The 57,671-nt window shown below is 56.9% G+C and carries 51 protein-coding genes (2 of these 51 only partly in view); 23 read left to right on the top strand and 28 right to left on the bottom strand.

Features of this window, described 5'->3' with window-relative positions; all coding sequences use genetic code 11:
- The 4 genes from WG622_RS06135 to WG622_RS06120 form a co-directional block, all read right to left on the bottom strand.
- Positions 1 to 65, bottom strand: partial view of a Hint domain-containing protein gene (locus tag WG622_RS06135; RefSeq protein ID WP_339402790.1) — the start only. Its footprint begins 907 nt before the window's first position; 65 of the gene's 972 nt are visible here — the first part of the coding sequence; the start codon lies at positions 63 to 65; the stop codon falls past the left edge of the window.
- A gap of 108 nt (positions 66 to 173) precedes the next feature.
- Positions 174 to 560 carry a carboxymuconolactone decarboxylase family protein gene (locus tag WG622_RS06130; protein ID WP_339402789.1) on the bottom strand — a complete coding sequence of 129 codons (387 nt, stop codon included), beginning with the start codon at positions 558 to 560 and terminating at the stop codon, positions 174 to 176.
- A gap of 11 nt (positions 561 to 571) precedes the next feature.
- On the bottom strand, positions 572 to 1,660 hold the full coding sequence (locus WG622_RS06125; RefSeq protein WP_339402788.1) for an aromatic ring-hydroxylating oxygenase subunit alpha: 1,089 nt from the start codon (positions 1,658 to 1,660) through the stop codon (positions 572 to 574).
- A complete protein-coding gene (locus tag WG622_RS06120) occupies positions 1,657 to 2,544 on the bottom strand; it encodes a MurR/RpiR family transcriptional regulator (protein ID WP_209357932.1) in 888 nt (295 codons plus the stop codon). Before WG622_RS06120 ends, WG622_RS06125 begins: the two co-directional genes overlap by 4 nt.
- Positions 2,545 to 2,616: 72 nt before the next feature.
- On the opposite strand from WG622_RS06120, the gene WG622_RS06115 reads away from it, so the two are divergent.
- The 3 genes from WG622_RS06115 to WG622_RS06105 are packed head-to-tail and all read left to right on the top strand — an operon-like array spanning position 2,617 to position 7,481.
- Positions 2,617 to 5,079, top strand: coding sequence for an FAD-dependent oxidoreductase (locus WG622_RS06115; RefSeq protein ID WP_339402787.1), 2,463 nt, complete (start codon positions 2,617 to 2,619; stop codon positions 5,077 to 5,079).
- Entirely contained in the window at positions 5,076 to 6,194 is a 1,119-nt protein-coding gene (locus WG622_RS06110; protein WP_339402786.1) for a mandelate racemase/muconate lactonizing enzyme family protein, read from the top strand. The genes WG622_RS06115 and WG622_RS06110 overlap by 4 nt, the downstream gene beginning before the upstream one ends.
- A gap of 3 nt (positions 6,195 to 6,197) precedes the next feature.
- Positions 6,198 to 7,481 (top strand): aspartate aminotransferase family protein, encoded by a 1,284-nt coding sequence (locus WG622_RS06105; protein WP_339402785.1) that lies wholly within the window; start codon positions 6,198 to 6,200, stop codon positions 7,479 to 7,481.
- Here the strand turns inward: WG622_RS06105 and WG622_RS06100 are convergent.
- The 4 genes from WG622_RS06100 to WG622_RS06085 form a co-directional block, all read right to left on the bottom strand.
- Positions 7,478 to 8,194, bottom strand: coding sequence for an SDR family NAD(P)-dependent oxidoreductase (locus WG622_RS06100; RefSeq protein WP_339402784.1), 717 nt, complete (start codon positions 8,192 to 8,194; stop codon positions 7,478 to 7,480). The two genes, WG622_RS06105 and WG622_RS06100, sit on opposite strands and share 4 nt — an antisense overlap.
- The gene (locus WG622_RS06095; RefSeq protein WP_339403004.1) at positions 8,191 to 9,495 is read right to left on the bottom strand and encodes an MFS transporter; all 1,305 of its coding nucleotides are present in this window, start codon (positions 9,493 to 9,495) and stop codon (positions 8,191 to 8,193) included. Before WG622_RS06095 ends, WG622_RS06100 begins: the two co-directional genes overlap by 4 nt.
- Positions 9,393 to 9,866, bottom strand: coding sequence for a hypothetical protein (locus WG622_RS06090; protein ID WP_339402783.1), 474 nt, complete (start codon positions 9,864 to 9,866; stop codon positions 9,393 to 9,395). Before WG622_RS06090 ends, WG622_RS06095 begins: the two co-directional genes overlap by 103 nt.
- 145 nt (positions 9,867 to 10,011) lie before the next feature.
- A complete protein-coding gene (locus WG622_RS06085) occupies positions 10,012 to 10,710 on the bottom strand; it encodes a GntR family transcriptional regulator (protein WP_339402782.1) in 699 nt (232 codons plus the stop codon).
- Positions 10,711 to 10,838: 128 nt separating this feature from the next.
- On the opposite strand from WG622_RS06085, the gene pobA reads away from it, so the two are divergent.
- Entirely contained in the window at positions 10,839 to 12,008 is a 1,170-nt protein-coding gene (pobA, locus tag WG622_RS06080) for a 4-hydroxybenzoate 3-monooxygenase (protein WP_339402781.1), read from the top strand.
- Here pobA and WG622_RS06075 read toward each other — a convergent pair.
- The 5 genes from WG622_RS06075 to WG622_RS06055 all read right to left on the bottom strand — a co-directional run bounded on the left by WG622_RS06075 (position 12,002) and on the right by WG622_RS06055 (position 17,787).
- Positions 12,002 to 12,556 (bottom strand): sarcosine oxidase subunit gamma, encoded by a 555-nt coding sequence (locus WG622_RS06075; protein ID WP_339402780.1) that lies wholly within the window; start codon positions 12,554 to 12,556, stop codon positions 12,002 to 12,004. The two genes, pobA and WG622_RS06075, sit on opposite strands and share 7 nt — an antisense overlap.
- On the bottom strand, positions 12,549 to 15,497 hold the full coding sequence (locus WG622_RS06070; RefSeq protein ID WP_339402779.1) for a sarcosine oxidase subunit alpha family protein: 2,949 nt from the start codon (positions 15,495 to 15,497) through the stop codon (positions 12,549 to 12,551). Before WG622_RS06070 ends, WG622_RS06075 begins: the two co-directional genes overlap by 8 nt.
- On the bottom strand, positions 15,497 to 15,781 hold the full coding sequence (locus WG622_RS06065; RefSeq protein WP_339402778.1) for a sarcosine oxidase subunit delta: 285 nt from the start codon (positions 15,779 to 15,781) through the stop codon (positions 15,497 to 15,499). The genes WG622_RS06070 and WG622_RS06065 overlap by 1 nt, the downstream gene beginning before the upstream one ends.
- Before the next feature lie 11 nt (positions 15,782 to 15,792).
- Complete coding sequence (locus WG622_RS06060; RefSeq protein WP_339402777.1) at positions 15,793 to 17,043, bottom strand: sarcosine oxidase subunit beta family protein; 1,251 nt, start codon at positions 17,041 to 17,043, stop codon at positions 15,793 to 15,795.
- Positions 17,044 to 17,181: 138 nt separating this feature from the next.
- The gene (locus WG622_RS06055; protein ID WP_339402776.1) at positions 17,182 to 17,787 is read right to left on the bottom strand and encodes a TetR/AcrR family transcriptional regulator; all 606 of its coding nucleotides are present in this window, start codon (positions 17,785 to 17,787) and stop codon (positions 17,182 to 17,184) included.
- A gap of 235 nt (positions 17,788 to 18,022) precedes the next feature.
- On the opposite strand from WG622_RS06055, the gene WG622_RS06050 reads away from it, so the two are divergent.
- Complete coding sequence (locus WG622_RS06050; protein WP_339402775.1) at positions 18,023 to 18,835, top strand: dimethylarginine dimethylaminohydrolase family protein; 813 nt, start codon at positions 18,023 to 18,025, stop codon at positions 18,833 to 18,835.
- 83 nt (positions 18,836 to 18,918) lie between these two features.
- Positions 18,919 to 19,941: a glycosyltransferase gene (locus tag WG622_RS06045; protein WP_339402774.1), complete on the top strand. Its 1,023-nt coding sequence runs from the start codon at positions 18,919 to 18,921 to the stop codon at positions 19,939 to 19,941.
- Here the strand turns inward: WG622_RS06045 and WG622_RS06040 are convergent.
- Positions 19,827 to 20,606 carry an ABC transporter permease gene (locus tag WG622_RS06040; RefSeq protein WP_339402773.1) on the bottom strand — a complete coding sequence of 260 codons (780 nt, stop codon included), beginning with the start codon at positions 20,604 to 20,606 and terminating at the stop codon, positions 19,827 to 19,829. The genes WG622_RS06045 and WG622_RS06040 overlap by 115 nt on opposite strands.
- 83 nt (positions 20,607 to 20,689) lie before the next feature.
- On the opposite strand from WG622_RS06040, the gene WG622_RS06035 reads away from it, so the two are divergent.
- From WG622_RS06035 to WG622_RS06020, 4 genes are all read left to right on the top strand, one after another.
- Positions 20,690 to 21,982 (top strand): KpsE/RkpR family capsule polysaccharide export protein, encoded by a 1,293-nt coding sequence (locus tag WG622_RS06035; protein ID WP_339402772.1) that lies wholly within the window; start codon positions 20,690 to 20,692, stop codon positions 21,980 to 21,982.
- A 175-nt stretch (positions 21,983 to 22,157) separates the two neighbouring features.
- A complete protein-coding gene (locus WG622_RS06030; protein WP_339402771.1) occupies positions 22,158 to 23,834 on the top strand; it encodes a glycosyltransferase family 2 protein in 1,677 nt (558 codons plus the stop codon).
- Positions 23,831 to 25,015 (top strand): hypothetical protein, encoded by a 1,185-nt coding sequence (locus tag WG622_RS06025; protein WP_339402770.1) that lies wholly within the window; start codon positions 23,831 to 23,833, stop codon positions 25,013 to 25,015. The genes WG622_RS06030 and WG622_RS06025 overlap by 4 nt, the downstream gene beginning before the upstream one ends.
- Positions 25,016 to 25,018: 3 nt before the next feature.
- A complete protein-coding gene (locus tag WG622_RS06020; RefSeq protein WP_339402769.1) occupies positions 25,019 to 26,038 on the top strand; it encodes a hypothetical protein in 1,020 nt (339 codons plus the stop codon).
- On the opposite strand, the gene WG622_RS06015 is transcribed toward WG622_RS06020, so the two are convergent.
- Entirely contained in the window at positions 26,018 to 28,609 is a 2,592-nt protein-coding gene (locus WG622_RS06015; protein ID WP_339402768.1) for a non-ribosomal peptide synthetase, read from the bottom strand. The two genes, WG622_RS06020 and WG622_RS06015, sit on opposite strands and share 21 nt — an antisense overlap.
- An 88-nt stretch (positions 28,610 to 28,697) precedes the next feature.
- Here WG622_RS06015 and WG622_RS06010 point away from each other — a divergent pair, with 88 nt between their 5' ends.
- The 4 genes from WG622_RS06010 (at position 28,698) to WG622_RS05995 (ending at position 34,302) form a co-directional block, all read left to right on the top strand.
- The gene (locus WG622_RS06010; protein ID WP_339402767.1) at positions 28,698 to 29,522 is read left to right on the top strand and encodes a sulfotransferase; all 825 of its coding nucleotides are present in this window, start codon (positions 28,698 to 28,700) and stop codon (positions 29,520 to 29,522) included.
- Entirely contained in the window at positions 29,519 to 30,685 is a 1,167-nt protein-coding gene (gene glf / locus WG622_RS06005) for a UDP-galactopyranose mutase (protein ID WP_339402766.1), read from the top strand. The genes WG622_RS06010 and glf overlap by 4 nt, the downstream gene beginning before the upstream one ends.
- 98 nt (positions 30,686 to 30,783) lie before the next feature.
- Positions 30,784 to 33,192, top strand: a complete 2,409-nt coding sequence (locus WG622_RS06000) for a calcium-binding protein (protein ID WP_339402765.1) — start codon at positions 30,784 to 30,786, stop codon at positions 33,190 to 33,192.
- A gap of 90 nt (positions 33,193 to 33,282) precedes the next feature.
- Positions 33,283 to 34,302: a LacI family DNA-binding transcriptional regulator gene (locus WG622_RS05995; protein WP_339402764.1), complete on the top strand. Its 1,020-nt coding sequence runs from the start codon at positions 33,283 to 33,285 to the stop codon at positions 34,300 to 34,302.
- On the opposite strand, the gene WG622_RS05990 is transcribed toward WG622_RS05995, so the two are convergent.
- The 4 genes from WG622_RS05990 to WG622_RS05975 form a co-directional block, all read right to left on the bottom strand.
- A complete protein-coding gene (locus WG622_RS05990) occupies positions 34,299 to 35,936 on the bottom strand; it encodes an SAM-dependent methyltransferase (RefSeq protein WP_339402763.1) in 1,638 nt (545 codons plus the stop codon). The two genes, WG622_RS05995 and WG622_RS05990, sit on opposite strands and share 4 nt — an antisense overlap.
- Entirely contained in the window at positions 35,933 to 36,931 is a 999-nt protein-coding gene (locus WG622_RS05985) for a glycosyltransferase family 32 protein (protein ID WP_339402762.1), read from the bottom strand. Before WG622_RS05985 ends, WG622_RS05990 begins: the two co-directional genes overlap by 4 nt.
- Positions 36,932 to 36,994: 63 nt before the next feature.
- Complete coding sequence (locus tag WG622_RS05980) at positions 36,995 to 39,205, bottom strand: glycosyltransferase family 2 protein (protein ID WP_339402761.1); 2,211 nt, start codon at positions 39,203 to 39,205, stop codon at positions 36,995 to 36,997.
- A 3-nt stretch (positions 39,206 to 39,208) separates the two neighbouring features.
- Complete coding sequence (locus tag WG622_RS05975) at positions 39,209 to 40,276, bottom strand: glycosyltransferase family 2 protein (RefSeq protein ID WP_339402760.1); 1,068 nt, start codon at positions 40,274 to 40,276, stop codon at positions 39,209 to 39,211.
- Between the two features lie 694 nt (positions 40,277 to 40,970).
- On the opposite strand from WG622_RS05975, the gene WG622_RS05970 reads away from it, so the two are divergent.
- On the top strand, positions 40,971 to 42,632 hold the full coding sequence (locus WG622_RS05970) for an ABC transporter substrate-binding protein (RefSeq protein WP_339402759.1): 1,662 nt from the start codon (positions 40,971 to 40,973) through the stop codon (positions 42,630 to 42,632).
- A 96-nt stretch (positions 42,633 to 42,728) separates the two neighbouring features.
- Here the strand turns inward: WG622_RS05970 and WG622_RS05965 are convergent, their stop codons facing one another.
- Complete coding sequence (locus WG622_RS05965; RefSeq protein ID WP_339402758.1) at positions 42,729 to 43,850, bottom strand: zinc ABC transporter substrate-binding protein; 1,122 nt, start codon at positions 43,848 to 43,850, stop codon at positions 42,729 to 42,731.
- 87 nt (positions 43,851 to 43,937) lie between these two features.
- On the opposite strand from WG622_RS05965, the gene WG622_RS05960 reads away from it, so the two are divergent.
- The 3 genes from WG622_RS05960 to WG622_RS05950 are packed head-to-tail and all read left to right on the top strand — an operon-like array spanning position 43,938 to position 45,947.
- Positions 43,938 to 44,411, top strand: a complete 474-nt coding sequence (locus WG622_RS05960; protein WP_339402757.1) for a Fur family transcriptional regulator — start codon at positions 43,938 to 43,940, stop codon at positions 44,409 to 44,411.
- A complete protein-coding gene (locus tag WG622_RS05955; RefSeq protein ID WP_339402756.1) occupies positions 44,408 to 45,163 on the top strand; it encodes a metal ABC transporter ATP-binding protein in 756 nt (251 codons plus the stop codon). The genes WG622_RS05960 and WG622_RS05955 overlap by 4 nt, the downstream gene beginning before the upstream one ends.
- Complete coding sequence (locus WG622_RS05950) at positions 45,156 to 45,947, top strand: iron chelate uptake ABC transporter family permease subunit (RefSeq protein ID WP_339403003.1); 792 nt, start codon at positions 45,156 to 45,158, stop codon at positions 45,945 to 45,947. The genes WG622_RS05955 and WG622_RS05950 overlap by 8 nt, the downstream gene beginning before the upstream one ends.
- Here the strand turns inward: WG622_RS05950 and WG622_RS05945 are convergent.
- From WG622_RS05945 to serB, 5 genes are all read right to left on the bottom strand, one after another.
- On the bottom strand, positions 45,944 to 46,438 hold the full coding sequence (locus tag WG622_RS05945) for a DUF2478 domain-containing protein (RefSeq protein WP_339402755.1): 495 nt from the start codon (positions 46,436 to 46,438) through the stop codon (positions 45,944 to 45,946). The genes WG622_RS05950 and WG622_RS05945 overlap by 4 nt on opposite strands.
- 72 nt (positions 46,439 to 46,510) lie before the next feature.
- The gene (locus WG622_RS05940) at positions 46,511 to 47,278 is read right to left on the bottom strand and encodes an isocitrate lyase/PEP mutase family protein (RefSeq protein ID WP_339402754.1); all 768 of its coding nucleotides are present in this window, start codon (positions 47,276 to 47,278) and stop codon (positions 46,511 to 46,513) included.
- Complete coding sequence (locus WG622_RS05935; RefSeq protein WP_339402753.1) at positions 47,275 to 48,339, bottom strand: bifunctional transcriptional activator/DNA repair enzyme AdaA; 1,065 nt, start codon at positions 48,337 to 48,339, stop codon at positions 47,275 to 47,277. The genes WG622_RS05940 and WG622_RS05935 overlap by 4 nt, the downstream gene beginning before the upstream one ends.
- A gap of 90 nt (positions 48,340 to 48,429) precedes the next feature.
- Positions 48,430 to 49,188 carry a TSUP family transporter gene (locus WG622_RS05930; protein ID WP_339402752.1) on the bottom strand — a complete coding sequence of 253 codons (759 nt, stop codon included), beginning with the start codon at positions 49,186 to 49,188 and terminating at the stop codon, positions 48,430 to 48,432.
- Complete coding sequence (serB, locus tag WG622_RS05925) at positions 49,189 to 50,061, bottom strand: phosphoserine phosphatase SerB (RefSeq protein ID WP_339402751.1); 873 nt, start codon at positions 50,059 to 50,061, stop codon at positions 49,189 to 49,191.
- A 119-nt stretch (positions 50,062 to 50,180) separates the two neighbouring features.
- Here serB and WG622_RS05920 point away from each other — a divergent pair, with 119 nt between their 5' ends.
- From WG622_RS05920 to WG622_RS05900, 5 genes are all read left to right on the top strand, one after another.
- The gene (locus WG622_RS05920; RefSeq protein WP_339402750.1) at positions 50,181 to 50,696 is read left to right on the top strand and encodes a hypothetical protein; all 516 of its coding nucleotides are present in this window, start codon (positions 50,181 to 50,183) and stop codon (positions 50,694 to 50,696) included.
- A gap of 157 nt (positions 50,697 to 50,853) precedes the next feature.
- A complete protein-coding gene (locus WG622_RS05915) occupies positions 50,854 to 51,996 on the top strand; it encodes a phosphoserine transaminase (RefSeq protein WP_339402749.1) in 1,143 nt (380 codons plus the stop codon).
- 93 nt (positions 51,997 to 52,089) lie between these two features.
- Positions 52,090 to 53,685 (top strand): phosphoglycerate dehydrogenase, encoded by a 1,596-nt coding sequence (serA, locus tag WG622_RS05910; protein WP_339402748.1) that lies wholly within the window; start codon positions 52,090 to 52,092, stop codon positions 53,683 to 53,685.
- A gap of 69 nt (positions 53,686 to 53,754) precedes the next feature.
- Positions 53,755 to 54,495: a metallophosphoesterase family protein gene (locus tag WG622_RS05905; protein WP_339402747.1), complete on the top strand. Its 741-nt coding sequence runs from the start codon at positions 53,755 to 53,757 to the stop codon at positions 54,493 to 54,495.
- Positions 54,496 to 54,597: 102 nt separating this feature from the next.
- On the top strand, positions 54,598 to 54,744 hold the full coding sequence (locus WG622_RS05900) for a hypothetical protein (RefSeq protein WP_209357967.1): 147 nt from the start codon (positions 54,598 to 54,600) through the stop codon (positions 54,742 to 54,744).
- 53 nt (positions 54,745 to 54,797) lie between these two features.
- On the opposite strand, the gene tdh is transcribed toward WG622_RS05900, so the two are convergent.
- The 3 genes from tdh to WG622_RS05885 form a co-directional block, all read right to left on the bottom strand.
- On the bottom strand, positions 54,798 to 55,826 hold the full coding sequence (tdh, locus tag WG622_RS05895; RefSeq protein WP_339403002.1) for an L-threonine 3-dehydrogenase: 1,029 nt from the start codon (positions 55,824 to 55,826) through the stop codon (positions 54,798 to 54,800).
- 14 nt (positions 55,827 to 55,840) lie between these two features.
- Entirely contained in the window at positions 55,841 to 57,028 is a 1,188-nt protein-coding gene (locus tag WG622_RS05890; protein ID WP_339402746.1) for a glycine C-acetyltransferase, read from the bottom strand.
- A gap of 201 nt (positions 57,029 to 57,229) precedes the next feature.
- On the bottom strand, positions 57,230 to 57,671 hold the 3' portion of the coding sequence (locus WG622_RS05885) for a helix-turn-helix domain-containing protein (protein WP_339402745.1). Its footprint extends 119 nt past the window's final position; only the last 442 of its 561 coding nucleotides appear in the window; its start codon lies beyond the right edge, outside the window; it ends in the stop codon at positions 57,230 to 57,232.

Raw genomic sequence — 57,671 nt, 5'->3', positions numbered from 1 at the left:
GTGTTGTACTGAGAGTTGTAATACGTCCCGGTCCAACGGAACGCTTCCACTGTATATGTCGGCATTGCACACTACTGCCCGTACTCGAACGCATCATTTTGAGATGCTTGAACTTGGTGGGGATTATCCACAACCAAAGTTTATCACGAGTTTATGGGTTTCGTGTAGAAAAATTAATCTTTTGCTTGGTCCAGAACGTTCCGCGCGGCACGGAAGCACTCCAAAGCCTGAGGGACGCCGCAATAGATCGCGATCACATGGATGATGGCACGGATCTCTTCGGGCGTGACGCCATTGTTGATCGCGCCGCGGCAATGCAACTCCCATTCGTGCATCTTGCCTAGGGCGCCGATCATCGAGAGATTCATCATGGATCGGGTTTTGGCGTCGATCACATCGTCTCCCCAGCCAAATCCCCAACACCACGCCGTCATGGCTTCTTGAAAGGGGCGGGTAAGGTCGTCGGCTGCGTCGAGGCTTTTCTGAACATACTCGGCACCCAACGTGGCTTTGCGTTGTTCCAGGCCTTTAAGAAAGAGATCTTCGTCAAATACGCTCATTGGTCAGTCCTTTATTGTGTCGGCCCATCGACCGCTTCGCGCATCCAGCGCTGAAGATGCATGATGGAATGTTCAGAGTTCACGCCGCAGGTCGGATCCACCACCAAGGGCCCTGGCACATAACCGCGAGATTTCAGGCCGCGATGCACGGATTCCACGAGGTGAATGTCCTCCTCAACGGTGGTCTCCCTATCCTGTTTGGCGAGGTCGTGAATGATCTGAGGATCAAACCCTTCGGCGGCATACCACCCGCGCCAGACCACTACGTGATCCGCGTCAATCGCGCGCCAATGGTAAGTGTTGAGCACATTGCCCGGATAGACCTGAAAGCTGAACATCGGCCAGAGGAACCAGCTTGAGTATTCTTCGGCATGCTTGCGGCTGCGGTCGATGGGATAAGTCATCTGATCCAGCGCCTGACATTCCGTCGTGTGGCGCAGGCAATAGCCTTGAGGCTGGATGTCATAGGTTTCGGGCTTCACAACGCCGGTTGCAAAGGTCGGATGGTTCAGCGAGCAGTGATAGCACTCGGAATAATTCTCAACCGAGACCTTCCAGTTGCAGTTTTCCGGTATCTCGACCCATTCCACGGGCTTGAGGTCCGCAAAATGCGGCACCCAGCTTTCAAGTTCTGCGCGGGCATTCGGGAACCAATCTTCCATCGGTTTGGCGTCTGGGTCGAGGTTCACAAAAATGAACCCCAGAAACAGCTCGGTGCGCACCTCGGTGAGGCAGATCTTGGATTTATCAAAGCCTTCGACCGAGTTGATATTCGGCCCCGCGCGCAGGCCTCCGGTCAGTTCATAGGTCCAGGCATGATAGGGGCAGACCACCACCCGCGTCGTGCCTGTGCCGCTGACCAACTGATGCGCGCGGTGTTGGCAGACGTTGTAAAACGTGCGGATCACATCATCGCGACCCTTGATGCAAAACAGGCTCTCGCCCGCCATTTCAAAGGCAAAATAATCGCCTGCCTTCTCAAGCTGACTCGCATGGCCCGCGAATTGCCATGTGCGGGCAAAGAGCCCGTCCATCTCCATCTCATAGACCTTAGGGTCCGTGTAATACCGCGCCTCCAGCGATTTTAAGGGTTCACTCACGTTGGCTCCTCCACATAAAGCCCCAACGCATGGCGGCGGGCGTGAAAGCGGTCGACCCTGTCGACGATTTCGTCAGAGGCGACCGAGATAACAAAGCTAAGCAGCGTCTCGAGAAAGGCTACAATGGCGACGGTCGAGGGAAAGAACTGCGGACTTTCCGCGCCGACGACGAAGCCGTGATCTGCGGCTCGGATGATTGGACTCGCTGGGCTGTCAGAGATTGCGACGATGGTCATACCTTGGGATTTTGCGATCTCGACGGCCTCAACCACTTCGCTGCGATAAGGGCGGCAGGTGATGGCGATCAGAACATCGGTGTCGCTCGCCCATGCCAAGTCATCAACGGCGGTCGAGCCGGGACGCGGGATCGCGTGGAAATCGCTCATGCCGGTCGAGGCCAGATAGGTGAAATTGCGCGCGATGGCGTTGTTGACGCCGACGCCCAGGGTGAAGACCTGCTTGCTGTTCCAGATCGCTTCGGCGGCGGTTTGAAGCTGTTCTGCCGAGATCGTCGCAAAGCTCTCTTCGATATTCCTGAGCGTGGCTTCCATCATGTCGGCGTAAAGCCCGCCAAGCCCGCCCGACTTGCGAATGTCCTGCAGCCAGCGTGCACGGTCGGGGAAACTCATCCCGCCACGTCTAATGGCATCACGAAACGGCGCGCGGAAATCCTCGTATCCGTCATAGCCCATCTGCCGCGCCATGCGCACGAATGTGTTGGGCTTCACCTGCGCCGCTTCAGCGATTTCGCGCACGGTGGACACGCCCACATCCTGTGGGTTCTCCAGCACATAGCGCGCTGCCTTTTGCGCCTCTGGCGTCAGCTCGTCCCAGTCATCAGAGAGACGGTCGAGAATAGATAAAGATACATTTGTGCCATTCATGATTGACGATGGTATAAATGTTTGCTTAGCCTGTCGAGAGAAAACACGACTCTCTACAGAGGAATCTTGCAAATGTCCGAGAGCGCAAAAGTACCCAGCCACGCGCGGGTGGTTATCGTCGGTGGGGGCGTCATGGGCGTGGGCCTTGCCTATCACTTGGCGCATGAAGGGTGGGGGGCAGACACCGTCCTGCTGGAAAAGGCAGAACTGACGTCTGGGTCGACCTGGCATGCGGCTGGGCAGATCACCCATTCGACCTCTAGTTTCTCGCTGGGCAAATGCGTGGACTACAATATCGGGCTCTATTCCGGTGGATTAGAGACTGAAACGGGCCAAGCGGTGACCTGGCATGGTTGTGGGTCTTTCCGTCTGGCCTATACCGAAGACGAGATGGATTGGCTGAAACACACGCTAGCTGTTGGCCGCTCTTTGGGCTTCAATATCGAGCTTGTCGGCACGGATCGGATTGCCGAGCTGCATCCTTTCTATAACCTCGACGGCGTACTCGGTGCGCTCCATACGCCGGACGATGGGCACGTTGATCCGACCAATGTCACCATGGCGATGGCGGCAGGCGCGCGGGCCAAAGGGGTCAAGATCATCCGTCGCTGTCAGGCGACCAACATCACCAAGCAGGGCCACGAATGGGTCGTCGAGACCAATCAAGGCACTATCCGTTGTGAGCATGTGGTGAACGCGGGCGGCACCTATGCGCGGCAGATGGGCGAGTGGTCGGGGCTGCAATTGCCGATGACTTCGATGACCCACCACTACTTTGTCACCGAAGAGGTGCCAGAGTTTCAGGATCTAGAAACCGAGCTGCCGGTCATTCGCGACGACCGCAAGGTCTCGGGCTATATTCGGATGGAGCAGAAGAAGGGCCTGATCGGGATTTACGAGAAGGAAAATCCGAACTCGGTTTGGCATGATCACTGCCCATGGGAGTACGAGAACTGGCTGTTTGACGCAGACTATGATCGCGTGATGCCATACCTCGAAGAGAGCCTCAATCGCATGCCGATCTTTGCCGAGCTTGGCATCAGCCGAGACGTTCATGGCGCGATTTCGCATCCTCCGGACGGCAACCCTCTGATCGGTCCAGCACCGGGTGTCGAGAACTACTGGTGCTGCTGTGGCACGCAAATCGGCATCGGCTGGGGTCCGGGTCTGACGCGCGAGCTGGCGCGCTGGATGGTGCATGGGGCGGCGGATATTTCCATGCGCGACTATGATCCGCGCCGCTTTGGCGAATACGCCACCAAGGAATGGCAGGTGATCAAAGCCAAAGAGGATTACTGCCTACGTCACGAAATCCCTTTCCCGCACTTCAATCGTCTCGCGGGGCGTCCGGTGAAACCGTCGCCGATGTATGATCGCCTCAAGGAAAAGGGTGCAGTTTTTGAGGAGGTCTTTGGCCACGAACGCCCCCGCTGGTTCGCGTCAGAGGGCACGCCAGCCGAGGATATCTATTCCTTCAAACGATCCCCTCTGCACGACATCATCGCCGATGAATGCATGGCCGTGCGTGAGGCGGTTGGGATCATGGATATCTCGGCCTTTACCAAGGTCGAGGTCGCAGGTCCCGGGGCAGAGGCTTTGCTTGACCGTTTGGTCGCCAACAAACTGCCGCAGAAACCGGGGAGCATTACACTCACCCATATGCTCAACAAACGCGGCCGGATCGAGCTTGAAACCACCGTTGTTAAGCTGGAAGAGGGTCGATTCTATCTCGTTTGTGCGGCCTTCTTCGAACAGCGTTTGATGGATCATCTGCGCACCCATCAAGACGGTGAGGATGCCCAGATCATCCTGAGGTCAAACGATTGGGCAGCGCTGACGTTGAACGGCCCCAAAGCGCGCGATGTGCTGGCGGCCTGCACTGATGCGGATCTGAGCAATGCCGGTTTCCCTTGGCTTAAGGCGCGTGAAATCACCGTGGCTGGCGTCACCCTCTGGGCCTTCCGCATGTCTTATGCAGGCGAACTTGGTTGGGAATTCCACATCCCCCGCGAGGGTGCGCTTCAGGTCTATGACGCGCTCTGGGCCGCTGGTGAGGCGCATGGCATCAAGGACTATGGCAGCTTTGCGATGAATGCCTTGCGGATGGAGAAAGGGTTCAAAGGCGCGGGTGAATTGACCAATGAAGTGACCCTGCCAGAAGCTGACGTTATGCGGTTTGCCAAGCTCGATAAGGACTATCTGGGGGTCGAGGCCACCCGCGTAAGCGCCGCACAGGCCGAGGCAGGCGACATGCCTTGGGTCTGCGCCTATCTCGCGATTGACGAAGACGGTGAAACCGATGGCCACGGCGGCGAAGCGGTGATGCTCGGGGACCGGGTCGTCGGGTCCACGGCCTCGGTGGTCTTTGGGCCAACCGTGGGCAAGATCCTGGCCTTTGCCTATATCAAACCCGAGGCCGCCACGCCTGGAACCGACCTGACCGTGATCATCCATGGCAGCCCGCGCGCGGCCAAAGTGCTGGGTGAACCGGCCTATGATCCCGCCAGCAAACTGCCAAGGACGGATGCGGCATGAGCGGCTCGGGACATAAAATCAGGCGGATTAGTCTCTGGCATGTGCCGCTGACCAGCCATGAGGCCTATTACATGGCTGAGGGCAAAACCTGCGACACGGTCGAGAGCGTCGTGCTTGCGGTTGAGACGGATACGGGGCTTGTGGGCTGGGGCGAAGTCTGCCCGATCCCGCATTACCTGCCTGCCTATGCGCGTGGCGTGGCGCCCGCACTCCAAGAGCTTGCGCCTGTGTTGATCGGCGCCGATCCCATCGGGCCTGAAGCGCTGATCGCCAAGGCCGATGCGTTTTTGCAGGACCACCGCTATGCGAAATCAGCGCTCGATATCGCGTTGTGGGATCTGACGGGGCAGGTCGCGGGCCTGCCGCTTTATGCGCTGATGGGCGGGCGACGGGCGGCGGACACGCCGCTGTATCATTCGATCACCTGTATCGCACCTGATGACATGGTGAAGATCGCGCTTGAGGCGCAGGCGACCGGCATCACCCAGTTTCAGGTCAAACTTGGCGCATCAGGGGATTGGACCACCGACGTTGAGCGCCTGACCAAAGTGCGCGAGGCCGTCGGGCCGGGGCCGCTGGTCTATGGCGATTGGAACTGCGGCGCGACGTCCTTGGACGCGACCCGGGTCGGCCGTGCTGTGGCGCATCTGGACATCATGCTCGAGCAACCCTGCGCCACGATTGCCGATTGCGCGCGGGTACGCGACGCTACGGGCCTGCCGATGAAACTGGACGAGAACGCGCATGACATCCCGTCGATGTTAGAGGCGCATGAGCGCGGCTGTATGGATGCGGTAGCGTTGAAACTGTCAAAATATGGCGGGCTTTCGGCGACACGGCGGGCGCGGGATATATGTCTCTATCTCGGCGCAAAGATGTGTGTCGAGGACACATGGGGCAGCGATATCACCACGGCGGCGCTCTTGCATTTGGCGGCGTCGACCGATCCGGCGCGGGTGCTGAATACCTGTGATCTGTCGTCCTATGTCTCGCCGCGTCTGGCCCCCACCGCGCCTGAACGCGCAAACGGCCGTATTGCCCCGCCCGAGGGTGCGGGCCTTGGTATCACTGTCGACGCCCAAGCCCTGGGCGCCGCGGATCTTACATTGGAGTAACCCATGCAGCGCATGACCACCCAAGCCGAATGGGCCGCCCGGGCCAAAGCCGTTTTGCCCGCTGGGGGCTTTGGCAATTTCGATCCCTCCATGTTCATCCGTGAAGGCCGAGGGTCCCGCGTTTGGGATGAGGATGGGAATGAATATGTCGACTATCTGATCGGCTCTGGTCCGATGCTCTTGGGCCACGGCCACCCGGAGGTGCTCGAAGCTGTATTAGAGCAGCTGCCCAAGGGTCAGACGTTTTTCGCCAACAATGCGCTGGGCGTGGAACTGGCTGAGGATATCGTAAACGCGATGCCCTGTGGCGAGCAGCTGCGCTATGTGTCCTCGGGCGGAGAGGCGGATATGTACGCTATGCGCCTCGCGCGGGCCTTCACCGGACGCGACAAGATCGTGAAATTCGAAGGCGGCTATCACGGGATGAGCGCCGAGGCGCAGATGAGCCTTGCCCCCGTGAAGCAGGTGAATTTCCCGCAAGCGATCCCTGACAGTGCGGGCATTCCCCAAAGCGTCGCAGATGAAATGCTGATCGCACCGTTTAATGATCCCGACTACATTCGCTCTCTTTTAGCGGAGTATGAGGGGCAGGTGGCCGGTATCATCGTTGAGCCTCTTCAAAGGATCATTCCGCCGGAACCGGGTTTCCTGCAGCTCTTGCGAGAGGAGGCCGACAAATACGGCATCGTCCTGATCTTTGACGAGGTGGTGACAGGTTTTCGTTTCGCCTATGGCGGCGCGCAGGAACTCTATGGCGTGACGCCGGATCTCTGCACCTTGGGCAAGGTGATCGGTGGGGGCTTTCCGCTGGCAGCCATTGTTGGGCGCGCGGACATCATGGCGCATTTTGATAAGGCGGTGGTCGGTGCAGATGGTTGGCTCATGCAGCTTGGCACGCTCTCAGGCAATCCGGTGGCGGCGATCGCGGGGATCAAGAGCCTCGAGATCCTGCGACGCGAGGGCCAGTACGAGAAGCTGCGCGGGTTTGGTCATCAGGTCCAGGATATGATCCGCAAAGCGCTGGATCCGGTGGGCATCGGATACCGTATCGTCGGCGATCCCACCTTGTTTGAGATCGTGTTTACAGACGCCAAGCCACGCACGTATCGAGATGTGCTTGCGGGCGATGCTGGGGCAGGAAAAGCATGGAATGATACATTGCGCGCGCATGGGATCTTTAAGTCTCCGGGCAAGACATATCCGTCCTTGGCGCTCACGGATGCGGACATGGAGATGACCTCACATGCGATTTCGCAGGCGGCAAACGCGGTGGCGCAATTGGGTTAAAAGAACCTTCTAACCCAGCTATCCGGAAATAGGCGTAGTAGGCGAAAGACGCCCGCGAAGGGATAAGGAAAGGCTGTGCGGAATTTGCGGCGTTTCATGTTGCGGATTACATTATCGGCGGCCACGTTGGGCGTCATTAGCTGCGTCATCTGAAAGCTGTTTTTCTGCGTGAGGCGGGTCTCGATAAAGCCCGGATTGGTGACTTGCACCCTCACATTCGTGGATTTCAGATCAAGGTAAAGGTTCTCGGCCAAATGCATCAGCGCGGCTTTGCTGGTGCTGTAGCCGACAGCTCCGGGTAGGCCGTGGTAGGCGGCAAGCGAGCCGATCAGGACGATGTGGCCTGCATCTTTGGTCACAAAGCGGGACACGATATCGGGTAACACACGCATTGCGCCAAGCACGTTTACATCCATCATAAAGAGACCCTTGTCGCGGTCCCAGTTTTGCGCCGTCATAGGATCATATGCTCCCGCGCAATAAATCACTCCGTCAATGTCCGGCAGCTTCGAAAGCGCTGCGTCGACCGAGGCTTGATCGGTGAGGTCCATCGGCAGGATCTGGGCATCCTCAACGTCGATATCCCGCAAGCGACTTTCCGAGCGCGCCGACAAAACCAATGCGCAGCCCTCAGCCGACAGCTTTTTCGCCAGACTGCGGCCCAACCCTTCTGAGGCACCGATAATCCAATAGGTTTTTGCAAGCTTGGTCATGATTGGAAGGTCTTTTTTGGCAGGGTGAGGGTGATCAAAATCGCAAGGATCTTTAACCCGCAGGGGATCAGAGCATAGAGCAGCGTGAGGCTGGCGAGCGCTTCGGCAGAGTTTTCGGTGGCGGATTGAAATCCTTGCCGATCCAGAATGGGCAGCACCACTCCTGCGGCCAGTGCCAGCGTTATTTTATTGGCAAAGGACCAGAACCCAAAGGCCTGCCCCGCCTGCAAATCGGCGCGCGCCAGGACTGATGAAAACAGGGCCGGCAATATCAACATATCCGCCCCTGCGGCAAAGCCTGACCCGATGCAGATGATGGCAAAGGCGGTGGCTTCTCCGCCCGTCAAAGTTGCCGCCCATCCGAAACTCGCGATGGCGAGGCTCATGGCGGCGACCAAGGTCAGGCGCGGGCCGATGCGGGCTGCGGCTTTGGTCCAGACCGGGATGGACAGGGCGGCTGCGAGGAAAAAGACGATCAGAAAGGGGCCTGCGGCGTCAGGCAGCATGAGGCGGTCTTCGACAAAGAAAACGAAGAGCGTCGAGGTGATCGCAACAGGCAAAGTATTGACGCAGGTCAACAGCAAGAGGTTGCCTCCGCCAGACGCAATCAGCGCTTTGAAGTTCAGCTTTTCCTCAACCTGAACAGAGGTCGTCCAAAGAGGTCTACTGAACAGTCCCGCGACAAAAATAAGACCCATGAGGGCGATGCCAAATCCCACATACCCGAGACAGATCGGCAAGGATGCGGCAAGGATGATGCCAAGCAGGCTCCCCCCTTCGCGCCATTTGGCGACAGAGATCATCGCCTGAGGTGCATCGCCGTCACTGAGCGCGCGGGTTTGGCCGTAAAACAGGATCGAAGCCAGGCTGAAGCTGGTGAAAACCAGAGCCAGCACCAGGATCAACCAAGGGATGGGCGCGATGGGTGGCGCGACAGAAAACAGGCACAGAAACCCGAGGGCGAGGCCGGTGACGGCCAGCGCGACAAAGCTGCGCTTTCGGTTTGGGTAGCGGTCTACCATCCATCCCAAAACCGGATCCTGCACAAAGTCCAAGATGCGGAGGCCCAGCAAGATGGCGCCGACGGTTGCAAGGCTCAGCCCAAGGTCGACTTCGGCATAGCGCGGCAGATGAATGTACAAAGGCAGGCCAGCCGCGGCCAGCCCCATCGCAAAGAGCCCAATCGCCGGAGCGCGCATCATAGGCCTCGCAGTCGGCGGGATACGGCGGGAAAACGGCTGTCCAGCGACAACCAGATATCCAGAAACCGTGCGCGAATATTTGGATGGGTCAGGCGGCAGGTCTGCCGGTTGTTTCGATAAAGCGCCACGCGGTCTCTTGCGGAACCAATCGCGAGGAATCTGTCTCCGGGGCCGACGTCGGCAAAGCAGGATTGCAGCTTACGCGCGATCTGAGGGTGATCCGTTTGCGTTCCCTCAAGGCGGTCAAATTCTTCCATCGTCGCGGTGGTCAGGCTCTTCTTGGAGAACCGGCGCGCGTATTTCAGCTCTATTGCGGCGGGTTCAGTCGGATCATAGCGCGCACCGTTTGGGGTAAAGACCGCGATGTCAAACACGCGAAAGCCCAGCCATGTCACCGTGTCCTGTGCCGAGATCTGGGCATCCTCAATCTGGGTCAGAGGCAGAGGCGCGATGTCATCCGCAACGCTCATGCCACCTGTCAGAAGACAAGCCGCTACAGAGGCTGCTTTAGGGGCACTCTGACTGAAAACCGAACCAAATCGCACCTGCGTCCCTCGCCGTGGTTTGGGACTGTTACGCGGGAAAGTCTTTGACGGATCACTCTAAGGGGCGGATTTAAACCAAAAGATCCGTGTAAATCGGGATCTGATTTGCATGCTCTCGCATCAGGCTTTCCGCCCGCATCGCATCGCGTCTGAGGATCGCGTCGAGGATCAAACGATGCTGCATATTGGCAAACTTGAGGCGCGTAATCTCTTCTTCGGCTTTGTTGGCATTGAAAACGACAGAGCCGAGGCTGACCAAAGGCAGATGCGCCAGCCGTTGATAGGCATGGCCAATAAAGCGGTTGTCGGCGGCCGCCATGATGGCCTGATGAAAGTCGCGGTTCAGCGATTGAAATCCGGTTACGCGCTGGGCGGGGTCCTGATCGCTCGCCAGCACGGTGTCGATGTCCTCAATGATCTGACGGAGGTCTGTTGCGAGGGCTTCATCAATGCCTTCACGGGCCAAAGTGCCCGCGGCCAGACCTTCGAGTACGCCACGCACCTCATAGGCCTGCGCCAACTCGTGTGAGTCAAAGGACAAGACCGTATAGCCACGCCCCTCACGCTTACGGATCAACCCTTCGGATTCCAAAGCCTGCAACGCCATGCGGGCAGGCGTGCGTGAGACGTCCAGCATTTCTGACACAAGCACTTCGCTGATTTTTGTATCCGCTTTCAGCGAACCATCCATGATCCGCTGCCGCAGGATCGTGACGACTTTCTGGTCGGATGTGGAGTTTTCATCAGCGGTCACAAGGGTTTGAGGCATTTGCAGGATTTCTCATAATGTATCCAATGAGCACGTAAATATCAGAATCGAGTCGAAAAAACTAGAAAAAATCCTAAGAATGGATACATAAATGGTGAACGAGGATTCGTTTCTGTGTGGAGGAGCCTATGAAAACCCAGGTCGCGATCATTGGCGGAGGTCCGTCTGGGCTGTTGCTGTCCCAGCTTCTGTATACGCAGGGCATCGACAGCATCGTGTTGGAGCGAAAGACCAAAAACTACGTCCTTGGCCGCATCCGCGCGGGGGTGCTGGAACAGGGTCTCGTGCAAATGATGGAAGAGGCCGGCTGCGCGGATCGCATGAAGGCCGAGGGATTTCCACATGATGGAACCGAGATCTCATATGGGGACGAGATTTTCCGCATCGATTTCGCTGACCTCACCGGCACGCCGGTCATGGTATATGGGCAAACCGAGGTCACCCGCGACCTCTATGAGGCGCGCGAGAAGGCAGGTGGGCAGATCGAATACAATGTCGAAGATGTTGTGATCCACGATGCGAAATCGGACACGCCCTTTGTGACCTTTACGCAGGATGGGCAAGAGCGCCGGATCGACTGCGACTATATCGCGGGCTGTGACGGGTTTCATGGGGTGTCGCGCAAAACCATCCCGGACACGGTACGCAAGGAGTATGAGAAGGTTTACCCTTTTGGCTGGCTCGGGGTGCTGTCGGAAACGCCTCCAGTGAACCATGAGTTGATCTATGCCAATTCGGACCGCGGTTTCGCGCTCTGTTCGATGCGGAACGAGAACCTAAGCCGGTACTACATCCAATGCCCGATCAGTGATGATCCAAATCATTGGAGCGATGACGCCTTCTGGGAGGAGTTGAAGCGCCGTATTCCGTCAGATGTGGCGACCAAACTTGTCACTGGCCCATCGATCGAAAAATCCATCGCGCCGCTGAGGTCCTTTGTCTGCGAACCGATGCAATACGGTCGGCTTTTCCTTTGCGGAGACGCCGCGCATATCGTGCCGCCCACCGGAGCCAAGGGGCTGAATACGGCGGCCTCAGACGTCTACTACCTGTATCACGCGCTGACTGACTTCTATAAATCCGGCACGTCAGATGGCATCGAAGGCTATTCCGCCAAAGCCCTCGCGCGCGTCTGGAAGGCTGAGCGGTTCAGCTGGTGGTTCTCGTCCCTGATGCATCAATATCCGGATCAGACGGCCTTTGATCACAAGATGCAGATCGCAGAACTGGAATTCCTGCGTAGCAATCGCTCTGCGCAGAAGGCCATGGCCGAAAACTACGTCGGGCTGCCTTATTGAAGCCCGACCGCGACTTCCAATAGCGCGTGGTGCAGGGATCCCGCTGAGGAATGCGCGCCGAGGACGGACCATCCCGCCTCAGAGCGAATGACAACGCAGCCCATGTGATGCAATTGCGTGCGCTGGGCGCTGCCCGGCTGCATGGTTTCGCTGTCCAATCCGCAGAGGCGTTGCAGTAGGTCGACGCAGCCATCGCCTGTCAGATCAAAGCGGCAGAAGCCCTCTGACTGATCGGTGACCGACGCCGTGTCGCCCATGGCGTCTTTGACTTTCGCCGCCCAAGTCCCGGATTGATCGAAAGCCGCATCGACCATGTATTGGTCAGGGCCCATCCACCAAGCGCGGGATCCGCTGGCCTCGGCCATGGTGCAAACCGCCGGCGCACCAGCAAAACCAAGCGCTTCAAACCCTTGGTTCGCGTCCATGCCCTTGCGCGTCGCGACAGAGGCCAGCGCGCGATCCGTGACCTCCGTGATTGTCACCGAGCCCAAAGTGTCAACGCGGGGCGAGGCCCCACCCAGCGGGGTAAGAGGAGTAAGATCAGTCACGCAGACGCCCTCCTTCTGGATCAAAGAAATGCGCCGAGACGATCTCGACAGGGGTTTCGTAATTCTTGATCGGGTTCACGGCACGGAGCTTCTCGCCCATGCGCTGATCCCCGCCATTCACATAGCCTAGGCCGATGTATTCCTTGAGCATCGGTGAATAGCACACAGAGGTCACGTGCCCCTGATCCACCCAGGCCGAGACCTCTCCGGTCGCGTTCATCAAATGCGAACCTGCATGGATGCCTTGGCCGTTGAGCGACCGCAGGCCGACAAGCCGTGGCCCGTTCGGATCCAGCTGCGCTTCGCGTTGGCTGTTGTGGAAGCCAATGCAGTCTTTCTTGCGCGAGACCATCCGGTCCAGCCCCATATTGAGCGCAGTCATACGGCCGTCGATCTCGGCCCCTGTGACGTGACCTTTTTCGATCCGCATGACGTTGAGCGCCTCAAGACCATAAGGCGTCACACCCAGATCCGCGCCAACCTCCATCATGCGGCGCACAAGCGCGTCGCCATAGCGGGTGGGGACTGCGATCTCATAGGCCAGCTCGCCCGAGAAAGAGATCCGGAAAAGACGTGCTTTGAGGCCACCACAGACGGTGATTTCGGCGCAGCCCATGAAGGGGAAAGCCTCGTTGCTGATGTCGTGATCTTTGTCGACGATGCGTGTGAGCAGCTCGCGCGATTTTGGTCCCGCGACCGCGAATTGCGCCCAGGCGTCGGTAGTCGAGATGATCTGAACGTCCATGTCGGGGAACAGACATTGGCGCGCGAAATCCATGTTGCGATAGACCAGAACCGCATTGGCGGTCGTGGTCGTCACGACGTAATGATCCTCGGCAAAGCGTGCTGCAGTGCCGTCGTCATAAAGCATCCCGTCTTCGCGCATCATGAGGCCGTAGCGCACTTTGCCAATCGGCAGTTTCGCGAAACCGTTCACATAGAGCTTGGACAGGAATTCGCCTGCGTCTTTGCCCTGCACGTCGATTTTGCCAAGCGTCGTCACGTCGCAGATGCCGACGTTGGTGCGGGTGGCGATGACTTCGCGGTCGACAGATTCACGCCACGAGGTTTCGCCCTTTTGAGGGAACCACATCGCCCGCATCCAAAGGCCGACTTCTTGGAACACCGCGCCCTGTTCTTCTGCCCATTTATGGCTGGGCGTGAGGCGTTTGGGGCGGAAGTTTTCCAAGGTCGAACGACCCGCAAGCGCGCCCATGGCAACGGGCACGTAAGGTGGGCGATAGATAGTGGTGCCGGTCTCGGGAATAGTCTTGCCGGTTTTCTCGGCCATCACCGCAAGGCCCAGAACATTGGCGGTTTTGCCTTGGTCCGTTGCCATACCCAAGGTGGTGTAGCGTTTGAGGTGCTCAACGCTAACATAGCCCTCTTGGTGGGCAAGTTTCACATCTTTGACGGTCACATCGTTCTGGAAGTCGACCCAAGCGCGTTTCTTACTGGGGACGTACCAATAGGCAGAGATGCCGGTCGCTTCGCCTTCGACTTCGGGCAGGGTCATGACCTTGGATGTGATGCCCAGATCATTCAGCGCCTGCTTTGCCTGAGACACCCCGTCGGCCATGACATTGCCCATGTCATAGACACCGCGCGCGGCTCCGGCGACGATTTGGCCGGGGGGCAGATCGCCCGCTGGGACAAAGGCTGCGATGTCTTCGCGCCACTCGGGGCGGCCGCGTTGGTGACAGGTCATGCCGAGGTTCGGGGAATAGCCGCCAGAGACTGCGATCGAGCCACACAGGATATTGGTTGTGTACCCCTTGGCGGTTTGAACGATGGCCTCTGTCACGCCGTGACGACCCTTGGTGTCGAGGATGACCGCGCCGCGATGGACCTCTGTGCATTCGATCTCTGGACCTTCGTCGCGGGTGTCGACCACCGCCGGTACGTTGACGCCCTTCGCCATAAGATCGCGCGCGGTTTTGTAGCCGTCGTCGTTGTTGGTGAAGACCAGAACAGATTTTGCGGTAGCGGTAGCCCAGCGGTTGGCGTAAGCGCGCACGGCGTTTGCCATCATAATGCCGGGGCGGTCGTTGTTGGCGAAACCGATGTGGCGCTCGATCGCACCTGCGGCCACAATCGCACGTTTGGAGTAGATGCGCCACATGGTCTGGCGCGGCTTGCCTGCGCCGGGGGTGATCAGGTGGTCTGCGTTGCGTTCTAGCGCGCCATATATGCCGTGATCATAAGCGCCAAACACCGTGGTGCGCGGCATGATCCGCACGTTTGGCAAAGACGCAAGTTCCGCCTGCGTGGCTGCGGCCCAGTCGCTGCCGGATTGATCGGCAATTGACATGGTTTCGGCCAAGAGGCGACCGCCGAGCATATTGTCTTCTTCGGCAAGGATCACGCGCGCGCCTGCGCGGCCAGCCGTCAGCGCCGCCATCAGTCCGGCTGGGCCTGAGCCAATCACCAAAACATCGCAATGCAGGAAGCCTTTGTCATAGGCGTCAGGGTCATTTTCCTGCGGAACGCTGCCCAGACCTGCGGCGCGGCGGATCGCCGGTTCGTAGAGCTTCTCCCAGAAGGCTTTCGGCCACATGAAGGTCTTGTAGTAAAACCCCGCGCTCAGGAAATCCGAGAAGAGATCGTTAATCGCCAGAAAGTCGCGCTTGAGGCTTGGGAAGCGGTTTTGAGAATTCGCGACGAGGCCATCGTAAAGCTCGATGGTGGTCGCGCGCGTGTTGGGTTCCTGTCGCGCGCCTTCGCGGAGTTCGACGAGGGCGTTGGGTTCCTCGGATCCAGAAGTTACCACGCCGCGTGGGCGGTGATATTTGAACGAGCGGCCCATGAGCTGGACGCCATTGGCGAGCAATGCTGAGGCCAGTGTGTCGCCCTGCAACCCGTTGTAGGATGTGCCGTCAAACTTGAACCCAAGGGCGGTGCCATGGTCCACCAGACCGCCGCTTAAACGATAGCCACTCATCACACGGTCCCCTTGTTCTTCGCCACGTCCTGCGCAAGTTCCGCACCAAGGATTTCGTGGGTTGAGACATTGCGGGTCACGACGATCCAGCTGCGGTCGCCATATTCGTGGTACCAGAGCTCGCGATGCACACCAGGCGGGTTTTCGCGGGTGTAGACATAGTCATAGAACTCTTGCGGCGCGGTTTCGGACTGCCAGTCGGGGCGGTCCAAGAGGGTGGCGTCGCCGAGGTAGGTGAACTCTCCGGCGTCGCGGGGGCCAAGAAGCGGGTGGGGGATCAACATCGCGTCGCCTCCTAGTGCAAGTTCGGCTGCGCACCGGCGCCGAGTTCGTCGATCATGTGACCGGTTTTATAGCGATCCAGCCGCAGAGCGGTCGCGACCTTATGCGGTGTGTCCGTCGCCATCAGATGGGCAAAGCAATAGCCTGAGGCCGGCGTCGCCTTGAAGCCGCCATAGCACCAGCCGCCGTTGAAATAGAGGCCTTTGATCGGGGTTTGGTCAATGAAGGGCGAGCCATCCATCGACATATCCATGATGCCGCCCCAAGACCTCAGAACCCGCGCGCGGGCGATATTGGGGAAGATCGAGATGCCCTCTTCCACGACCTCTTCGACGGTCGGAAGGTTCCCGCGCCAAGCGTAGGAATTATAGTAATCCAGGTTGCCGCCAAATACCAAACCGCCTTTGTCTGACTGGCTGATATAGAAGTGACCCGCGCCATAAGTGATAACGCCAGGCAGGATCGGTTTCAGGCCTTCGGTGACGAAAGCCTGCAAGACATGGCTTTCAATCGGCAGGCGCAGCCCTGCTTTCGCCATGACCTCACTAGAACGCCCCGCCACGGCAACGCCGATCTTGGGGGCCATGATGTCGCCGCGCGTGGTCTCGACGCCTTTGACCTCGCCGTTCTCGATCTTGAAGCCGGTCACTTCGCAGTTCTGGATGATGTCGACGCCGTGTTGATCGGCCCCACGCGCGTAACCCCAAGCCACAGCATCGTGCCGTGCCGTGCCCGCGCGGGGTTGCAGCAGGCCGCCCATGATCGGGAAACGCGCGCTTTCTGTGTTCAAGAAGGGATAAAGCTCTTTGACGCCCGCCTTATCCAAGATGACTGCGTCAGACCCGTGCAACAGGATCGAATTCCCCCGCCGGATCGCCGCATCGCGCTGGGCGTCGTTGTGAAACAGGTTGATGATCCCGCGCTGGGACATCATCGCGTTGAAGTTCAGATCCTGCTCAAGGTTTTCCCACAGCTTTAGGGAAAGCTCATAAAACGGCTGGTTTCCATGCATCATGTAGTTGGAGCGCACAATCGTCGTGTTCCGGCCCACATTGCCGCCGCCGATCCACTTGCGTTCCAGCAAGGCAATGCGGGATTTCTTGTAGACTTTGGCCAGATAATAGGCGGTCGCCAAACCATGCCCGCCGCCACCGACGACGATGAAATCATAGTTTTTCTGCGGCTCGGCATCGCGCCACGCGGGGGTCCACCCTTTGTGACCGGTCAGCGCCTCTTTAAAGATGCGCAGAGCATTATATCGCATGCGTCTCCCCACTGCGTTTTGCTGAGTGCTTCACGCGACAAGAATGACGGCCGGAAACCGGTATGCTTGCGCTTTTGCGACACTCTATGTCGAAAGTTGATCACGACTTTAGCAGAGGTATTGCCGAGCAATGAACCTTTATGTTTCCGCGCAGCCCTGTTTGGCGTCACGAAACCCCTTCAGATCAACATTGATCAACGCGCCAAAGCTCTCGAGACCAACGCGAAACAATTCGCCGGGGTGGAAGGTTTCGCCAATCGCGCCGCCTTCGATCCAAAGCCCGTCCAACAAAGCGCTTCCCGCAATACTAAGGCGGCGCAGTTCCGAATCTGATTTGGAGATGCCTTCCTCGGCATAGACATCGGCGATCAGTGTTTTGGTTTGCAAACGCAGCTCATGGTAGGATTTGGTGTGCTGCCGGATCATGTCGTCGTCATGTAGAAGGATCTGGAAAAACCCAGCCCATGTGCCGACTTTCTGCCTTGTTGTGACCGGAGCCTTCAGCGTCGCCTCAATATACCTGATCAACCGGCATTTTGCGGTTCCAGCACCCGTCATCGCGCTTCCGGCCGACGCGAGCATGTCGCTCATATGCGCCTCATATGCGGCTACAATCAGTTCGTCTTTCGATTGAAAGTAGTACCGAATAAGGCCCTGCGTGACATTCGCTTCGCGCGCGATCGTGCGCACCGTCGCAGCGGCCACCCCGTCGGTTGCGATGACTTTGAGGGTCGCATCGATCAAAGACTGACGACGCGCGTCACTCTTTCTTTTTTGAAAATTTTTTGAAACGGTATTCATGAGTACAGCAATATTAACTTAGCTTGCTGCCTTCGTGCGAATCCATTGGTTTCGCGCTAGTGCGGCTGGCGTCCATGCACTTAACTATATACAGAAGGCTATAAACGGCAACGCTCTTAAAAGTGTGCCGCATCATTTGCCCCATAGAAGCTCCCTGAAATCTGGAAACTAGGAAAAAATGAGCTCAAAATCCTACACATTCTCGCACGCGGTGTCTCGCAAGCCCGCTGCGTCAATTATCCGAGGTTTGCGGTTTGAAGACTCTGGCACGCCGGATCACCAAAAGTTTCTAGAGCATCATGCAGCCTATGTAGACGTGCTTCGCTCTACTGGGGCTGAGGTGACGGTGCTCGAGCCGCTCGAGGCCTATCCGGATTCTGTCTTTGTCGAGGACGCAGCACTTTGTTTGCAAGAGGGTGTGATCCAGATGCGCCCGGGTGCGCCATCCCGTTTGGGTGAGGCTGCGGAGATCGCGGGAACCCTAGCTGATATCTATGGCGACATTCATGAGCTGGAGCCGGGTGGCTTTATTGAAGGCGGCGATATTCTGGTGACGGAAAGCGAGATTCTCGTAGGGCTGTCCTCGCGGACGGACCACGCCGGCGTCGCTGCATTGGACAAAATCGTATCGCAGTGGGGATACAAGGTTCGTGAGTTGCAGACGCCCGAAAGTGTTCTGCACTTCAAAACCGATTGCTCGCTTTTGGACGAAGAGACCATTTTGTCGACCAAACGTCTGTCGGATTCTGGCTGTTTTGATGGATATCGGTTGTTGCATGTCGCCGACGGCGAAGAGGCTTGCGCCAATTCTATTCGGTTCAACGAAATCGTCGTTATGCCCGACGGGTTCCCAAAGACCACGGAGATGTTGACCAAGGAAGGCTATGACATTCGGCTGATCGGCAATACCGAGGCAGCTAAAGTGGATGGCGGTATGTCTTGCCTGTCTTTGCGGTTTTCTCCTTGCCGCCAGGCCGATCCTAAGTCTTGATTAACGGTTGAGCCGTAGCGTTTTTTGCGATGCAAAATACGGCTCGAATTAGCGTAGATGAGACGCCCTGTTCAGAAGGGCGCGTGGTTGCTGTTGTCGTGACCTTCAATCGCTGTGCACAGTTGCAGCATAGTGTTCGCTGCTTGCTTGCCGCGCCTGAACACCAACTTTCCGGGATCGTGGTTGTAGATAATGCCAGTTCCGATGGAACGGAGGCTTGGCTTTCGAGCCTTGAGGACAGCCGGCTATCTGTCCTGCGTCTCCCGCAGAATGTCGGCGGTGCTGGCGGGTTTGCTGAAGGCCTCTCAAAAGCCGTGGAGCGCTTTAATGCGGATTGGGTATTGCTGATGGATGACGACGCCTATCCGACCAAAAACGCCTTGCAGGCGTTTCATACTTCCGCGCGCCCCCGCAACCGCGCTTTTTGCGCGGCAGTTTATGATCCATCTGGCAGGGTGAGCGTGATCAACAGGCCGTTTTGGAACCCTTTTAGATCCCTTTGGCGTTTCGTCACGACCTTGCTGCGAGGCAAGTCCGCTTACTATGTTTCGGACCGCCAATTTGAAAGCTCAAACAGCCTTCCGGTGGATTTCGCAACTTTCGTTGGCTTTTTTGTGTCTGCCGAGGCGTTGCAGCGTGTCGCTCCCCCGGACAGGCGTTTCTTTATCTATTGTGATGATCTGGATTTTTGTGAGCGACTGACGCGTTCAAGTATCGAAATCCACTTTGATCCCTCGATCCGGTTTGACCATGAATGCAAGACCTTCAATGCAAGTCGACGCGTTTATGACCCGCTCTGGAAAAGCTACTATGCGCATCGAAATGGTCTTTATTTTGCGCGTTGTGTTGCAGGACGCTTAAAAACGCCCATAACGCTTGGCCTTGCTATGCTTTGGGCGCTGCGCAGTGTCTTCTATCGCAGGCCACATCGGTATTTGGAGCTATTGTGGTGGGCGCTTAAAGATGCGTGTGCAAATGATTTCTCCCGCTCTCACGCAGACATCCTTCGCCGCGCTGCGCGGGGCACAGGGTGGCAAAGTATTGTTAAAGCTAGGCCACTTGTTGAACAGACCAGACAACTGAGCGCCACGAAAAATGAGCTTTGATACAGAGGTGCATACCCATGGTACAGGCTCTCGCGCAGCAGGCTGAGGATATGGATCAAAGGGTTCCATTCCAATATCCACTGCACTGTGGATGGTAGGTCTCTCGGCAAGAAAAGCACGCCCGAGACCAAGAACAGCAATCTTGACGTCACCGCCCAAAGCGGCCGCCAGACTGGCAGGATCGCAAAGAGCGCGCAGTTCATGAACCCCAATGCAATTCCCGCGCCAAGCGCTAGCGCTAGGGCTTCGACGATCCCCCACAGATCTACAAGCCCCGGAACGCCCGTGTACCAAACAACCCCACCCCCAAGACTAAGAGCGACGCTCATGGCCAGAGTGGTGCCAATCGCTAAGCGCGCCAAGATCGCCTCGGGCCAATGACGTCGCCCCTTTCGTTTTAGATGCAGAAACGCGTTACCAAACGTCGCTGCGGTGGTTTGAAACAGAAGGAACACCCCATAGCCGCTCGCGAAAAACAGAGCGAAACTTTGCCCCAAAGGAGGGCTGCGCAGGATCAGCGCAAACCCGAAGCTTAGCAAAACCACCGTGAAAATCGGTTCAAGATAGGCCCAGAGAATGCCGCCTGGCACCCGCGCGTAGGTCGATCTGAGTTCGCGCATCATCAGCCGTTGGACGACGGTCAAAAAACCATTAGAGCGTTTCAAATTTTAACCTTCAGAGATTCTTAGGACGCCGCAAGCCTAATGGCTTTGAGTAAATTAAAGCCGAACGGGATCCAGTCGCCGCGATGCAGCCTCGAAAAGATCTTTCTACGCAGCTTTCCGAGAGTTCATTCGAACGGGATGAAGCCTTTCCACCCCTGCGCGAAGTCGGCAGAACCGATGTCTATGACGCGCCTCTTTCGGTGCAAGAAGAAGTGCTTTTGTTGCGCCGTCGGCTGGGCAAAATCACGCGGCGGGACAAAGGTCAACGCATGCAGGCTGGCCGCTCTCTTTGGATGCCTGCGCTCGCTGGGATTTTGACGCTGCTCATGCCGCTTGCGGTTTATACCTATCTAAGCGTTGCCGCCGTTCCGCAGTATTTCTCTTATGCGGGTTTCACCACCCGTGCTGCAGATGTTCCTAATGGCGCAGAACTTCTCACGGGCGGGTTCGGCTTTGGAATGGGAACGCAGGCGAGTGAGAATGACATCCTATTTTCCTATTTGCACAGCCAAGAATTGGTCGCGCATCTGGACAGGAAACTGAATCTTCGGTCGCACTTCAGCGCAGATTGGGCCTCAGATCCGGTACTACAATTACAGCTCGCTGCCTCATTGGAGCAAATGCATCGATTCTGGATGCGGGTGCTGGAGGTGGCCTATGATCGATCTACCGGTTTGATCGAAATGCGCTTGCGCGCGACAGATCCTGTTTGGGCGGCAGCGGTTCTTGATGAGGTGCTAAAAGCCTGCGGCGCCAAGGTGAACGACATCAATACAGCGGCCTTTGCGGATGCGGTTGGTTTCGCGCAAGAGGCTTTGGATAAGGCCAATCAGACTTGGCGTGCCGCAATAGATCAGGTGCAAATCTTTCGTGTGGCGAACGGGATCGTCGACCCTGCGATCGAGATCGAAAGTCGCATGGGCGTCCTGACGTCTTTGCAGCACCAGTTGGCTGGAGCTTTGATCGATTTGGACGAAATGGCTCAGACGACAGATGCGCAGGACCCGCGGTTCCGCAAGTTGCAGGATCGGGTAAACGTCATTCGCCAGCGTCTTGCCGCTGAACGGTTGAGTTTTTCAGGAGAAACGCCTGAGGATGGCAAAAGTTTTCCGGAACTTGTCAGCACCTACGAGGCCTTGTACACGGATCTGGAGTTTGCACAACTGCGGTACACCTCTGCACTTTCCGCGCTGTCTCAAGCTCAGGCTGATGCCGCGAAAAAATCCCGCTACCTCGCGATCTATCTAAAGCCAACTGTCGCCGAAACGTCAGAGTTTCCAAAGCCTGCAAGTACGGCGGCACTGGCGGCTATGATGGGTGGGCTGGCATTTGCAATTTTCTCTTTGATTCACCTTTCCGTAAGAGGTCGCCGTTAAATCAGACAAGGGTCTTGGAAAAACACGCCCGGTTTTGCCGGTGCTGACAGGAGTCTGTTTTCCTTTGCCCACGCCACGACACTCCAAAACTCAGCTGTTTCGCTTACAGGGATTGGCGCTACCAGAACCTGGGCTGGCGCCCTCAGAAGAAGTCTTCTTTCGAAGGTGCGGCGCTGTGGCTTTTTCTTTGTCGCAACAAGAGTTCTCTTTTCAACAGGGTGGAGAACTTAGATTTGAGACTTGGTTCAACCTATTCAACCTCGACCGGTGGAAAAAGAGTTTGATCGGCGAGGTTTTCCTGTGCCTGACTGGGCATGGTCGATTTGAAGTGACCATTCACAATAGTCAGCGCGGTCGATCAAAAGAGACGCTGTTTCAAGAAAGCCTCGATATCGAGCGGGTGGACACCTTGCCCCTGAGTGACTTGCTCAACTTGGGAAAGCTCAAAGGGGTGTTAACCGTCTCGATCAAATGCCTCAGTTGCGATGGCATATTGCGTGATTTGGAATGGAAAACCGATCAAGCGCCCCAGACTGAGGTGGACGCAATGATTGTCATTCCGACCTTTGAACGAGAGGATCAGATTGCAAGGTTGGTCGCGAAGCTGGTGGCGTGGCGTGCTCAATCTCCTCATGCTCTGCGTGTTGCGGTTGTCGACAACGGCGGCAGCGTGGCCGGTCTGAAGCAGGATGGCGTAACCGTGATCGCCAGCAAAAATTACGGTGGGTCTGGCGGTTTTGCCAAAGGTCTTATGGCCGCCCAAGAGGCGCGGGTAAGCCACTGTGTTTTTATGGATGATGACGCTGATCTGCATCGGGAAAGTCTGTTTCGCAGTCTCGCATATCTTGGGTACGCCGCGGCGCCCAATACAGCAATTTGCGGTGCCATGATTGCCTCGAAAAACCGAAGTGTGATCTGGGAAAATGGCGCGACGTTCTATCAATTCTGCCATCCCCATCACGGCGGAACGGACCTTACATCGCTTGATCAAGCGGTTGAGATGGAAGGAACGGTTTCTGGGCCTTTGGCATGCAACCTCTATGCCGGATGGTGGTTCTTTGCCTTTCCTACAGAGGCGGTGCGCCACTTGCCCTATCCTTTTTTCCTCAGGGGCGACGATGTGAGTTTTAGTCTGTCAAACCCTTTCAAAATTCATCGCCTCAATGGGGTTGCTGCCTATCAAGAGGGGTTTACCGCAAAGGAGAGCCCCCGATCTTGGTACTTCGACATTCGCAGTCATCTGGTTCACCATCTCAGTCACGCACATCTGCAGATCTCCGTTCTGTCTGTTCTTAAGATCGTGGTGTTTTTTCTGGGTCAGACAGTCTTGCGTATGCACTACGGTTCGGCGCGGGCGGTGTTGCTGGGGTTGAAGGACGTGATTAGGGGGCCGGAGTTCTTCGCGCGAAATGCCAACATGCAGGCGAGCTTGTCTCAGATAGATCAGATTGGGCACGCCGAGGCATGGCGTCCCTATGTGCCGTCACAGCCCACGCGCCGACACAGATCGCGGCTAGGGGCGTTTTGGGTTTTACTGGGGAATGGGCTTTGGATACCGGGATTTCGGCTCTTTGGTCGGCACGCTACGGTCAATGCGCGAGACCGCCGGAACCTCGATCTGACCTGGGGCGCAAGTACTGTGACGGTACTGCACGACACCCAACCACTGGCCTACCACCTGAAGCATAGTAAACTGCAGGCGGCCTCGATTGGCTTAGCTTTCATCGTTTTGGCGCTGCGGTTACTGATCAAATACCGTGGCCTCAGGCAGCGATATCAAAGCAGCTATTCTGACCTCACCTCATCAACATTTTGGAGGCGAACTTTCGCCGGAGAAGAGGTGCCCGCATGAGTTTTTTCTCTCGCCGCAAATCGCCGGAGACCCCGGTTTTTCAGTCCAACCGCCCGACCAAATCTCGGGCTCCAGAGGCACTTGAACATCTGATCATCTTTTTGGGTCATCACAAAGTTGGATCAACCAGCCTGCAGGACTATTTCGCGCGCAATATGTTGTCTTATGCGGAACAGGGGATCCTGTATCCCTACGTTGACTTCGAAGGAGCTGCGCATCTTGTGGCGCAAAACCTATGGGATGTTCCGCCGCCCCAATTGCCATTGAACGTGCGAGAGCCTCACAACGCTTTAGCTTTTGCAATGCTTGCAGAGGCAGGTGCCCGCAGGGTGCCAGAGTTTCACAGGAACCTGCCAGATCTTGCACAGATGCGGCATGCGGTTGGTCAACAAATGGCGAAGATCCGGCCTCATACTGTTGTTCTGGTTTCCGAGGTTTTTGCGAACTTTGGCGCAGAGGCTCCCGGTTTCGCCGCAGATCTTGCACATCTGTTTCCTGCTCGGAATGTGACGCTTTACGCAGCCTTTCGCCAAATTGACGACTACCTCGTCGCTTGGCATGGTCAGCGGCTTAAGTTTGGGCACAAACTGCAGTCTCTTCAGTCCGGTGGTGCTGTTGAGTATTTTGATACAATCCACTTCGACTACCGCAAAGTTTTGCATGGTTGGCAGGAAGCCTTCCCCGACGCGCAACTTGTTCTAAGGTCCTATGACGAAGTTTTAAGGTCCGGAGGCAGCACCCAAGACTTTCTGACACATTCTGGTCTGCCGTCCGGTGCGGCTGCGGGCACAGGGCGCATGAACGTGTCGTTGCACCCGGCGCTACACGAGATTCTAAGGCGTGGTGTTGTTGCGTTGCCGGCCACAAGTGCACGTCGGTTAAGAAAAATTCTCGTGGCAAAAACCCCGACACTTGGATTGCCACCGGCCAAAGACATTGAGATGTTTGGGCCTATTCAGCGTAAGGAAATCATCTGGCGATTTTCAGACATTGATCGAGCTCTGGGCAAACTGCGTCGTCAGGACGGTTTTTTTTCACCTGACAGAAACAGTGCCAAGCAACGACCGATCCCGGAAACCGAGGCACGCGCGACCGGGCTGGACAGGCTTTGCGATGACTTGACCGAGGAAACGCCCGCGGACATCCGGTCGCTTCTGTTTGGTTTGCGCGCAGAAGGCTAGGGCGTGGTTGATAGGATCGTTGTTCACATTGGCGACAGCAAAGCGGGCTCGACCGCCCTGCAAACCGTCCTACGCTATCATCCCCCCAATTTTGTGTGGGCCTATCCAGGAACGTCGCTGAATCACAATCATCTGGCGCGCGCCTTGTCTCATCCCCGCTTTAAGCACTTGGCGCGACCCAGATTTGAGGAGCTTTGGCGACAAATTGAAAAAATGGACGCGTCAATTGCAGTTCTGTCAGCGGAACTCTTTCAATCGGTGCGGCCGGAATCCTTGGTCCACGCGCTAAAGGAGTATGGTCCTTCAAGATTGTTGCCCGTTTCTGTCATCGCCTATTGCCGGCCGCATCTGTCCAAACTGACGGCGATGTATTCGGAACGGGTGAAATTCGGGCAAAATGTTGGGACAATAGGCGACTACGCCGCGAAAATTCGGCAGACGCATCGATTGGACTACGCGCCGCGATTCAAGGCGTGGCAGGACTGTTTTGGCGATGATTTCACGCTAAGACCCTACTCACCAAACTGCGATATCGTGGAGGATTTCTTTCGCACGGCACTCCCAAACACGCCGCCTCCCGGCTTTACTTTGCGGCCCAATGTCTCGATGACGCAGCCCCAAATCGAGCTTATGCAACGCGTCCCAAAACTCGCAAAGGCAGTTGGCATTTCAATGCCGATACCCTCTGCGATAAATCGTTTGATCTGTTTGCACCTTCGGAAAAGCCGGATCGCCGCAGAGGGCGCAAAGGTGATGCTGTCGAGGATGGACTCCTTGTCGTTTCAGCGACGGTATTTTCAGGATGCACGAAAAATGGACCAACTGTTCTTTGAAGATACCTTTTTGAAAGAGGCGCTCGAGCGCTCGCTCACCAGCCCAGTTTCTGCTTCGAGGTATGAACTGGAAGCATCCGATATCTCGTGGTTTGATGAGATGGTGACATCTGTATTGAAGGATTGGTCGCGTGAACCATGTGCCTATCAACGCAGAGCGATCAAAACTCTAAGATCGTCCTTGTTCTAACAAGGAGGCAAGGTGTTGGGCCAGTTGCGTCGAAAAGCTCTGCCGGCCAGCGCGCGCGTTGAGATGTGAGAAATTGCGAAACTGCCTTGTTTTCAGTGAGAATTGATCGTCCCGGATCACGACAACATTTGGCGTTTTCTTTAAGCGTTCTGTCAAAGTCGCGAGATGCCCACGTCCCTCGAGTAACCCTGAAGTATACCCATCCAAAGGATGCAGAACGACAGCGACGTGCGGGCTTACGGAAAGCAGATGCTTGATTGCCTCAAACCAGATTTTCACGGCGTTCGGATCCAAAGGAACGTTGCCTGAATAGATGTCTCGAATTTCCGCATGGCGCTTGCTTTCCCAGACCGCAGGCGCGTCGCGTGGCCGCCAGGGTCCCTGGTGTTCGCGCAAGCTGCCGCTAAGGCTGGTGTCCCAACCTGTGTCAGGATCGCTGCGCTTTGACGCGAAACCCTGATAGTGACCCGCCTTAAAAGCGCTTAGGACTTCGATATCTCCGGCTGGGGGTAGCACTGAAAGTTGGAGGAGTTCCATCTCGAGTACGGCGAGTGGTAAGCCTATGCCAAGCTGCCGCGCAAGCGACGCGACATGTGCGCAAAATTCGCAGATGCCAGCATTACTGAGCATGGCCATACCGATATTGGCGGATCTGACGTCAATGCCTGCCTCGTTAAGGGTTTGGTCAATCGTGTCGCAATCCAGTGCGCGCATAAACCCTGACGATCCGATGAAGGGAAGCAATCGTGGCCCTGCTTGTTCCAGAAACGCAGGAAATTTTTCGAGAAAATCCACTGCACGCAAGGCGCGATAATGGGGGGGGCGCCTTTGCCCGAAGTTCAATGTTGGAGGCGGCTCAACTGCGTCTACGCGGTCTTTTGCCATAAGCTTACGAAGGAACAGAAGGATCTGGCGCAGGGTCATCTGCGAAAGCTGCGCGACATCTGATTGCGAAAGGTTGATTTTAAAAGCTGCCTCGAGCCGAGCTACGAAACTGGTGAACGCCAGCGAATCCAACCCGGCCTCCATCAAATTCCGAGCGCTATCAAGGTCGGTTGCTGCCAACGAAGGGTTCGCTTCTTGAGCCAAGGCGATGAGACGGTCAATGCGTTTGACGGGTCTGCGGGTTTGGCGTTGCAACGCTTGGTTTACGAGTTGCGCCAATGCGCGATCGTCGCGTTTCCCCGCTGCTGTCAGAGGCAACTCCGAGACTGGCACAACGCGCAGACTCGATTCCTGTGGAACTGCTTTGCGCAGCAGATCCACTTTCCCCCCAGAAAGTGGACCGTCTTGGGCGACTGCTGCAACCAAGCTCTCTGGCACTAAGGACCCATGCGGCCAAGGCAAAACCGCAACCTCCAATCCGCTGGCACTCGCGATTTGTGCTTCGATGTCACGCGGATCAACGAACCGACCATTCAGCTTTATCTGCGTCCCCTTGCGGCGTTTGAACCGCAGAAGCCCAGACGGATCGCGTGAAACTATGTCACCTGTAGCAAAAAGAGTGCGGCCGCGCCTGCGCAGGCCAAGGTAGCCGTCAAATACTTGCGGCCCGCCGAGATAGAGTTCTCCGGTATTGCTTATGGCATGGCGTAGGCTGCCAAAGCTTGTGCCAATCGGAACCATGCCGCTGGTTTTGTTTGGCGATGGTTGCAAAACATAACGTGTACAGGCGATTGTGGCCTCGGAGGGGCCGTACCAGTTTTCCAATTGGCCATTGGCCTGCTGCGCCCATTTCGCGGCAAGGCCCCAAGTGAGCGGCTCGCCGCAAAACATGGATAAGCGCAAATGATCGAGGGGACCCGTGGTCTCGCTGCGCAAAAGGGCCTTTCGCGCGTGAGAGGGTGTGGAAAACCAAACCGTCAGCCGATGTCGTGTGGCAAAGCTCTTAAGGTCCATCCCGTCTTGCTGTTGAGCAACGCAAAGATGCGCGCCGCAGAGCCAGGAAACCAAGACATCGTGCAGTGACAGGTCGAAGCACAGGTCAAAAATCTGAGAGACACGATCCGCTGGGCTGATGTCCAGCGCGTTTGTTGCGGCATTGAGGTAGGCTAGGAGGTTCCTGTGGGAGATCGGGACAGCCTTGGGCGGTCCGCTGCTGCCTGAGGTTGCCACGATGTAGGCGTAGGGGCTGGTTGCGGGCGGCGGCACGGTCGTTGGCGTACTGGTTTGTTCTAGCAAGACGGCGTTGAAACCAGCCCTCTGCAAAGATGCGAATAGCGGTATTTCACGACTGCATAAAACAGTCGAGGTGCCCGACAAGCGCAGGAACGACTCCAAATTGGAGAGAGACTCATTGGCATTGAGCGGCACATAAGTGCGGCCCGACAGGAAAATAGCGAGCACGGCGGCATAGTCTTGCCAACTGCGCGTTCCGATCAATGCGACGGGTTTGACCGAGCCTTGCAGCGTCTGTGCAATCGATGCGGCATGTTGCCAAAGGTCCGCGTAGCTTAAGCAAACGTCGCCAGCCGATAAAGCGGGCCGCCTGGCGTGTCTTTCGAAGGACTTCCCCAGCAGAGCGCTCAATCTTGCTGCCCCGCCAACGCCAATGGATTGGTGTTCCGACATCCCGCCTCCTATTTGCGGGATCTTTAGTATTTGGAAACCAACAACAAATTATAAATTTTCTAAGAGTTTTAGATAGCAAGGCCTGAAAATGTCGACAGCGCCCAAAGTCATATATATTGCGGGATCCGGGCGATCCGGTTCGACTTTGTTGTCTTTGCTCTTGTCCCAACACCCCCAGATCGCGAATTTTGGACAGATCAGGGATGTGTTCCTCGCGCGGTCAAACAATGCGATTTGTAGCTGTGGCGAGGGTTTGGCTTCTTGCACCATCTGGGGCCCCGTTCTTGATCAACAGCCTAAAGAGTCCCGCCGTTTGGGTCTTTTGCCTCAAAAAACAATCGTCAATGCCTATCTCTCGGCCTTCGCAAATACAGGCGCTACGGTTTGCGTGGACAGCTCAAAATCCGTTGACCTGTGTCGTGCCTTGCAAGCTGCACCGGAGGTGAATCTTTATTGCCTGAATTTGATCCGAGACCCTCGCGCGGTCGCGGTCAGCTGGTCGAAGGTTCTGGGCAGTTCCGACCTGTTGAGGAAGCGATGTCACAACTGGGTTGGACGGCAAAAACGAATAGAGCAAATGGGAGCGCGCGCGCGCGCAAAGTTCCTGCCGCTGCGATACGAGGACTTTGTACGCGATGCGGTGTCCAGCGTAGCTATGATCCACACTTGGGCCGGTGTGGCCCCGGATGCTTCGACCTTCGAAAGCCCGAGCGTGGCACGTATTTCCTGGCAGGATCAGCATCTGTTTGCCCCTGCCAACGAAGCGGTGCTTAAAGCGCGGGCGACATCTGTTCGGATTGCAGAGGCGACCGCGTGGAAGGACCCAGAGGCCGCGCAAGTGCGGGCCTTGGCGACCGAGATATGCTTCCCCTTTGCAAAACGCTACGGCTATCGTTTGGACTCCAGCCCATGATCCGCCGCGTTTTGGTCGTTGGCGCGGGGCTGTCTGGTGCGACCTTGGCGCGCTGCCTTGCCGAGGCTGGGCAACCGGTGGATGTGATAGATCAAAGGAGCCATGTTGCTGGGAATTGTCACACCGAGCGGGATGATCAAACGGGCATCCTTCTACACAAATATGGCCCCCATATCTTCCACACGAACAATCAGGATGTCTGGGCATTTGTGCAAAGGTTTGCGGAGTTTGAGCGGTTTGAGCACCGTGTCAAAACGACGGTTCAGGGGCGCATCTATGGGTTGCCGATCAATCTGCACACGCTCAATCAGTTCTTTCACGAAACCTGGGGGCCAGAAGCCGCCCGTAAGGCTTTGGCCGGGCGCCGCCATGTAGGTACCGAGCCGGCAACATCATTTGAGAGCCGAGCACTTAGGATTTTAGGGCCAGATCTATATGAGGCCTTTTTCAAACATTACACGGCGAAACAATGGGGACGTGATCCCAAGACTGTGCCCGCGTCTGTGTTCACGCGACTGCCAGTCAGGTTTTGCTATGACGATCGCTACTTTAGTCACGAAATTCAGGCCATGCCGCGCAATGGGTATACAGCCATGGTGGCGGCGATGCTGGATCATGACGACATATCCTACGAGCTAAACACCCGTTTCGAAAACAGCGACGTGGCAGGCTATGAGCATGTTTTTTACACCGGCGCGATAGATGCGTTTTTTGGGTGCGATCAGGGAGCACTGCCATATCGCACTCTAAGATTTGAACACCACAGGGCGCAGGGCGATTTTCAGGGGTGTGCGGTTATGAACTATGGCGACGCCGATGTGCCGTACACGCGCATCGCAGAACACAAACATTTTGCGCCGTGGGAAAGTCACAAGCACACCATCTATTCAAAAGAATTTGCGAGCGACGCCGCGCCTGGGGATATTCCGTTCTACCCGTTGAGACCTGTGTCAGATGAGTCTTTGCTCCGGCAGTATGTTGCGCGTGCAAAGGCTCTGAAAAGCGTGAGTTTTCTGGGTCGGCTTGGCACATATCGATATCTGGATATGGATGTCGCCATTGCCGAGGCCCGAAAAGTTGCAAAGGAATTTCTTGCCGCGAAGGCCCTCGGGAGGAAACCTGCGGTTTTCACATCCTCTCCTTTAGCGTCGCCAGCTCGTTAGAATTTTAGCTACGCGTCCAAATTTCGCCCTAGCCATGCCTGACATAGCACCCACCGCCCGCGCGAGGCTTTTATCCTCACAGAAGAGGATAACGCGCGATGCGGCCAGAGTTTCAGGGTCTCACCACCAGCGGGGACAGCCCGTACGACATTGATATCCGCGATTTGACCGTCGTGGAAACGGCGGGCGGCAGCTATTTGGTGGCGGTGAACGGGGTCAATGGGGGGCTTGCGAGTTTTGAAATCAACAGCAGTGGGTTGGTGTTTGAAGACAACCGGATGCATCAGGACGCAACCCTTCTGACAGGCCGCGAGACAGAGGTGACTGTGGATGCGGATGGCTTCGTGCTTGGCGGCACATTGGGCAGCGATATGCAGCGCTATCGGGTTGCTGCGGACGGTACGATCTCGACTTTGGAAGTGACGGACTTGCCGAGCGACGGCGGCGCAGGCTTACGCAGTGTGGCGCATGTGGGGCTGTCAGACGGTGGATCTGCGCTTTATGCGATCACATCCGAGGGCAGATTGGCAGGATGGCGCTTTGAAAGCGATGGCGCGCCGGCTGTGTCGATTTCAGGGGCTTTGACCCCGTCGCACACTCGCTCTGCCCTTGTGGAAGCCGCGCGCTTTTCTGACTCAACGGTGCTGGTGGTGGCCGAAGGAAATCCGGGACAGATCGAAACCTATGTGGTGGATCCTATCTCTGGAGCGCTCAGGGTGGGGGATAGCTTTGGGCAAGCAGACGGCTTGTCCACCTCCACACCAACCGAGCTTGTCAGTTTTGAAGCCCATGGAGGCACATGGGCCGTCATGGCCTCTGCGGGCAGCAATTCCTTGTCCCTGTTGTCGGTGTCGGAAGGGGGCGATCTTAGGTTCTTTGATCAGATCACGGATACCTCGCACACCCGTTTCCAAGGCGTCTCTGCGGTCAAAGAAATCGCGATCGGAGACCATCAGTTCATCGTGGCGGCGGGCCAAGATGATGGCGTCAGCATCTTTCGCCTGCTGCCTGAGGGGCGGCTTGTGCATCAGACCACACTCGTACACGAAACGGGGTTTGGTCTGGACAATATCGCGGCCCTCGAAGTCGCCGCCGAGGCTGGGGCTTTGCATATCTTTGCCAGCTCGCAGGTGACCGGCGGCGTTGCTCAGTTCACCGTCCCGTTGGATGACATCGGCGTCAGCGAAACTGCAACGTCGAGCGCCGTCGCGGAGTCTGGTGCCGGAGATCTTTTGGTTGGGCGCGCGGCGGCCACCGAAATTTCCGGTGGCGCGGGCGATGACATGCTGGTCAGCCAAAGCGCAGGCGACGCGCTGACCGGCGGTGCAGGCCGCGACACTTTCGTTGTGCATCAAGTGGACGGAGACGTCAGGATCTCCGATTTCACCAGCGGCGAAGATCGCCTGGATCTGACGATGTTTTCTGGCCTGCGCAACAGCGGGCAGCTGGGGTTTTCGAGCACCTCGAGCGGCGCAATTCTGACGTATCAGGATACGGTCCTGAGGTTGTCTTCGGCCGATGGGCAAAGGCTAGAGCGTGAGGATGTGTTTTGGGACGGGTTTCACTCTGTGGATCGCGTGGATCTGGGGGATGTGACGCCGGACGGCGTGCTCTATGGCAGTGGCGAAGCGGATGTTTTGTCGGGCACGGCGGCAGCCGACGACATTCAAGGGCAGTCGGGCGATGACACGATCAACGGTCAAGACGGAGACGACCGGATCTTGGGCGGAGATGGCCTGGACAGTCTGGACGGCGGGCTTGGGGCCGACACGCTTTTCGGGGGTTTCTCCGATGATCTGCTGAGTGGCGGGGCAGGTGCAGACCGGCTCTATGGGGAACAGGGCGATGACCGTATTCTGGGCGGTGACGAGGACGACCAGATCTGGGGCGCGGATGGCGATGACTTTGTGGTCGGCGGCACTGGCGCGGATGAGATCTCGGGCGGGGCGGGCCACGACGAGTTGCGTGGCAGTGCGGGCACGGATCTGATTTACGGCGGCGCGGGCGCGGATTTGCTAAAGGGCAATGATGGCAATGACACGCTTTTCGGCAATGACGGGGTCGATACGCTGAAAGGCGGCATCGGAGACGATTCCCTGGATGGAGGGGACTTGGATGACAAGCTGAAGGGGAAGATCGGCAATGACACGCTCTATGGCGGCGATGGCAATGATAAGCTGAAAGGCGGAGCGGGGGCGGATCAGCTTTACGGCGGGGCCGGAGAGGATCGGCTGGATGGCGGCACGGGCAATGACATCTATCAAGGTGATGCAGGCGAGGATCGCTTTATGTTCAAACGCTACCACGGCAGCGACCGGATCACGGATTTCACGCAAGGAGAGGACGTGATTGATCTGAGGTATCTCGGCGAAGGAGGCATCAAAAGGGTCGCGAACCTTGAGATGTCTCAGCAAGGTGCGGATGTGCTCATCAACACAGGATTGGGCGAGATCTGGCTGACAGATACCTCGCTTTCGGACATGGACGGCTCGGATTTCCTGATCTAGCGACCATACGCCCCGTTATTTTTGTGCCAAGAGCGCTTGCGCTGGGCACGGTGACCGCTAACATGAGGCAAAACTACAAGGTGGTGCCCCGTGGCGAATGATGAAAACCGCTCTTTGACCCTACGAGACGTATCTGAGGCGTCGGGTGTTTCTGAAATGACAGTGAGCCGCGTATTGCGCAACCGAGGCGATGTCTCGGCGGCGACGCGCGAACGGGTGCTGAAAGCCGCGAAGGAACTGGGCTATGTGCCCAACAAGATCGCGGGCGCTCTGGCCAGTCAGCGCGTGAACCTTGTGGCGGTGATTATTCCGTCTTTGTCAAACATGGTGTTCCCTGAAGTCCTTGGCGGCATCAGCGAAGTTCTGGAAACTACAGACCTGCAACCGGTTGTGGGTGTGACGGACTATCTCCCTGAAAAAGAAGAGAAAGTTCTGTATGAGATGCTCTCGTGGCGGCCATCCGGGGTCATCATTGCAGGGCTGGAGCATACCGATGCGGCCAAGGCGATGTTGCGCAATGCGGGCATTCCAGTGGTCGAGATCATGGACGTGGACGGCAAGCCAGTGGATGCCATGGTCGGCATTTCGCACCGCCGCGCCGGGCGCGAGATGGCCAAGGCGATCTTGAAGGCGGGCTATACGAACATCGGCTTTCTGGGCACCAAGATGCCGCTAGATCACCGCGCGCGGAAACGGTTTGAGGGCTTTACCGAAGCGCTCGCCAAAAGCGGCGTCGAGATCATGGATCAAGAGTTTTACTCTGGCGGTTCTGCCCTGCTGAAAGGCCGCGAGATGACTCAAGCGATGCTGGAGCGCACGCCAGAGCTCGATTTCCTGTATTTTTCCAACGATATGATTGGCGCGGGCGGGATGCTGTATCTGCTCGAGCAAGGCATCGATATCCCCGGTCAGATCGGGCTGGCGGGCTTTAACGGGGTTGAATTGCTGCAAGGCCTGCCGCGCAAGCTGGCGAGTATGGATGCCTGCCGTCGGGAATCCGGGCGACACGCGGCGCAGATCATCGCGGCACGCGTGGCTGGCGAAGACATCGAAAGTGTCGTGGAACTCACCCCAAAAATCGCCTTCGGAGATACGCTGAAGCGCCGTTAAACGCGGCGCGTCAGCATGATCCGCTGACGGTTGTTCTGTTTGGACAGGATTTCGACCGTTCCAAGCGCGGACAGCTGTATGATCTGGTTAGACGCTTGGCTGTTCCGCAGATCCAGGATCAAACGCCCGCCATCCACGAGTTTTTCCTCGAAAAACGGCATGTAGCTATCAATGGGGAAATGGAAGCCGCACGCCAAAAGGCTGACGATCATGTCGACTGGCTGGATGGCGTTTAAGTCAGCCTTCATTGGATTGGTCGTTCGGATTTTTTGCTGCGCGATCCCGTTGTCATTTAGGAACCGTGCGGCCTTTTGCAGGTTTGAATAGGCCGCACCGACCTCTTCAAACCCGAAATGGCGGTTTTCGGACGTTTCGACGTCGATCAATTCGACGTCGCAGTCAAAATGCTTTGCCGCCGCAAAACTAAAGAAACCGTACCCACACCCAATGTCTGCCAACCGGTCTGGGTGAAAGCCGTTCAGGGATTTCAGCAACTCGGCGAATTCGTCGTTGATCTGCCCATAGGCACGCGCAGGAAGTTGGGTGTTTTTTTCCCGCACAACCTCTTCTAATGCGGTCGCATCGCCCTCTGTCCAAGCCTTGACCTTGCGACCAGCCGATTTGACGTCATGCAAGATTTCACTGCGCTGTAGGATGATATTCAGATGATCCTGCGCGTCAAAGGCGTCAAAATTCATGCCCTTTACCACGCGAATGCGTTTGGGCGATGGCAGCTGTTTTTGCGCCTCTTTCAGGGCTGTGCGGAATTTCGGACCTCCGCGTTTGGACAAGATATATTCACACAACCGCACCGTCAGACGCGGGCGGTTCTTTTCCAGAACGGCATCCAGCAATTCGCGTTGATAGCGCGTCGACTGATGACGCGCGCGCATCATTTTATAGAACTCGGGTCGGGTCAGGGTTCCCGCAACGCAGCCCTCTATGATCGGGGTCAGAACGCCCATCTGCACCCAGAGCGAAGCCATGCGGTGCCCTAGGAAGCGGCATGGAAATTTCGTGATGTTCGGACTGTCAAACAGCGTCGCGTGCATCGCATCCTGCGGCATGCGCGGGTCATAGAACACATAGGCGTTCTCGGCGGCCGTCACATAATCCGGCGCATAGCCGTAGCGATCTTTGAAATTGCGCCGCCACGCTTTCAGATAGCGGTACTCCCAGCTCGCCTTCTCGCGGTCCAGCGTGGCCTGAGGCGAGATCAAAATGACTGTCGCACCTGGGGCCGCCGCGCTGAAGGCTGCCGCCGCATAGGCCCCCATTGAGGCCCCATAGAACACCACTTTCTTAAAGCGGTTAAAGAAACCGGTGTCCCGCAGCTCGTCAAAGAAATCATAGACCGCCTCGTCGCGATACCATGTCCAGTCATGCGCCATCAGGCCCAGCATGGACCAGCCACGTTTGGTCACAAACCCATAGCCCCAAGGCAGGCGATCTTCGGTGCGTTCATAGACGTGGTCGAGGTTTTCAAACGTCACGATCAGCGTGTCACCGCCCTCGACAAAGAGCGCGCTATGTTCATGCCCCAAGGCGCGAAAGAACCCTTTTTCCTCGCCCATTTTCGCGAGGTTCTGCCGCCAATCGGCGCGGGCTTTGCGTGGAGACAGGGTTTCCGTCATTGAAAGAGCTTCACAGCTTTTTGGACAAGGAACGTGCGCCAAGCGCGCACGTCTGAGGGTTCGACATTGTTGTTTTTCGCAAGCTGCGCGATGGATTCATCGCCGCGCAGGGCTTCGATTGCGATCATCGCTCGGAACCGCGGATCGTCCGAACCGCCCGAGAATTTCGAGACTTTGGCCGGAATTGGCGCCTCTTTGTGGTCGATCCCGTGATGTTTCAGCATCTGATCCAGAAAACTGCCGCGCCGGGGTTTGTTGTCTTCATTGACCCGCAGTCTTGGCTTGAGCCGCCGCGCCCATAGGTGAATGGCCCGAGTGTTCTCGGTTATTTCGTCTTCTATGTTGAAACGGCTCAGGATGAGGTGGTTTCGGTCTTTGAACGAAACAGGGAAGAAGACGTCCTTGTCCTGCGCATGTTCAATTTCGCCCGTGTCCTTCAAAAACCAGGACACCGCGCCGGGGCCTGTAAAGCCCCATTCCTGTTCGGTCATGTGAACAGGGCGGCCCGCGTTCTGTTCGTACTCCAACTCCTCGATCTGATGCGGTTTCAGCCAAGGGCCTATGGCGTAGGGATCCTCAAAGAACTTTAAAAGGCCCGAAAGCGTTTTGCTGTCTTTCGGCAGGCCCAGCACCGCGTTGCACACGAGCCCCGGCTTTTCCCATCCAAAGACATGATGGCCGTCAAAATCAAACGGGCGACGGCAATAGACATCACAATCCACCCAGATTTGATCCGTCTTTTGCAGCATATTCAGCCGCCATAGATCGGCGTGGATCGCGGGGCTGCCGGTGATCGCGTGGCGCAGCATCGGTTCGCCGGGATAGATCTCGTTTGCGTCCCCTGCCAAAACCCCCTCTGGCAGATTGCTGATCGGCGCATAGCTGTAGAGCGTGATCTGATGACCGGCGTCCGCAAAGGACTTCAGGCACAGTTGTTCCAGCCACGACAGATCCCCTCCGATCCAAAGGCTCGCGATTTTTGGCAGGTCAGCCATCTGCTCTCCGTTTGTTTCTTCTATGGAAACAGTAATCTGCGCGCGTGTCCAAGGGGAATTGCCTCAATGTTGGGTCGCTTGTTTCTCGACCGTAAAAAAGAACCCATCTGGGTGGTCGTTAAAAGCGATGTCGTCTGGCACCACGTCAGGACCCGCCAGAAACACATTTGCCCCAAAGTGCTGAAGCTTGCGCGACAAGCGCTGCATGCGCTCGCTGGTCAGAGTTTCGTAGAATGCGGCGTAGTTGGGGGTTGCCTTGAGTTCGTCGATTTTGGCGCGGTGTGCGTCAACGCAGGCGCTGTGCATCTTGGCGATTTCAGGGTCGGCCAAAAGCCTGTTCATCTCTGCCTGTAGCGCTGGCAACATGCGCGTGATCGAGGTGTCCTCGACTATGTTGTGGTTCATGCGAAACCAATAGGCGAGGCCCTGATCGCGGTCGACGTGGTTCACACGGCCTCGATCTCGTTTCACCAGAAAACTCTCGGCCGAGCGTACGGCATAGTGGTTCAAGCTGACCAGATCATAGCCGACTGTGGCTTTGGTCGATCTCCAGGCGTTGCGGAAGTTGGATTTCGGCATGGGTTTGCCAGACCCGTTGACCCAATTGATCTGCTCCCAAAGCTGGGGTTTCAGCCCCTTGGGTCGGTGCACGCCCAGCTTTTTAAAGATCCCAAGGTTGCGATAGAGCGTTTTGAACCCCCAGGCCTGATGGGGTTTGCGGGTCATCTCGGCTGCACATCGGGTGAAATCGCCAATCAGCGGGGCGTCACGAAATGCATGTTGATCCGAGTTGCCAAACAGCCGCCATGTCATCGCGATCATATTGGCGTCGGGCACAGCGGCGAAGAGGTCTGACAAGCGGCCGTCACCCACTTTCACATTGATAAACTCGTCCACATCCATACAGACCAGCCAGTCCGACCTTTGCATCATGGGCTCATCGTCGGCCGCATGAAGCGCTGCGTGTTGCGGCTTGAGGCCGCTCTCGCGAAAGGGATTGTCGCGATGTTGGACCAAGCCCTTGGCTTGCAACAGATCAAGGAAGGTATCAGTGCCGTCGGTGCAGTCGTTTGTGTAAACGAGGAAGTTTTCGACCCCGATGACCCGATGATAGGCCAGCCATTCCAGGATAAATGGACCTTCGTTTTTCATACAGGTCACGATGGCGACGGAGTTCGGGATCTTGGCCGTGGGTTTCGCGTGCTGTGCCGGGATTGGCACGGGCTTTCCGCCCCAATACGTTGTTGCGCGCAGCATAAGATCAGGGGCTTCCACTAGCGACGTCTTGGGCACGATCTTTGAGATCGATCCCGCATCGTGCCTTAGCGCCATATACCGATAGAAGGGCAAGGGCGCGGTCGTGCCCAAAGCCGCGCCCGGCATGAAGAACGGACGCCAAAGGCGTGTTTTGGGGGTTTTGGAAGGGATCAGGCTCCAACGTGTGATTTTCTGGCTGCTGTCAAACTGCGTGCAGATATGATCCGAGAACTGCGCCTCGCGCCCGTTGCGCACACGCCAGGGGTAAGCCGGGGTGCCACTTAGAAGGAGCGTGCCGCCTGTGGTACGGTCTAACAGGTCAATAAGCGTGTCGTCTTCGGTGGGTTCAAGCAGATCGCTTGGGTCCAGCAGAGTAACCGACTTGGCGTCATTCAAAAACCGCCAACGGAGATGTTCGACGACGTTCAACTGCCCAAGCGGGGAGCGCCACGGATCTGGGTCTGGAACCACCATGCGATCCTTGCCCGGAGCATCTGGCGCGCAGAAGGGGTGGGATTCCGCGGGTAAGTCTGGATTTCCGAGGGGAATATCAAACTGTATGACGGCGAGCGCCTTAAGGCCGGGTAGGGCGCTCGCGGCTGATCGCAAAGCCTGGGCAAAATCGCCTCCGTCGCTTGGGTCAGTACGATCTACAATTAAGGCTGCGTTTAGACCATGACGATCCAAATTCCATCGCAACCAATCGAGAGTTACCTCGACCGACTGCCCGTTGCGAAAGGCCAGCACAGCATGCAGGTTTTCGAACAGGTCACGCTGATGGTGCGAAAGGGTGACGTCTGGTCGGGCCTCGGACGCGGCAAAGCTGAGGATCTGATGCGCACCAATGGCTCTGACTTCGGGTTGCACGGCACTAAGACGCGCTGGCGTCAGGCTGCCAACTCCATAGACCAGCGCCTCTTCTTCCGTTTCCACGGCGTCCAGGATCACCTCGTCCCCGATCCGCTGATGCGTGATCGCGTGGTGTTCAAACCGAAGGGTTGAGGGGACGTCTGCCATAGGTCAGGTGCTCTCGACAGAGACCTTTTGGGTGCGCTGAGCCAGATGGTACCAGTCCACCAATCGCCGTTGCAGGCGAGGCGGAGGCACCTCGCTGCTACCTGCTGTGATCAATTTGGTCATAAGACTGTGCGTCTCTGGTTGAAGCACAAGCTGACTGAACCGTTCTTGATGGCATTTCACACAATCATCATGCAGCTTTTTGACACCGGGCATGAACAAGAGCTCTTCGAGAACTTTCTTCGTAGCGCCCGACATCGCCGAGATCGATGTTTCTTCGACCGTGTTGAAGTTGCGATCTACCCAATATGCTAGGTCGATCGGCTTCTTTCTGTTGGGCAAACCGCGCTCGCGTTTCAAAAGGAAGGCAGCGACGGATTTGACCGCATAGTGATTGACCTCAACCAAGTTGCGCGCGGGTTCGTGACCGAAAAACGAAATCCGTTTTTCGTCCATCGCAAAGTCCTGATCGATGAACGTGCCGGACCCGTCCACAAAAATCGGGCGGCGGGCTTTCGCCAGAGGTTTCTGCTGTGGGCGATGCACGCCATAGGTTCGAAAGGGGCCATTCGGCTTAAACAGGGTCTTACACAGACTGGCCGAGATGGGATACGTCGCAGTTTCCGGGATGGCGCGTGTATAGGCCTCGGTCACCAAGCGATCTCGTATTCCCACATGGCCATTGTGCCCAAACAAGCGCCATTGCATCACAATCCCATCGGCCTCTGGTGAAATCGCGTTGATCAGGGCGGGTATGGTGCGGTTGCCTGTTTTGATGTTCAGGAACTCGTCGACGTCGCTGACCAGAACCCAATCGGCCTTGCTGGTCAAAGGATGCGCCCAGGCAGCCTTGAGGGCTTGCCATTGGATCGAGTTCCCCTTCTCGAGTTTGTGCTCAACTAGGCGCACAATGCCGGCCTGTTGCAGAGCCTTCAAAAGCTCGATGGTCCCGTCGCTGCAATCATTGGCGTAGATAAGGAAATCGGTGACCCCGGCCGCCCTGTGATGGGCGATCCATTCAAGCAGGTAGGGTCCTTCGTCCCGTACCGTTGTGACACATAGAATTCGCAATTTCTGCTGCTCTGATTTGCTTTTTTCAGAGTCTAACAGCCTTGACGCAAAAAGCCATATGAGACCGATTTCCACGCCCTAGAGATTCTCGAAAAACATCACTTTTCGTAGGTCACGTGCCAAAATTTTCCCGGTATTTTTGCTTTTGCAGGCGTCCTTGGCGGTAAATGAAATCAAAATGTCGTTTTTCGACCAGAGGAAACGCCGGTCTCCGGTGGACATTTTCATATGGACTTTAACGCCGCGCCGCACCAACAAGCCACGCGTTCAAATTGGTCAACGGACCTCTTTGATCCTGTGCTGACTCTGGCGGCTAACTTAAAGTCTGTCTGTCGACTCTCCCTTTCCGTGTTTGCGCTGACTCATTTTAGTGTTGCAATTCATGCGGTTGCGCGTGAAGGTGAAGGCGCACGTCATCACAAGTCGGCGTCTGTGGGGGGAAATCGACTGAAAAATGAACGCAACGCTCAGGTCTTTGGACAGCGAGTAGGGCGTTTTAGCTGTGGGCTTCGCCCACTGCGGTGACCTACGAATTTGGCCGGTTGAAACCAACGTGTTTCGGGTCCGGTCGTGATCATTAGAGGTCAAAAGGCGACCTCTTAGTGATCAAAAGAACTTGAATCGCCGCAAGGCGGTTTTTGGTCAAAACTAGAACCATAGGGGCAAAAACGCCCCGCACACAGGGAGACTATAAATGGAATTTCTGACACGTACCGGCAAGCCTCTGCCAAAAGAGATTGTCGATTCTGCCAAGAAAGTGGGTAACGACGAAGTATCTCGTCGCGAGTTCCTCGCAATTGCTTCTGCATTCGGCGCGACCGCGGCGACCGCATACTCCATGCTTGGCATGGCGGCTCCTGCCCAAGCGGCTGGCCACGCGAAAATGGGCGGCACCGTTCGCCTTCAGACTGAAGTGCGCGCGCTGAAAGACCCACGCACTTATGACTGGTCCCAGATCGCGAACTTCTCTCGTGGTTGGCTCGAGTATCTCGTGTCCTATGAGAACGACGGTACCTTCACCCCAACCCTGCTGGAAAGCTGGGAAGTGTCTTCTGACGCGAAGACCTACACTCTGAACGTACGTAAAGGCGTTAAGTGGAACAACGGCGACGACTTCACCGCAGAAGACGTAGCGCGCAACATCACTGGCTGGTGTGACAAGTCCGTTGAAGGTAACTCCATGGCGGGCCGTATGGCGTCTCTGATCGACGCTGACACTGGCAAAGCCATCGACGGTGCAATCGTTGTTGTAGACAGCCACACTGTTCAGCTGAACCTGCCAAACTCTGACATCTCGATCATCCCGGGTATGGCAGACTATCCAGCGGCGATCGTTCACAGCAGCCACAACGACGCGGACATGCTGACCAACCCAATCGGCACTGGCCCTTACCTGCCAGAGTCTCTGGAAGTTGGCGTGAAGGCGGTTCTGGTGCGCAACGAGAACCACACCTGGTGGAACGCTGGCAACGGCGCATGGATCGATCGTTTCGAGTATGTCGACTACGGCACCGACCCAGCAGCTTGGGTTGCAGCAGCAGAAGCAGATGAATACGACGTTAACTACTCTGTTGATGGCGACTTCATCGATCTGATCTCGTCTCTGGACGGCTGGAACACGAACGAAGTTGTCACCATGGCGACAATCGTTATCCGTCCAAACCAGCTTGCAGAAGTTGATGGCAAGCAGCCTTACGCGGACAAGCGTGTACGTCAGGCTCTGGCGATGGCAGTCGACAACAACGTTCTTCTAGAACTGGGTTACGGCAGCCGCGGTATTCCAGCGCAAAACCACCACGTTGGTCCAGCGCACCCAGAATTTGCTGACATCGGCGCACCAAAGCACGACCCAGCGGGCGCGCTTGCTCTGATGAAAGAAGCGGGCATGGGCGACTACGAGCACGAACTGCTCTCCATCGACGATGCATGGCGTAAAAACACCACCGACGCTGTTGCGGCTCAGCTGCGCGACGCGGGCATCAAGGTCAAGCGGACCGTTCTGCCTGGTTCCACTTTCTGGAACGACTGGGCGAAGTATCCATTCTCCTCCACCAACTGGAACCACCGTCCTCTCGGTGTTCAGATCTGGGGTCTGGCCTATCGCTCTGGCGAAGCATGGAACGAGTTCGGCTGGTCCAATGCCGAGTTTGACGGCATCCTGGCAGAAGCTCTGGCAACTGCTGACGTGGAAGCGCGTCGTGCTCTGATGGCGAAAGGTGAAGAGATCATCCGCGAGGAAGGCGTCACCATCCAGCCATACTGGCGTTCGCTCTACAACCACGCGAAAGAAGGTCTGGAAGGCGCTGGCCACCACATCACCTTCGAATTCCGCCCAGCTCAGGTTCACTGGACCTAAGCCTGTCGGAAAGACAAAAAGAAAGGGTCGCCTTCGGGCGACCCTTTTTTGTTGGGTGGCCTCCCGATGTGGGAGAGGAGGCCGCCTGACGCACTCTTATTTGATGCAGCCTTCGATCGAGTCCGCGATATTTTGCAACAGCTCGGTGTAAAGGCCCGCACCCAGATCAAGTCCAACACCCAGCGGATCGATTACGGTCGCAGAAACTTGACCGTTGGTCACAGATTTCACCAGCGCATCGCTGAACTGAGGCTCTGAGAAAACGCAAGTGATGTTGTGTTCTTGGATCTCGGCTTGGATCTCGGTCAAACGCGCAGCGCTTGGAGGCGTTGCGTCCGACACCTGCAGCGCGCCTGTTGCTTTCAGACCAGTGGCCTCTTCGAAATACTGATAGGCGTCGTGGAAAACGATGAACTTCGCGCCGCTGTATGGCGCAAGTTGCGCTGCCAGAGCGCCTTCCAGCGCTTCAAGTTCTTCGGCAGCTGCAGCTGCGTTTGCTTCGTAGGTGGCCGCGTTTTCTGGATCTAGTTCCGACAGGTGTTCCGCGATCTCGCCAACCCAAGTGGCCGCGTTGTGCGGGTTCAGCCACGCATGAGGGTCTGCGCCGTCGTGGTCATGGCCGTGCTCGTCGTGATGACCTTCTTCGGCGTGCTCGTCATGACCCTCTTCGTCGTGATCATCATGCCCATGCTCGTCCTTGTGATCGTCATGGTCATCATGGTCGTCGTGATGTTCATCTTTGTGATCATCGTGGCCATGTCCCTCATCGGCATGCTCTTCGTGATCATCGTGATCGTCATGATGCTCGCCTTTGTGCTCATCATGATCGTCGTGATCTTCATGGTGCTCGTCGTGCTCGTCTCCAGCGAAAATCGGCGTTTCGCGGAAGTTCAGAACCTCTGTGCCATGCGCATGAAGCAGCTCAAGCGACTCAGCCTCTGGTGCAAGATTTTCAATCGAAGACTCAAGCCAAGGTGTCAGATCTTCACCAATCCAAACCACCATGTCAGCTTCTTGCAGCGCGCGGGCCTCGGAAGGACGCATGGAATAGCCATGAGGGGAACTGCCCTGTTTCATCAGTAGCTTAGGGGATCCCAGATCACCCATCACTTGCGAAACAAGAGAATGAACTGCGGGGATATCGGTAACAACATTTGGCACGTCAGCATAGGCGGCCGTTGTTGTGAGCATCAGAGCGGAAAATGCACGAATCTTCATAGGTTTCTCATGTTATGGTATAACGTTGAGGGGTTGCCTATCTAAATTGTTATAGTATATCAAGCCTTAGATTCAGTCGGAGTCCCTATGACTAGTCCCGGTTTTCAAGCACATGATCATGCCCGTTGCGTCTCTGATGGTATGGAGGCGGCGCTTTCTTATTGCGAAAAGAATGGGCTGAAATTCACGCCGGTGCGCCAGCGCGTGTTTGAAATTCTATTGTCCGAGCACAAGGCGATGGGGGCGTATGACATCCTCGAAATCCTCGCCAAAGAAGGTATGGGCAGTCAGCCGCCCGTGGTCTATCGCGCGTTGGATTTCCTTGGCACCCATGGTTTCGTGCATAAGATCGAAAAGCTGAATGCCTTTGTGGCTTGCGACCATCCCGGCTCTGACCACGATCCGGCCTTCATGATTTGCCGGAGCTGCACCAAAGTCGTCGAAATGGACGGCAGCCCAAGCTCTGAGATTTCGAGCGCCGCGCAGGATCTGGGGTTTGAGGTTGAGGCCGTTGTGGTCGAGGCCGAGGGCCTGTGCCCGACCTGTCAGGACCCTTCATGACACTTGTGATGACCGATGGGATGACCATCCAGATGGGCGGTACCACCGCCCTGCGTCGGGTCGACTTTTCCATTTCCAAAGGCGAGATCGTGACTGTTGTCGGCCCGAACGGATCGGGCAAGTCGACGCTGATGCGCGCGATCATTGGCGCGATTGAGCCCACAGAGGGCTCTCTGACACGCGCGCCGGGGTTGCGCATTGGCTATGTGCCGCAAAGCCTGCATATCGACCCGACATTGCCCATTACTGTCCGGCGGTTCCTATCGCTGCCCAATCGGAAACCTAAAGCCGAGATCGAAGCAGCTATGGCGCGGGTTGCGGCCGAGAACCTTCTGGACAAACAGATGTTCACTCTGTCGGGCGGGCAGTTCCAGCGCACTCTTTTGGCGCGCGCGTTGCTCGAAAAGCCCGATCTTTTGATTTTGGATGAGCCGACAACCGGCCTAGACCAACCTGGTTCGGCGGCGTTTTATCGGCTGATCGAAGACATCCGGCAAGAGTCAGGCACCGCCGTCCTGATGGTCTCGCACGAATTGCATGTTGTGATGAGCGCATCAGACCGCGTGATTTGTTTGAATGGGCACGTGTGCTGCCACGGGTCTCCTGACGTGGTGGCCTCGGCACCGGAATATCGGGCATTGTTTGGGTCTGGCACGCAAGGGGCCTTGGCGCTTTATCGCCATGACCACGATCATGATCACCACCAACATGACCGTGATCACGACCACGCCGAGGATCACGCCCATGTTTGATGATTTCCTCGTGCGGGCGACTCTGGCAGGCATCGGCGTAGCGATTGGTGCAGCGCCCTTGGGATGCTTTATTGTGTGGCGCAGAATGGCTTATTTCGGAGACGCGACAAGCCAGGCGACCATCCTTGGCATCGCGCTCGCATTGGCTTTGAATTTGTCGGTCATTGTTGGGGCTCTCGCCGTCGCATTGGTGATGGCCCTTACGGTCACGTCGCTTTCTGGCCGTGGGTATTCCATGGACACGCTGTTGGGAGTCGTTGCGCACGCTGCACTGGCTTCGGGACTGGTGGCAGTGTCTTTTCTGAGCGGAGTTAGGCTCGACCTTATGGCTTACCTCTTTGGGGACATTCTGGCTGTTGGGCAGACTGACTTGGCCGTGATCTGGCTTGGTGTTGCCTTGGTCATTGCGATCATGTTCTGGCGATGGTCGGCCCTTTTGACCGCAACGCTCAATACGGGTCTGGCCAGCGCGAGCGGCATTAACCCAAAGCGCGAAGAACTCGTCCTTACAATCAGCCTTGCCATTGTCGTGGCGGTCGCGATCAAAGTCGTCGGAGTCTTGTTGATCGTGGCTATGCTTATCATCCCAGCCGCTGCCGCACGCCCCTTGGCGCGCAATCCAGAAAGCATGGCATTGATAGCGGGTGTTATCGGAGCCCTGTCAGCCGTGCTGGGCCTTCGCGCGAGTTATCTTTATGACACGCCTGCTGGCCCCAGCATTGTTTGCGTGGCTGCGGGTTTGTTTTTGGTGAGCAATATTTTGGGACGGTTCCGCGTCGCCTAGGCGGTGAACCACGCCTCGAGCGCCTGTGGGTCAGCCTCAATAAACTGAGCCTCGCCGCCACAGAACTCTTCAAAGGCCTGACGGTTCATGCCGTTCACGCCGCAAACCACAGGCACGCCCAGCTCGATCGCTTGACCGATCACATTGCGGAACCCGCGTCCTCCTGCCTCGTGTTTGCCGAATTTGTTGATGACCAAAAGGTCCGCATCCTCGGAAATCTGCGCTTCGACCTCGACCACGGCCTTTTCCAAAGCATCGACGTCCAAGCGACATCCGCGCGAGTCTTTGCCCAGATTCTGGGAGATGCGAATGGTGGGCCCCTGGGGCATCACCATGACGTCCATGTCACACATGGCACAGTCTTCGCGATCTGTGTTCACCTGCACGACACCGCATACCTTGGTGCCTTTGGCCTCTTGGGCTGTCGCAAAAGCGTGCAGAACCTGATCCAGGTCCCCTTTGCCTTCGGTCATGGTGAATGCGATTTTCATTGGCCGCGTCCTTGCTGTGTGCCCCTTATTTAGGGGGGCACAGTGGCAATTTCCATGGGCAAAAGCTACGCGCTACGCGCTGGTGTCTTCTTTGAAGCGAACGACCAGTTCTTCGAGCATCCGGCGATAAGGCCACGGGCCATGGCTTATACGCGCAACGCCCAAATCCGCCAGCTCTTGGACAGAGGGGCAGCCGGGCATCATCAGCACATTGACGGGGATGGTTGCGGCCTCACAGATACGGCCAATCAGCTCGGGATCCACGAGCGCTGGGATGAAATACCCGCTTGCGCCCGCATCTGTATAGGCGGCCAGCCGTTCCAGCGCTTGTGGCATGAGGCCTGCATGCCAGTCGCGGTTGGCTTCCTTGAGGAACAAGTCGGTGCGGGCGTTGATAAAGAGATCAACGCCGAATTCTGTCGCAGCTTCGCGGGCCGCCTGGATGCGTTTGACCTGATCGGCCTCGGAATGCAGACCCTTGCCGCCGATCATCTGATCTTCAAAGTTAATACCCACCGCGCCCATCTTCATGGCCTGCGTGACATTGCGGGCAACACCCGTAGGCCCAACGGCGTAGCAGCCCTCGAAATCCAGCGTCACCGGCACATCGACGGTCTTGCAGATCCGGCTGATGTTCATCATGGCGATTTCGAGGGGGAGCTTTTCGCCATCCACAAAACCCTGCGCATCCGCAACTGACCAACTGCCTGTGGCAATGGCTGGCGCGCCCGCGTCAACCAACGCCTTCGCACTGCCCGCGTCCCAGATATTATAGAGCACAAGCGGATTGCCCGGCTGATGCATCTGGGCAAATTGGGTTGCTTTTTCGGCCTGTGTCATGCGGCGCTGTCCTTTTGATAGTCCCGTTCCAGCTCGATCAACCGCTGTTTACGCCAGAGACCGCCGCCATAACCCGTGAGGCTCCCATCTGCGCCGATGACCCTGTGGCAGGGAATGATCAGCGCGATCTGATTGGCCCCATTGGCACGGGCGACGGCGCGGGTGGCGCTGGGTCGACCAAGGTCTTTCGCAAGTGCCCCATAGGTCTCGGTCTGTCCAGCACCAATGTTGAGCAATCTGCGCCAGACCAATTGGGTGAACTCGGACCCATGCAGGGTGAGCGGGATGTCAAAAAGGGATGAGCCGCCCGCGAAGAACGCCCCGAGCTGCGCGCGCAGGGTCTCGTGAATGGGAAATGTCCCGATCCCAAGCGATCCCTTGGCATAGGCTTTGAGTTTCTTCAGTGACCCCGGCAGGGCTTTGCGGTCGATAAACTCCAGCAAATGCAATGAGCTCTTGTCACAGACCGCCACCATGGGCCCCAAAGGCGTGTCGATCCAATCGGCCCTTAAGAGAGCATCTTTGGCAAAACTTTGCGGGCTTTGGCCCATGAGTTTGGCGAAAGCAGTTCGAAAGGCGCTTGGACTGTCAAATCCCGCGTCCAATTGCGCTTCGATCACAGGGCCGCCTTTGGCCAGCGTCGTAAAGCCTTCGCGCAGGCGGCGTTGGCGGGCCATTTCCAGAAAGGTCATCCCGAACTGGCGTTTAAAAGCGCGCCGTGCGGTTGAGGGGTCGATCCCGAGCTTGGCCACATCGTCTTCGCTGAACCGATAAGAGGGACGCGCTTCAAGTTCTGAAAGCAATTTGGCGATGACCGGATCTCCCTCGGCATAAGGCGCCATGGGTTTGCATCTTTTGCAGGCCCGAAAACCTGCGTCGATGCACTCGCCGATGCTTCCATAGAACTGGCAGTTCTCGGGTTTTGGATTGCGGGCTGGGCAGTCGAGACGACAGAAAATCCCCGTCGAAGTAACGCCCACCCAGGCGCGGCCTTCGTAGGAGGTGTCTCGGTTGCAAAGCGCTTCGTAGAGCGTGGCGTGGTCAGGTAGGTCAAAAATCATGCGGTCAGACTAGACTGAGTCGCGTAACACTGGCGTCTAAAATCGGGCGCGGATGTGGGATTTGAGTACTTAAGGCAAGATGAATGCCGTTCAGAGCATGTCCCAGAGCAGTTTCAGCGCCAGCGCGAGGGATGTCGTGATGAGGAGCGGCTTGATCAGGCGTGATCCGACTTTCTGGGCCAAGGACGCCCCAAGACGCGCGCCAAGGATTTGCGCTAGGCCCATCGCGATCCCTGTTATCCACCAAGGAGATGCTACGAAGGCAAAGGCGAGCATGCCCCCGACGTTTGAGGCAAAGTTCAAGAGTTTCGTATGGGCGGTAGCCTTGAGGACGCCGTAGCCAGCAAGACCCACAAAGGCGAGCATGTAAAAACTGCCGGCACCAGGTCCGAGAAGGCCGTCGTAAAAGCCGACGAGCGGGACCATGGTGGCCATAAGGACCATAGGAGACATGCGCCGGGCGCGGTCTTGGTCATTTAATCCTTTGGACAGGCCAAAATAGAGGGCGACGGCAATTAAAAGGATCGGCAGGAGCAGCCGGATGAAATCCGTCGGCAAGACAGAGATCAGTAAGGCGCCAGCAACGGAGGCGGCAAAGGCGATCGTGGCGGGCAGGATCTGTGCCTTCAGGTCGACATGGCCCCCCTTAGCATATGTCAGCGCGGCGGTGCCTGCGCCAAACAAGCCTTGGATTTTGTTTGTCGCAAGGGCCGTAACGGGATTTGCCCCGCTTAACAGAAGTACCGGCACGGTGATCAGCCCGCCACCGCCCGCAATTGCATCGACAAATCCGGCGGCAAAGGCTGCGCCAAGCAGAAGGAGGAGGATCTCGGTTGAGACCTCAAACATTTAGGCGAACTCAGACTTTGCGTAGCCTTGCAGGTAGAGCAGGGCGGTGAGGTCTCCGTGGTTGATGCGGATGTCGCATTCCGCGGCGACCGAAGGTTTCGCGTGCAGAGCAACGCCTGCGCCGGCAAGGCCGAGCATGCCAAGGTCGTTCGCGCCGTCTCCGACTGCCATGACATCATCAGGGGTGAGGCTGAGGCGCGCTGTGATTTCGTTCAGTGCTTCGACTTTGGCTTCGCGACCCAGGATCGGCCGACCGACGTCTCCGGTGAGTTTGCCGTTTTCAACCAGCAAGGTGTTGGCGCGGTTCTCGTCAAAACCGTGCGAGGCGGCGACGTAGGCGGTAAAGGCAGTGAAGCCTCCGGACACCAGTGCTGCGTAGCCGCCATTGGCCTTCATGGTCGCCAAGAGAGTTTGACCGCCGGGCATAAAGGTGATGCGCGTGTCGATGACAATTTGGATGACGCTTTCATCGAGGTCTTTGAGCAAACCTACCCGTTCGATCAGCGCGCCTTCGAAATCGAGTTCGCCATTCATGGCGCGCGCGGTGATGGCTTTGACATGATCGCCGACGCCAGCGACATCTGCCAGCTCGTCGATGCATTCCTGCTGGATCATGGTGCTGTCCATATCCGCCAGCAGCATCTTTTTGCGGCGGTTTTCGGCGGGTTGTACAATCAGATCGATTTTGAGGGCTTGCAGGTCTTCCCAGACCGACCAGAGATTGTCCGGTTTTTCGGAAAGCGAGAATTCCGCGGCCTCGCCAGTTGCCAGCCACTGTGCTTCTCCACCTCCCCAAGCGTTGCGCAGGTTCTCGACCGTAGCGCGGTCTAGACAAGGGTTTGCAGGGTCGGTCAGTAGGGTCGCGATGAACATATTGGGCCTCGTGATGGCGGGAACACTTTGCCCATAGCCCAGCAATTGTCGATTTACCAGCAGCGGTGATCCAGTCGAGGACCCGTTTCGTATCCTGAACACATGCAATGGAGGTTAGAATGATCGGAATTTTTCGCGCCGCGCTAGTGATTGCGCTGTTTTGGGCAATGCCTGCGCAAGCCAATGCTGTTTTTCCGACTCTGTCATTTGAGGACTTGAATGGCGACATGCATGTGCTGCCGAAAGGTCTTCCCGGAGACCCAACGATCGTCTTCATTGCCTATAAGCGCAATCAACAACCGGCGGTAAACACATGGATCAACGCCCTGGGCCTTGATCCCAATCGCGGCGCTGAATTTGTCGAGCTGCCTGTGGTTGGAGCGAATGCCAAGTTTATGAAATCATTCATCGACAACGGAATGAGATCCGGCATCGTGGACCCGGCGTTGCGAGCACGTACGATCACGATTTACGAGAACGCGTCTGTCGTAAATCGCCCTCTGGGCTTTGCCGGTCGGGACGAAATTCGAGTTTTGATTGTCTCGCAAAATGGTGACGTTCTGTGGTCGACATCGGGCTCAGCTACAGAGGCAGCGGTAAAGGATTTGCAGGCGGCCTTTATCGCCGCCCAGTGAGGTAAAGTTTCCGATAGGCGACATTTCTGTCGGTCTTTCTGTTTGATGTGCCGTTTTTGTCCCCGAATTGCGGTTGCGAGTCGGGCCCCCGCGCTTTAGCTCCGGCGGTGGGACACCTCTCCCCAACGAGAGGCGCTTATCTGGAAGGGTAGCAGTAATGGCTATTGAACAACCGGCAACGCGGCCGGCGAACCCGCGTTTTTCTTCTGGCCCCTGTGCCAAACCCCCCACCTTTGAATTGAACAAACTCGCGGATGCAGCTTTGGGCCGCAGCCACCGGGCTGCCGTTGGAAAGACCAAGCTGAAAGATGCCATCGAAGGCACCCGCGAGATCCTTGGTATTCCGGCCGATTACAAAATCGGCATCGTGCCTGCGTCTGATACTGGCGCGGTTGAGATGGCTTTGTGGTCCATGCTGGGCGCGCGCAAGGTCGAGATGCTGGCCTGGGAAAGCTTTGGTGCAGGCTGGGTCACGGATGTGGTCAAGCAGCTCAAGATAGACGCCGAGGTCAAGACAGCAGACTACGGTCAGATCGTGGATCTGGCATCGGTTGATTTCGCCAATGACGTTGTCTTCACCTGGAACGGCACGACTGCTGGTGTTCGGGTTCCGAACGGCGACTGGATCGCGGATGACCGCGAGGGCATCACCATCTGTGACGCGACTTCCGCGGCTTTCGCGATGGACCTGCCATGGGACAAGCTGGATGTGACCACCTTTTCTTGGCAGAAGGTGCTAGGTGGCGAAGCGGCCCATGGTGTGATTGTTCTGTCCCCACGCGCGGTGGAACGTCTAGAGACCTACACCCCCGCATGGCCTCTGCCGAAAATCTTCCGCATGACCAAAGGTGGCAAGCTGATCGAGGGCATCTTTACCGGCGCGACCATCAACACGCCGTCGATGCTGGCGGTTGAGGATTACCTCTTTGCGCTGGACTGGGCGCGCTCTGTGGGCGGCCTGCAGGGTCTGATCGCGCGGGCAGATGCGAACGCCAAAGCCGTGTTTGATTTCTGTGACGCCAATGATTGGATCGCGAACTTGGCCGAAGACGCGGCAACGCAGTCCAACACCTCTGTGTGCCTGAAGTTCACCGATGATCGCATCCAAGACGGTGCAGCTTTTGCAAAAGCGGTTGCGAAACGTCTTGAGGCGGAAAACATCGCGCTGGACATCGGCGCTTATCGTGACGCGCCAGCAGGTCTTCGGATCTGGTGTGGTGGCACGGTTGAGACCGCAGATATCGAGGCCATGTTGCCTTGGCTCGCATGGGCCTTTGAGGCCGAAATCAACGCTCAATAACGAACGGGGTCGCGATTTCTCTGAAAGAAATCGATAGCGGAAACTTTCAAAGTTTCCGCCCCCTCCCGAAAATCAATCAAGAGGACCAAACCCATGGCGCCTAAAGTACTTGTTTCCGACAAACTCAGCGAAACCGCTGTTCAGATCTTCCGCGATCGTGGCATCGACGTGGACTTCATGCCTGACCTTGGCAAAGACAAAGAGAAACTGGCGGAAGTGATCGGCCAATATGACGGCCTTGCGATCCGCTCTGCGACCAAAGTCACGCCGACCATCCTAGAAGCTGCGACCAACCTGAAAGTCGTGGGTCGCGCTGGTATCGGCACCGACAACGTGGACAAAGAAGCCGCATCTAAGAAAGGCGTGATCGTGATGAACACGCCGTTTGGCAACATGATCACAACCGCCGAGCACGCCATCGCGATGATGTTCGCAGTCGCACGCCAGATCCCAGAGGCTTCTGAATCCACCCATGCGGGCAAATGGGAAAAGTCCAAATTCATGGGGGTCGAGCTGACCAACAAAACCCTTGGCGTCATCGGCGCAGGCAACATCGGTGGTATCGTTTGTGACCGTGCCCGTGGCCTCAAGATGAAAGTCATCGCCTTTGACCCGTTCCTCTCTGAGGAAAAGGCCGACAAGATGGGTGTTGAGAAGGTAGAACTCGAAGACCTGCTGACCCGCGCTGACTTCATCACGCTGCACGTGCCTCTGACCGACGGCACGCGCAATATCCTGTCCAAAGAAAACCTCGCTAAAACCAAGAAAGGCGTGCGTATCATCAACTGTGCGCGTGGCGGTCTGGTGGACGAAGAGGCGCTGGCCGAGCTCTTGAAATCTGGCCATGTCGCGGGCGCAGCCTTTGACGTTTTCGCCGAAGAGCCTGCGAAAGAGAACGCGCTGTTCAACCTGCCAAACGTGGTCTGCACCCCGCACCTGGGCGCGGCAACCACCGAAGCGCAGGAAAACGTGGCGCTGCAAGTGGCCGAGCAGATGTCCAACTATCTGCTCACAGGCGCCGTAGAAAACGCGCTGAACATGCCATCCGTGACGGCCGAAGAAGCCAAGGTCATGGGCCCATGGATCAAACTGGCGGATCACCTTGGGTCCTTTGCGGGTCAAATGACCGACGAGCCGATCCAGGCGATCAACATCCTTTATGATGGTGTGGCGGCTGAAATGAACCTCGCCGCGCTGAACTGCGCCGTCGTTGCGGGCATCATGAAGAAAGCCAACCCTGACGTGAACATGGTCTCGGCCCCTGTTGTCGCCAAAGAACGCGGCATCAAGATCTCGACCACTAATCAGGACAAGTCCGGCACCTTTCAAGGCTATATCAAAGTCACCGTGGTGACCGAGAAGCGCGAGCGCTCTGTTGCGGGAACCGTATTCAGCGATGGCAAGCCACGCTTTATTCAGATCAAAGGCATCAATATCGACGCCGAGATCGGCGCGCATATGCTCTACACCACCAACCGCGACGAGCCGGGCATCATTGGTGCTCTGGGTCAGACCATGGGCGCAAATGGCGTGAACATCGCGAACTTTACTCTGGGCCGTGCGGATGTTGGCGGCGAAGCGATTGCGCTGCTTTATGTGGACGAAGCCGTTCCAGCCGAAGCTCGCGCAGCACTCGCGGAAACTGATCTCTTTACCCAGATCAAACCGCTTCAATTTGACGTCGCTTAATCGTCAAAAAACTCATCTATGAGACCGACGTCGCCCCCTTTGGGGCGGCGTTTTTAATTGGAGACCCCTATGCCCCCCATCTATGCCATCGGCGATATCCACGGCCACTTTGCTCAGCTGGAGACCGCACTTGCGCGGATCGAAGACGATGGCGGCCCCGATGCGCAGATCGTTTTTCTTGGGGATTATATCGACCGGGGGCCCGATAGTCGCGTCGTGATCGATCTCTTGTCACTGGGCCTTGCGGAGGGCCGCAATTGGATCTGTCTTAAAGGCAATCACGACGGCTATCTGATCGATTTCCTCCAACATGGTCGCGCCGAGAGTCTCCTGCGTCCCGATCTGCATTGGTTTGACAAACCTTTGGGCGGTGCGGCCACGTTGAAAAGTTATGGGGTCGAAGTCGACGGCAAGTTGATATCTGAAATCGTCGAAGAAGCGCGCACCGCGATTCCTGAGGCGCATAAGGCGTTCATGGCCGCTCTGCCTTGCTCTTATGAAACAGAGACCCATTTCTTTGCGCATGCGGGTATCCGTCCGGGCGTCGCTTTTACCGATCAGGTCGAGCTTGATCTCACGTGGATCCGCGGTGAATTCCTGAACGACACCCGTAACCATGGCAAATTGATCATCCATGGGCATACCGCCGTGAACTTCCCAGAACACGCAGGCAATCGTGTGAACCTTGACGGAGGCACAGGTTTTGGGCGGCCGCTCTATCCCGGCGTGTTTGAAGACGGGCAGGTTTGGGTGCTGACCGAAACAGGCCGCCAAGCGCTTGAGCCTCAAAAAACGTTAACCCAGCTTTAACCTCGTTTCATAAATCCGTCACATTCGGCGCAACTTTCCGCCGCTGCTTTGGGCAAACCTCGGCTTGTGGGGGCGTGATATATGCTAACCAAAGGTGACAAGATGCAGAAAGCACATACACGTCAGGCCTATGAACCAGCTGGCGCATTCCAGAAGTTCATTGCCGCGCAGAAAGCGGAAACTCCAAGCGTTGTTCGTTTGATCAACGGAATGGGTGACTCCACTCTGTTCAAGTCTTTTCAGTATTGATTGAACGCACAAAAGCAAAACAGCGGCGGGATCCCTCGCCGCTGTTTGCGTTTCTAAGCCCAGTTCAGGACGACCTTACCTGAACGTCCCGAAAGCATCGCCTCAAAGCCGTCCCTGAACTGATCAACCGCAAACTCATGGGTGATCACGCGGCTCACATCCAAGCCGTTCTCCAGCATGGCGATCATCTTGTACCAGGTTTCAAACATCTCGCGGCCATAGACGCCTTTGATGGTGATGGCTTTGAACACGATGCGGCTCCAATCTACCGGAGACTTGCCGGGCGGGATGCCGAGCAAAGCGATCTTGCCGCCCATCACGAGGCTCTCGACCATCTGATCCAGAGCAACCTGATTGCCGGACATCTCAAGGCCCACGTCAAAGCCCTCTTTCATGCCGAGCTCGTGGATCACGTCCTCAAGCGCTTCGTTGCGCACGTCGACAGCGCGCACTGTCGGTACCACATGTTCGGCCAGTTTCAGACGATCTGGGTTGATGTCGGTGATCACAACATTACGCGCACCTGCGTGACGCGCGACGGCAGCGGCCATGATGCCGATGGGTCCGGCGCCAGTGATCAGAACGTCTTCGCCCAACAGATCGAAACTGAGAGCGGTGTGGACGGCGTTGCCAAGCGGGTCGAGGATCGCGCCGATCTCGTCTGGGATGCTTGCAGGCAGAGGTACGACGTTGAAGGCGGGCAGGCGCAGATATTGGGCAAAAGCCCCCTGTTCATTCACACCGATCCCACGCGTGCCGGGGTCGAGATGGAACTTGCCCGCGCGGCTCTGTCGACTGTCTGTGCCAATCAGATGACCTTCGCCCGAGCACCGCTGACCAATCGAGAGGCCCGTCACATCGCGCCCGATCTCTACGATCTCGCCCGCGAACTCATGCCCGGTGATCATGGGTGTTGGTACGGTGGCAGACGCCCAGTCGTCCCAATTCCAGATATGAATGTCCGTACCACAGATCCCAGTTTTCCTGACCTTGATCAGCACCTCATCCGGACCGATTTCCGGCACAGGAGCTTGCACCATCCAGAGGCCCGCTTCGGGATGCGACTTCTCAAGTGCTTTCATTGTGTTGGGGAGCGTCATGAGATCACCCCCAAATCCCGGCCGACTTTGCCGAAGGCTCCCAGAGCGCGATCCAGTTCCGCTCGCGTGAGGCGTGCGTTCATTTGCGTGCGGATCCGAGCCTTGCCATGCGGCACTACGGGGAAAAAGAACCCAGATACATAGACGCCTTCGTCAAACAACCGACGCGCCATTTCTTGGGCGAGAGGGGCGTCGCCCAACATCACCGGAATGATCGGATGCGCGCCGGGCAGCAGGGTAAAGCCAAGCTCCGTCAGACCCTCGCGCCAGTAGTCGGCGTTTCTGAACAATTGCGCACGCAGGTCTGCACCGTCTTCGACCAAACGGATCGCTTCAAGGCCTGCTGCCACGATGGACGGGGGCAAAGAGTTGGAAAACAAATAAGGCCGCGCGCGTTGGCGCAAGAGGTCAATCACCGGCTGAGGCCCGGCGATATAGCCGCCAATCGCACCACCCAGAGCTTTGCCCAAGGTGCCGGTCAGGATATCCACGTCGACGCCGAAGTGATCGGGCGTCCCAGCCCCTTTCGGCCCCATGAACCCCGTAGCGTGGCAATCATCCACCATCACAACCGCTTCGTACACTTTCGCGATCCGCGTGATTTCGGGCAAGTTCGCGAGGTAGCCGTCCATCGAGAACACGCCATCCGTGGCGACCATAATATGACGCGCACCCGCGGCCCGTGCCTCTTTCAACTTGGCCTCAAGATCCGCCATATCGTTATTGGCATAGCGATAGCGCTGGGCCTTACACAGGCGGATGCCGTCGATGATCGAGGCATGGTTCAGACTGTCCGAAACAATCGCGTCCTCTGGCCCCAAAAGCGGCTCGAACAAACCGCCATTCGCATCAAAACAGGCGGCAAAAAGGATTGCATCGTCTTTGTTCAGAAACCCTGCGAGGCGCTGCTCCAACGCGCGGTGAATATCCTGCGTCCCGCAGATAAAGCGCACCGATGCCATGCCGAACCCCTTAGGGTCCATGGCATCCCGTGCGGCTTTGATCAGATCCGGATGATCCGCCAGCCCCAGATAATTGTTGGCACACAGGTTGATCACCGAGCGCCCGCCGACCGAGATTTCTCCGCCCTGTGGCGAAGTGATCATGCGTTCCATCTTCATCAGCCCATCAGCTTCGATCTGGTCCAGAGTGGCAGACACATGAGTCAGGAAGTCGGTCGTCATTTGATCTCTCCAATAGCGGAATCGCGGCAAGAAAATCTGCCATAATGGAGAAATATCCAAAATACAGGATTTTGCCAAGAAAAATCCGAGATCGCGGACGCACTCAGCCTGTGGCCGCCAAAAGGAAAACTCCAAAGCGCGCACGACATTTCGGGGCCTGCTCACGTCAATGAGGGCCTGAAACGAATAAAATTGTTTGGTTTAGGTGGTTTGAACGACCAGAAGCGCGCGGGCGACGCCAATGGCTTCGATGGTGTGATCGACGTCAGCCTGATAGCGCGCGGTGTCGCCTGCCGCGACCTCTTCGGTGGCGGAGCCAGAACTCACCCGAACACGACCTTCTATCACCGTCAGATGCTCGCGCGTGCCACGCCCATGCGGGCCACTGACCAACTTGCCACCGCTGGAAAACACCAAGTCATAAAGCTCGTGTTTACCAGCATCTTCGGGCGCGCTGAGGATGCGGATATTACAACCCTCGCCGCGGTTCTCGATGGTGGGCACATTGGCAGCGCGTAGAACCTCGACCCGGTCGGTCAACTCTTGCCGATCCAAAAGGCCCGCGAAATCCACCTGTAACGCGCGGGTCAGGTTCCAGAGTGTTGCAATTGTCGGGCTGCTTTCGCCGCGTTCAATCTGGCTC

It is taken from the genome of Cognatishimia coralii (assembly GCF_037478305.1).
In the GTDB taxonomy this organism is placed as follows: Bacteria; Pseudomonadota; Alphaproteobacteria; order Rhodobacterales; family Rhodobacteraceae; genus Cognatishimia; species Cognatishimia coralii.
The sequence above is the reverse complement of the archived record's forward strand: the minus strand, read 5'-3'. Positions and strand labels throughout refer to the sequence as shown.

Bases quoted from the DNA above. Each gene is read 5' to 3' on its own strand.
- WG622_RS06115 (WP_339402787.1), top strand. From the start codon at position 2,617: ATGTCCGAGAGCGCAAAAGTACCCAGCCACGCGCGGGTGGTTATCGTC.
- WG622_RS05950 (WP_339403003.1), top strand. From the start codon at position 45,156: ATGTTTGATGATTTCCTCGTGCGGGCGACTCTGGCAGGCATCGGCGTA.
- WG622_RS06105 (WP_339402785.1), top strand. From the start codon at position 6,198: ATGCAGCGCATGACCACCCAAGCCGAATGGGCCGCCCGGGCCAAAGCC.
- WG622_RS05985 (WP_339402762.1), bottom strand. From the start codon at position 36,931: ATGGCTGACCTGCCAAAAATCGCGAGCCTTTGGATCGGAGGGGATCTG.
- WG622_RS05905 (WP_339402747.1), top strand. From the start codon at position 53,755: ATGCCCCCCATCTATGCCATCGGCGATATCCACGGCCACTTTGCTCAG.
- serA (WP_339402748.1), top strand. From the start codon at position 52,090: ATGGCGCCTAAAGTACTTGTTTCCGACAAACTCAGCGAAACCGCTGTT.
- WG622_RS05990 (WP_339402763.1), bottom strand. From the start codon at position 35,936: ATGACGGAAACCCTGTCTCCACGCAAAGCCCGCGCCGATTGGCGGCAG.
- WG622_RS06010 (WP_339402767.1), top strand. From the start codon at position 28,698: ATGTCGACAGCGCCCAAAGTCATATATATTGCGGGATCCGGGCGATCC.
- WG622_RS06015 (WP_339402768.1), bottom strand. From the start codon at position 28,609: ATGTCGGAACACCAATCCATTGGCGTTGGCGGGGCAGCAAGATTGAGC.
- WG622_RS05930 (WP_339402752.1), bottom strand. From the start codon at position 49,188: ATGTTTGAGGTCTCAACCGAGATCCTCCTCCTTCTGCTTGGCGCAGCC.
- WG622_RS05965 (WP_339402758.1), bottom strand. From the start codon at position 43,850: ATGAAGATTCGTGCATTTTCCGCTCTGATGCTCACAACAACGGCCGCC.
- WG622_RS06050 (WP_339402775.1), top strand. From the start codon at position 18,023: ATGAGCTCAAAATCCTACACATTCTCGCACGCGGTGTCTCGCAAGCCC.
- WG622_RS06110 (WP_339402786.1), top strand. From the start codon at position 5,076: ATGAGCGGCTCGGGACATAAAATCAGGCGGATTAGTCTCTGGCATGTG.
- WG622_RS06090 (WP_339402783.1), bottom strand. From the start codon at position 9,866: ATGAGCGTTGCGGATGACATCGCGCCTCTGCCTCTGACCCAGATTGAG.
- WG622_RS06070 (WP_339402779.1), bottom strand. From the start codon at position 15,497: ATGAGTGGCTATCGTTTAAGCGGCGGTCTGGTGGACCATGGCACCGCC.
- WG622_RS05915 (WP_339402749.1), top strand. From the start codon at position 50,854: ATGGCTATTGAACAACCGGCAACGCGGCCGGCGAACCCGCGTTTTTCT.
- WG622_RS05970 (WP_339402759.1), top strand. From the start codon at position 40,971: ATGGAATTTCTGACACGTACCGGCAAGCCTCTGCCAAAAGAGATTGTC.
- WG622_RS06060 (WP_339402777.1), bottom strand. From the start codon at position 17,043: ATGCGATATAATGCTCTGCGCATCTTTAAAGAGGCGCTGACCGGTCAC.
- WG622_RS06120 (WP_209357932.1), bottom strand. From the start codon at position 2,544: ATGAATGGCACAAATGTATCTTTATCTATTCTCGACCGTCTCTCTGAT.
- glf (WP_339402766.1), top strand. From the start codon at position 29,519: ATGATCCGCCGCGTTTTGGTCGTTGGCGCGGGGCTGTCTGGTGCGACC.
- WG622_RS06000 (WP_339402765.1), top strand. From the start codon at position 30,784: ATGCGGCCAGAGTTTCAGGGTCTCACCACCAGCGGGGACAGCCCGTAC.
- WG622_RS05955 (WP_339402756.1), top strand. From the start codon at position 44,408: ATGACACTTGTGATGACCGATGGGATGACCATCCAGATGGGCGGTACC.
- WG622_RS05935 (WP_339402753.1), bottom strand. From the start codon at position 48,339: ATGATTTTTGACCTACCTGACCACGCCACGCTCTACGAAGCGCTTTGC.
- WG622_RS05980 (WP_339402761.1), bottom strand. From the start codon at position 39,205: ATGGCAGACGTCCCCTCAACCCTTCGGTTTGAACACCACGCGATCACG.
- WG622_RS05890 (WP_339402746.1), bottom strand. From the start codon at position 57,028: ATGACGACCGACTTCCTGACTCATGTGTCTGCCACTCTGGACCAGATC.
- pobA (WP_339402781.1), top strand. From the start codon at position 10,839: ATGAAAACCCAGGTCGCGATCATTGGCGGAGGTCCGTCTGGGCTGTTG.
- WG622_RS06035 (WP_339402772.1), top strand. From the start codon at position 20,690: ATGCAGCCTCGAAAAGATCTTTCTACGCAGCTTTCCGAGAGTTCATTC.
- WG622_RS05920 (WP_339402750.1), top strand. From the start codon at position 50,181: ATGATCGGAATTTTTCGCGCCGCGCTAGTGATTGCGCTGTTTTGGGCA.
- WG622_RS06100 (WP_339402784.1), bottom strand. From the start codon at position 8,194: ATGACCAAGCTTGCAAAAACCTATTGGATTATCGGTGCCTCAGAAGGG.
- WG622_RS06085 (WP_339402782.1), bottom strand. From the start codon at position 10,710: ATGCCTCAAACCCTTGTGACCGCTGATGAAAACTCCACATCCGACCAG.
- WG622_RS06025 (WP_339402770.1), top strand. From the start codon at position 23,831: ATGAGTTTTTTCTCTCGCCGCAAATCGCCGGAGACCCCGGTTTTTCAG.
- WG622_RS05940 (WP_339402754.1), bottom strand. From the start codon at position 47,278: ATGACACAGGCCGAAAAAGCAACCCAATTTGCCCAGATGCATCAGCCG.
- WG622_RS05960 (WP_339402757.1), top strand. From the start codon at position 43,938: ATGACTAGTCCCGGTTTTCAAGCACATGATCATGCCCGTTGCGTCTCT.
- tdh (WP_339403002.1), bottom strand. From the start codon at position 55,826: ATGAAAGCACTTGAGAAGTCGCATCCCGAAGCGGGCCTCTGGATGGTG.
- serB (WP_339402751.1), bottom strand. From the start codon at position 50,061: ATGTTCATCGCGACCCTACTGACCGACCCTGCAAACCCTTGTCTAGAC.
- WG622_RS06130 (WP_339402789.1), bottom strand. From the start codon at position 560: ATGAGCGTATTTGACGAAGATCTCTTTCTTAAAGGCCTGGAACAACGC.
- WG622_RS05900 (WP_209357967.1), top strand. From the start codon at position 54,598: ATGCAGAAAGCACATACACGTCAGGCCTATGAACCAGCTGGCGCATTC.
- WG622_RS05945 (WP_339402755.1), bottom strand. From the start codon at position 46,438: ATGAAAATCGCATTCACCATGACCGAAGGCAAAGGGGACCTGGATCAG.
- WG622_RS06065 (WP_339402778.1), bottom strand. From the start codon at position 15,781: ATGTTGATCCCCCACCCGCTTCTTGGCCCCCGCGACGCCGGAGAGTTC.